Below are 57,671 nucleotides of genomic sequence, written 5' to 3' on the forward strand. Positions count from 1 at the left end.
ACGCATGGTATGAAGATGATGAACCATTAAAACCATGGGAAGGTTTAACTCGTCCTAAATACACCGGTTGGGATGAAAATAATAAATACTCATGGGTTAAGTCACCCACATTTTACGGCAAACCTGTAGAAGTAGGTACTTTAGCATGGTTAGTGTGTGGTTTAGCGGGTAAACATGAAGGCACAGTAAAACACTATAACGAAGTTAATCAGATCTACACCAAATTAACCGGTCAAACCTTGGTGACAGAGCAGTTAGAGTCAACTTGGGGACGCATTATTGGTCGTACCGTTCATGCTTGTGTATTACAAGATTCGCTTAACTTCTTATGGCAATCACTGGTTGATAATATTGGCCGTGGAGATACTGCTTCCTTTATTAAACCTGAGTTTGAGCCGGGTAAAGAGTATCGTGGCGTCGGTTTTGAAGAGGCTTCGCGCGGTATGCTATCTCACTGGATAGTCTTTAAAGATGGCAAAATCACAAACTATCAGGCGGTTGTTCCTTCAACATGGAATGCGGGTCCTCGTAACTTTAATGATGAACCGGGTCCTTATGAGTTATCACTAGTGGGAACGCCGGTGGCTGATCCTAACAAACCTCTGGAAGTGGTAAGAACCATTCACTCTTTCGACCCATGTATGGCTTGTGCTGTGCATATGGTTGATTTAACAGGTAAAGAATTAAGTAAGGTGAAGGTATTGTAATGCGTACACTTGTCTTAGGTATTGGTAATTTATTACTAAGCGATGAAGGCATTGGTGTTCGTATCGTAGAAGCGCTCGAAGAGCGCTTCTCTTTACCGGAGAACGTCGATGTTATTGATGGTGGCACATCAGGCATGGAAATTTTGCAAGATATTGCTGCAAGAGATTTATTGATTGTTGCTGATGCAGTAAGAAGCCAGCACGAGCCGGGCAGTATCTTTGTATTACATGATGATGATGTACCTGCATTATTTACCCAGAAAATTTCACCGCATCAACTCGGGCTATCGGATGTATTAATGGCCTTACGTATGACTGATGAATTTCCTCGCAAACTGATTTTAGTGGGTATTGAACCTGCTTCATTAGCGCCAAGTATGTCATTGTCAGATATTGGTCAGCAATCGATGGAAATAGCACTTGAACAAGTGGTTAATATTTTGCGTGAACATGGGATCACCGTAACCCCTAAAGAGGTAACAGCATGAGTGAATTAAATTGGGATATCACGGGATACGATGAACCACCTATTGAATTACTTGAAAGCAGTTTTCGAGAGATTGCCAAAAAAGAGATGCAAGCATTGCCTTTTTATAGAGAAAATATTCCCGTAAAAGCGGGAGGATTTACTTTATTTGAAAAGCAATGGATTGGAACAATTTTAACGCCTTGGATGCTAGAGCTTATTGTGTTGCCCGGGCCATCACAAGAGTGGCCAAGACGTAAAATTGGTGAGCGTATCGCCTTAGCGCTTCCTTGTGGTCAGGTTAAATTTGTCGTTGGTGAACTTGCTAATGGTGCTCAATATCTGGCTTGTTCATTAATGTCGCCACTTGATCGCCATTTACAAGGTGAGCAAGCGGTTGAGTTGGCAGAAAACAGTGCAAAAATGGCTCTTTCTCTTCCTGTTCAGACACAATCCGTCACAGAAGTTGATTTAAGTCGGCGTTCCCTGTTTCGTGGTCAGTTAAGATCATAATGTAGAACGTTTACGCGACACCGAGTCAAATTCTTCTTATTGAATAGTCAGGAGTCAGAATATGTGTAGCACTTGCGGTTGTGGTGAAGGTAATGTCAGCATTGAAGGCGTAGCGCCTCATTCACACGATCACCACCATCACTCTCACGACCATGATCATCACGACCATGGCCATCACCATCACGGTCATCACCATCATCATGGGCATCATCATGGGCATGATCATCATCATGAACACAATGCTACTCCAGCGAATACTGTTCATAAATATATTGATAAGTCTGAGCAAAAGCATAAGCACAATTACGAAACTCATGGTCAGCCTATCATTATTCATCATCACCATTACCATAATAGTGGCGATGTTCATCTCCATTTTTATCATGATGCACAGCAAAATGAAGCCCAAGTGTTCCATGAGCATCATCATGGGCATGACGATCATCATGCACATTCTCATGAACATACTCATAGCCATGAACATGAACATAGCCATGATCACGAACATAGCCATGAACACGAAGAACAATTTAGTCCAGTTATTGATAATGACAACATGCATTATGGGCAAGGGGAAGCTGGTACTCATGCTCCCGGAATTAGCCAAAAACGAATGTTAAAAATTGAGATGGATGTACTGGATAAAAATAATCGAATTGCCGTTCATAATCGTGAACATTTTGCCCAGCAAAATGTATTGGCGCTGAATTTAGTTTCAAGTCCCGGCTCCGGTAAAACAACGTTGCTAACTCAAACGTTAAAACAGCTAACACAACGTGTACCTTGTGCGGTGATTGAAGGTGATCAGCAAACGACGAATGATGCTGATCGTATTCGTGAAACCGGGGTTGCTGCTATTCAAGTCAATACGGGTAAAGGTTGTCACCTTGATGCACAAATGGTGCATGATGCTACCCATCAATTAGGTTTAAAAGACAACAGTATTCTCTTTATTGAAAATGTTGGCAATCTGGTTTGCCCTGCCAGTTTTGATCTGGGTGAAAAACATAAAGTGGCTATCCTTTCGGTAACGGAAGGGGAAGATAAACCATTAAAATATCCGCATATGTTTGCCGCTGCAGATCTGATGATTATCAATAAAATTGATTTAGTGCCACATCTTAATATTGATGTGCAAGCGTGCATTGAATCAGCGCGTCGCGTCAATCCTAATATTGAGATCATTGCATTATCTGCGACAACTGGCGAAGGTATGGAAGAGTGGTTAGCTTGGTTGGAGAGCCGTTTATGTGCTTAGGTGTTCCTGCCAAGATAGTTGAGGTGGGCGATGACGTCCACCAACTCGCTTATGCTGAAGTCAGTGGCGTAAAACGTGCCGTCAATATCTCTATGGTTTGTGAGGGTGACCCGTCAGAGTTATTAGATAAGTGGGTGCTTATTCATGTTGGATTTGCCATGAGTATTCTTGATGAACAAGAAGCTCAAGATACTCTGGATGCATTACAACATGTATATGGTGTTACCCTTGAAGAGGCTGATGATGCAATACGTTGATGAATTTCGTGATCCCGAATTGGCCAAAGCATTATTAGCTCAAATACGTGAAACTATTTCACAATGGCCCCATCCCATCACTCGTCCATTACAGATTATGGAAGTGTGTGGCGGACATACGCATGCCATTTTTAAATTTGGTCTCGACCGCTTATTACCACAAGAGATTGAGTTTGTTCATGGTCCCGGTTGCCCGGTATGTGTGTTACCTATGGGGCGCATTGATGCTTGCTTAGAAATTGCAGCCCGTCCAGAAGTCATTTTCTGTACTTTCGGTGATGCGATGCGGGTGCCCGGTCGTCATGGTTCAATGCTTGATGCTCGTCGTCGCGGTAGTGATATCCGTATTGTTTACTCACCGCTTGATTCATTAAAAATTGCGCAAGATAACCCTGATAAACAAGTGGTATTTTTTGGCTTAGGTTTTGAAACTACCATGCCAAGTACGGCGATGACACTGCAACAAGCGAAATTACGTGGACTGAAAAATTTTTCGCTATTTTGTCAGCACATTACTATCGTACCGACTTTACGTTGCTTATTAGAGCAAGAAGATGTACGTATTGATGGTTTTATTGCCCCCGGTCATGTCAGTATGGTGATTGGCTGCACGCCTTATCAACCTTTATGTGATGAATTTGAAAAACCCTTTGTGGTGACAGGTTTTGAACCGTTGGATTTATTACAAGCTATACTGATGGTAGTAAAACAGCTTAAAGCAAAAGCTGAGAATGCAGATTATGTTTTAAGTATTGAAAATCAATATAGTCGTATTGTCCCTAATGAAGGCAATAAACTTGCGCAAAAAGCATTGAAAGATGTTTTTATGCTAAAAGAGAGCAGTGAATGGCGTGGACTTGGGGAGATCCCTATGTCTGGTATTCAACTAACACCCGCTTATGCTGAGTTTGACGCTGAACGACGTTTTACACCAGCACCACAACAAGTGGCTGATAATCCACAATCACGCTGTGGCGATGTATTAACCGGACGATGCAAACCTTCTGATTGCCCATTATTTGGTAAAAGTTGTACACCAGAAACGGCATTAGGTGCCTTAATGGTGTCATCAGAAGGTGCATGTGCGGCTTATTATCAGTATCGCCGTGAAGGTAATATATGAAACAACCTGATGAAATCACCTTAGCTCAAGGAAATGGTGGGCAAGGTATGCAACAACTTATCGAAGGGCTATTTTTGAAAGCATTCGATAATCCATTATTGAATGAAAAAGAAGATCAGGCTCGTATTGCATTAGCCGATCTCACAGCACAGGGCGATCGTCTGGCATTTAGTACCGACAGTTATGTGATTGATCCGATCATTTTCCCAGGTGGAAATATTGGTAAATTATCTGTTTGCGGAACCGCGAACGATCTTTCTGTAGGTGGAGCTGTACCTCGCTATCTCTCTTGTGGTTTTATTTTAGAAGAGGGACTTGCTTTTGAAACGCTAGAAACATTGGTGATGGCGATGGCAAAAGCCGCACAACAAGCAGGTATTCAGATTGTAACGGGGGATACCAAAGTGGTTCCTCGTGGTGCTGCGGATAAGATCTTCATTAATACTGCGGGTATTGGGGTGATCCCAAGTAAAATTGATTGGGCAGCAAGTCACATTAAAGCCGGCGATAAGATCATCGTCAGCGGTACAATAGGCGATCATGGTGCCACTATCTTAAATTTACGTGAAAATTTAGGATTGGAAGCTGATCTGCAAAGTGACTGTGCCGTGCTTGAACCAATGATCGCGCCTTTACGTCAAATTGACGGTATTCGTGCATTACGTGATGCAACTCGTGGTGGCGTGACCGCTATTTTACATGAGTTTTCTCAAGCCTGTGGCTGTGGCATGAATGTATATGAAAACAAACTGCCAATGAAACAGTCTGTACGTGGTGTGTGTGAATTATTAGGGCTGGAAGCACTCAATTTTGCTAACGAAGGTAAAATTGTATTAGTCGTGTCACCGCAAGCAGAAAAACAAGTTCTTGAGGCTTTGCATCAACATACTTTAGGTCAAGATGCTTGTACCATTGGTGAAGTAACTGAAGAGCGTTATATTCGTTTAACGGGAATTTTTGGCACAAGTCGTATTTTAGATCTCCCTTATAACGAGCCATTACCCCGTATTTGTTAATTAAATCAAATCACTCAACTGATCTTTTAAATACTCATAAGTTATTTCTCTGTTACAGAAGTTTGTTATAACGCAAACTTCTGTCATTTATCTTAATTCTGATCCTTTGATAAAAATATTTTTGGAGTAACATGTTCGACCAATCCTACTGCGTGGAGAGGGTCTCTCGTGGGGGTAAGTTCTAGGGAAAAACATGTCTTGGTCAGAATTTAAATCTCAATACCTGATCCGTTTCTGGAAGCCTCTTCCGGCGGTTATTGCAGCAGGTATCTTATCTACTTACTACTTTGGTTTAACCGGCACTTTCTGGGCAGTTACTGGTGAGTTTACTCGCTGGGGCGGTCATGTGATGCAATGGTTTGGTGCGCATCCAGAAGAATGGGGTTACTTTAAAATCATTGGTCTTGAAGGGACACCACTCACTCGTATTGATGGGGTAATGATTATTGGGATGTTTGGTGGTTGTATTATGGCAGCACTTTGGGCCAATAATGTCAAACTTCGTCATCCTCAGCATAAAGTGCGTATTCTTCAGGCCGTTTTGGGCGGTATTATTGCCGGATTTGGTGCACGTTTAGCTATGGGGTGTAACCTCGCGGCATTCTTTACCGGTATTCCTCAATTTTCATTGCATGCTTGGTTCTTTGCTGTTGCTACTGCTATTGGCTCTTATTTTGGTGCCAAACTTTCATTAATGCCACTATTTCGTATACCGGTAAAACTGCAAAAAGTCAGTAAAGCATCACCTATTACGCAAGATAAACAACGTGCAAAACGTCGCTTTCGATTGGGGATGGTTATCTTTTTTGCCATGATCGCATGGTCATTAATTATTCTATTTGATTCACCCAAACTCGGCTTTGCTATGCTGGGGGGAATTGGCTTTGGGATCTTAATTGAACGTGCGCAAATCTGTTTTACTTCCGCATTTCGTGACTTATGGATAACCGGTAGAACGCATATGGCGAAAGCGATTATTATCGGTATGGCAGTAAGTGCGGTGGGTATTTTTAGCTATGTACAATTAGGTGCTGCACCGAAAATTATGTGGGCCGGTCCTAATGCAGTTATTGGTGGTTTGTTGTTTGGTTTTGGTATCGTGCTTGCTGGTGGTTGTGAAACAGGCTGGATGTATCGTGCAGTTGAAGGGCAGATCCACTTTTGGTGGGTAGGTTTAGGTAACGTGATTGGTTCAACAATACTGGCGTACTATTGGGATGATTTTTCTGCGGTACTGGCTACCGACTACGATAAAATCAACCTATTAGATACCTTTGGTCCAGTTGGTGGATTAGCCATCACCTACCTGCTACTTGGTCTCTCTTTTATATTACTACTTTGGTGGGAAAAACATTTCTTCCGCAAAAGAGCGCAACAAGCGCAAGCGCTTTCAACACAAATTAATAAGGAAATCGCATGAACGAGAAAAAAACCATAGTGCCAGATTATCGTCTTGATATGGTCGGTGAGCCTTGTCCTTATCCTGCGGTGGCAACATTAGAAGCGATGCCGTCACTGAAAAAAGGTGAGATCCTTGAAGTGGTAAGCGATTGTCCTCAGTCTATTAATAATATTCCCTTAGATGCGAAAAACTACGGTTATACCGTATTAGATATTCAGCAAGATGGGCCGACAATACGCTATTTAATTCAAAAATAGCGGCGGAATAATTGATAAAAAAACAGCCTGATCATAGCGTGAGATAGGCTGTTTTTTTGTACTATGATATCGGGTGATAAAATTACTCGGCTTCACCACCAAGTACTTCGATAACCCTTTCAATTAGCGCGCTTAGTTCACCTGTCATTAAGACAAAATCGGCATCAAAACGCTGGGCAAAATCGGCTTTATCAATATCATCGTTTTGCTCACGCAAGGTATCACTAAATTTAATGCGCTTGATAGAGCCATCATCACAAAGCATGAATTGCAGGCGATCTTCCCAATCAAGAGAAAGCTTGGTGACAAACTTACCGGCTTCAATATGAGTGGCAATTTCATCAGAGACAAGCTCTTGTTTCTTACAACGTATCACGCCACCTTCTTCTAATACCGCTTTAAGCTCGGCTTCATCCATTAATGTAAAACCAGCAGGGAGTTCACCGGAACGAACCCATTGTGTCATTTTTGATTCGACAGACTCATTAAAATTGAGTGGAACCACGGGTAGCGAACCTAATGTTTTACGCAATAAGGCTAAATTATCTTCGGCACGTTTTGCACTACCTGAATCAACAATCACTAATTGTTTATCTAAATCTAACCAAATAAAGGTTTGTGAGAATTTGCTAAATGCGCGAGGAAGTAACGTGTGGACAACTTCATCTTTTAATGTCGCTTTTTCGGTTTTCTTTAATTTACGACCTTGTTCACCCTCTAACTTTTCAACTTTATCTTGTAGCGCTTGCTTAATGACGGTGGCGGGGAGGATCTTATCTTCTTTCCGTGCGCACATCATGACTTGTTTACCTGCAACATGGATAAGTGCTTCGCCACGATCACCCATAGGTGAAACCCAACCCGTTTTGGTCATATCTTGGCTACTACAAGGGGTGAATGCTAATGAAGCCAGCTGTTGTTCTAACTCATCCATTGACAGCGCTATCTCTTTATTTAAGCGATAGACCAAAATATTTTTAAACCACAGCATCTGACATTCCCCTTAATCATGATTAACAGCAATATGATACTGAATGTTAGCAGTATCTAAAAGGTAATATCCTTTAAAAGAAATTTATTATCGGCTCACAGTATAAAAACAGTGTTCAAGCTGAATCGAATAATTAGTAAAATTACTTTATGAAAATGAGTTTTATTCTTATTTGTTGCTAATTAACTTATCGTTTTACGGGAGAGATAATCTAAATCTCAAGGATTGTCGTAATGTGATAATTATCACGTAGTTGGGTTTTTATCCTATTTTTGAACGCTTTCTTTGCAACACTTTCAGATTTATCTCTGCATTAATTTACAAAAGAAAATTTATCTTGACGATTGGATGTGATTTTTATCACAGTTTTAAGAAAAAGTAACAGGTTGTTTTTCATGGTAACGATGGTGATCTAAATCACAAATATAAATATTTTTTTGCGGAAAATTGACAAAAACGCATAAATAGCCTTTTTATGTTAACTATGGTTATAGTTTAGCTTTAGTTATGATTAATAGAATCCGTCGTTCATAAACAAACATTGATTAGAGATTGTAATTAAACCTTACTCTTGTCCTATCTTGGTTGATATTTTTAGTTAATTATCCTTATAAAGTGTGTAGGTCATTCATTACTGCGAGTTAAATTGTAGTTAAATTTATTTTTAAGCTTATTTAAATAACAAGTAAATATAAAAATAGAAAATTATAGAATTGAGATAATAATATTTAAATCTTTAGGGTTATTTATTTAGTGGTTAAAAATAATACGTCCTTTTAAATATATTAAATAGCAAGGTAAATTTTTTTATTAGCAAAAACATTAGCTATGTAACAAAATGAAATATAAAAGAAAAATTAAAAAATGGTATTTTGAAAAAGTTGATTAAGTTCAAAAAATACGTATCTTTAAGCTTAATTGTGAAGCTCATCACTCAGGTATGTAACCATGAAAATATACTTTGATGTAATTGTGGGCTATATCACGAAAGTTAGGCTTTTTTTTGAGTAACATGCCAGCGAAAATTCAATGCTCTACTCGATTCGTGGATAGAAATAAAAGCAATGCCCTTATTTAAATAGTAATGAGGACATTATTTTTGTGTCTTATTGGTGAATATCTCTGTGTCAAGGAAATTAAAGCCTGTAAGAAAATTAAGTAGAGTAATAATAGCAGTTATAAAAATGAACGGTTGTAAAAGCGATTTTCTTGTTTGAGATCCGTGGCGGCGGCTCTTTGAACTGAAATCAGGGTTAATCATAGACGGCGGTATTATTTTTAACCTTAGAAAGAAAATCATAAAACTATAGAAAATAGATGGGTATTTTAATCATGAAAAGCTTAAAGCCTTTAGCAGCGCTGGTAGGTTTATTGGTTCTGTCGGGATCTGCAAACGCAGTAAATGTGTACAACGATAAAGGTACACGTTTTGATGTTAACGGTCAGTTCCGTTTAAAAACGCAAGTGACAAGTAAAGATCATGAAATGCGTATGCGTGATGATGGTAGCCGTATCGGTTTCTTTGGTTCCCATGAACTGACTAACGATATCAAAGTGTTTGGTAAGTTAGAGTGGGGTTCAGATACTCAAAAAACCAACAGTGATAATGAGAAAACAAACTTTGATCTGTACAACCGCGTAGGCTATGTCGGTTTTTCTCATCGTGATTATGGACAAATCCAATTTGGTCGTACTTATATCCCAATTGACTGGGTAAAAAAATCAAGCTACGGCTATGGTAATACAGGGGTATTTTACTTTAGTGATGTATTAGGCCGTGCAGTAGGTTATTCAAGTAAAGGGGTTGGTAAAAACAACTTTATGACCCGTTTACCACAAACTATCTTTATTGAAACAAACCGTTATGAAGGCTTTAAATTAGCGGCAACTTTAACGGGTAAAGATGGTAAAGATAATGATGGTGATGGAAAAAATGGCGATCGCAGAACCGGTGATATCCGTCATGCCTATTCTGTCGTTGGTTTCTATAAATCAACTTTCGGTTTAGAGTTTGATGCGGGTTACTCAGCAGCTGTAGGTGAGCCTAATCTATACCCAGATAGTGTTGTTGGTAATAAAAAACCAGAAAATAGTATCTTAGCATTCGGTGCTGAATACTTCTTCCCTGGTCGCGAATTCTCTATCGGTATCGACTATGGTCAATCTCGCGGTAAAAATACTGGCTTAACCTTAAGAGAAGGTGCAACTGAGAAAGACTATAAATGGAACTCAGTTAAAGGCGATTGGAAAGCGAATTTATATGGTGTTGGTGTGAAATGGCACTGGGATCGTATCGAAAGTGGTATGTATGCGGGTTATTACCTGCGTGATGGCGATGCTAACACTTTCAACTACAAAAAAGAAACCTATACTGTGGGTGTAGATAAACGTTTTGCGGTATCTAAATACAACAACTTACGTTTATTCGCTGAAATGGCATATGATGATGCTCGTAGCGAAAACCCAGCTTATGAAGATAAAAAACAATATATCTTTGAAACTGGTATGCGTCTGTACTTCTAGTTTTATCAAAGCAAGTATTGTTTGACAGAAGTAATAAAAGGAGAGCAACTGTGCTCTCCTGTTAACCAATATATAAGGGGTGTGTAATGGTTAAGAATGTGTTGAAAATCTCAACATTAGCAATGTTGGTCGCATTCAATGTGAATGCTGCGACAGTCGATCTCCGTATTATGGAGACTTCGGATGTTCACAGTAACTTAATCGACTTTGACTACTTCAAAGACAAACCAACAGAACAGTTTGGTTATGTTCGTACGGCAAATTTAATTAAAGCCGCGAAAGCTGAAGCAACCAATGCGATTTTAGTGGATAACGGTGACTTGATCCAAGGTAGTCCACTGGCTGACTATCAAGCAGCTAAAGGCTTAGAGAAAGGGGAAGCTCATCCAGCGCACCAGTTAATGAATACCATGGGGTATACCGTAGGTAACTTTGGTAATCATGAATTTAACTATGGTTTAGATTACCTGAAAAAAGCCATTGCGGGCGCTGAATTCCCATATATCAATGCCAATATCATGGATGCGAAAACAGGCAAAAACTATTTCACACCTTATATCATTGTTGATACACCAGTAAAAGATCGTGATGGCAAAGAGCACACTATCAAGATTGGTTATATCGGCTTTGTACCACCACAGATTTTAATCTGGGATAAAGCCAATCTGGATGGAAAAGTCGTTGTCAATGATATTACAGAAACAGCGAAAAAATTCGTTCCTCAAATGAAAAAAGAGGGTGCGGATCTGATTGTGGCTATCCCTCACTCTGGTTTCTCTTCTGAACCTTATAAAGCTATGGCTGAAAACTCAGTCTATTATCTGAGTGAAGTTGATGGCATTAACGCTATTATGTTTGGTCATGCTCACGGCGTATTCCCAAGTAAAGAATTTGAAGGCATTAAAGGTGTTGATGTTGCTAAAGGCACTGTAAATGGTGTTCCAGCAGTAATGCCTGGCCAATGGGGTGATCACTTAGGTGTTGTCGATATGGTTATCAATAACGACAGCGGCAAATGGGTGATGACCCAAGCAACGGGTGAAGCGCGTCCTATCTTTGATAAAGCAAACAAAAAAGCATTAGTTGAACGTGATGCCGAGTTAGCGCAAATCATTGAAAAAGCGCACCAAGGTACTCGTGATTTCGTCGGAAAACATATTGGTAAAGCGTCAGCTAATATGTATAGCTTCTTAGCTTTAGTACAAAGTGATCCAACGGTACAAATCGTTAACGATGCACAGGTTGATTATACTAAACACTTTATTCAAGGTGATCCGAACTTAGACGGCCTGCCAGTATTAGGTGCAGCAGCACCATTTAAAGCCGGCGGACGTAAAAATGCACCTGCAGACTTCGTTGAAGTAGAAAAGGGTGACTTAACATTCCGTAACGCAGCAGACTTATATCTGTATCCAAATACATTAGTGGTTGTAAAAGCAACCGGTGCAGATGTTGTTGAGTGGTTAGAATGTTCAGCGGGTATGTGGAACCAAGTTGATCCTAACTCAACTAAACCACAATACTTAATCAACTGGGATGGTTTCCGTACTTATAACTTCGACACTATCAGTGGCGTAGAGTATAAAGTTGATTTAACTCAGCCTGCTAAATATGACGTTGATTGCCAAGTTGTCAATAAAGATGCAAACCGTATCAAAAATGTCACTTACCAAGGCAAACCTATCGATCCTAAAGCAACTTTCTTAATTGCAACCAATAACTATCGTGGATACGGTGGTAAATTTGCGGGTACAGGTGAAAGCAATATCGCCTTTGCATCACCAGATGAAAACCGTGCAATCTTAGCTTCTTATATTGCTAAGCAAACGAAAGAAAATGGCGAAGTTGCAACAAAAGCTGCGAATAATTGGTCTTTCTTACCGATCAAGACAGATAAACAATTAGATGTTCGCTTTGAAACTTCACCAAGTGAAAAAGCCGCTAACTTTATTAAAGATTTTGCTCAGTATCCAATGACCTTTGTGGAAAATGACGATATCGGTTTTGCAATTTACAAAATCGACCTAACTGAGAAGAAATAATCTTATAGACCTGTCCATTCGGGCAGGTCGTTCTCATGTTTTGGCGTGAAAGAGTGCAGTTATTGCTCTTTAAGGGGATTTTATGCGCTTTATAAAGCTATTACCTGCTATTTTAGCTGTTATTTTAGCGGGTTGTGTGACACAAGCACCTGAAGTTAAACAACCATTAAAACCGCAAGCAAAATTAGTTGAAGGCGTATCTTGTATTTTACCTGATGTACCTACTGCCAATTATGACTATATTGCGACAAATGATCGTTATGGTCAAAATAGTAAAGCATCAACAGATTACTTTAAATTAGCCATTAATTACTCACCGGCTTTTTGTGATTATAAAAAAAATAATATTAAGCGTTTAAATAACGATAACGAAAAAGAGCGTGCTAAACGCGAATTCGATAAATTTGAAATCCAGTGTTTCTCAGATAATAAATTTGGCTGGATTGTTCATGGGCTATGGGCTGAAACCTGCGATGGTAAATCATGGGATGAATGCCGTGACTGGAAAGACATACGCAAGCATCCTCGTTTATGTAAAGGGGATTTACCACCATTAGAATACTCAGCGATTAAACCTTACTTATGTTCATCACCGGGTATCGACTTATTGCAAGGTGAATGGGAAAAACATGGCGTTTGTGCCTTTGATACGCCAGAAGCATTCTTTGGTCAGCAACAAGCGTTATTTGACGCATTAGTGTTACCAGAAGGCCGCCCTTCAAATAGTGAATTGATTAAGTTCTTAAAAGAAAATAATCCATCATTGAAGGATAAAGAAATTCAAATTAATCGAGATGAATTCTATATTTGTTATAGCAAAGATTTCGAAGTGATTGATTGTCCGAAACGTGAATATTGATCTAGGGATAAAACTTAAATGAACCATAAATATAAACTCGTAGCCCTTGCAGTAAGCTCCGTCTTATTAGCAGGTTGTGCTAAAAATTATGACGAAGCGAACGTCGTTGATGTCCGAGTGATTGCACTCAATGACTTCCATGGTGCATTAAAAGCACCAGGTCCAAACAAGCCTGGTGGTATTGAGCATATGGCTACGCTGGTCAAAGAGCTGAAAAAAGATAACCCAAATAATATTGTGGTAGCTGCCGGTGATATGGTTGGTGCTAGCCCACTGTTATCTTCAATGTTCCATGATGAGCCAACTATTGAAGCGCTGTCATTAGCAGGTTTAGAAGCAACTTCAGTGGGTAACCACGAATTTGATAAAGGTATGGGTGAGTTACTGCGTAAGCAAAACGGTGGTTGCCATCCAGTTACAGGTTGTCAAGGTCCTACTGAATTTAAAGGTGCTGATTTCCAATATTTAGCGGCTAACGTGACTGTTAACGAAACAGGTAAAACGTTATTCCCTGAATATGTGATTAAAGAGTTCAATGGTATTCCGGTTGCCTTTATTGGTTTAACTTTAGAAGGTACTGCGGCTATCGTGACACCAAAAGGAACTGAAGGTTTAAGCTTCCACAATGAAGCAAAAACAATCAACGCTTTAGTGCCTAAGTTACAAGCTCAAGGTGTACAGGCGATTGGTGTTCTGATCCACGAAGGTGCTGCACAGCGCCGTGATGGTGGTCCAGTAAATATCAACGCATGTAATGGTATTACAGGTAAAGTACTTGGTGTGGTTGAACAATTAGATCCAGCGGTTGACTTTGTTGTAACGGGTCATACTCACCAAGCTTATAACTGTACTATTAACGGTAGATCAGTGACTTCTGCACAATCTAATGGCGCCATGTTAACGCGTATCGACCTGAAATTAGATAAAACAACGAAAGATGTTGTTGATGTAGAAGCGCGTAATATTTGGGTTGATAACCGCAAATATGAAAAAGATCCTGCTGTCACTAAACTGTTAGAAGCTTACGAGAAAATTGCTACACCATTAGCGAACCGTATTATTGGTAAACTAGAAGGTAACTTAACCAAGCAAACTAACGATGCGGGCGAATCGGGTCTAGGTCAAGTTATTGCTGATGCCCATTTATATACGGCAAAACCAAAAGATATGGGTGGCGCACAAATCGCCTTAATGAACAGTGGTGGTATTCGTGCTGATATGACGGGTGGTGATGTTTCTTATAACGCTATTTATACCGTACAACCATTCTCTAATGTACTGTTAACACAAACATTAACGGGTGAGCAGATCAAACGCTTATTAGAGCAACAGTGGGATCGTTCACGTCCACAAGTATTAGCGGTATCGGGTAATTTCCAATATACATGGGACAGCAAAGCACCTGTTGGACAACGTGTGATTGTTGAATCAATGCGTATTGATGGTAAGCCTGTGGATATGAAAGCGAATTACCGTGTAGTTGCAAATGAATACTTAGCAACAGGTGGTAGTAACTTCTCTGTACTGAAAGAAGGTAAAGATCCGGTTTACAGCGTGCCAGATGTTGATGCAGTAGTGAAATACTTTGCTGAGCAGTCACCTATTGCTCAACCAAAAGCGAACAACATTACTCGTAAATAACATATTTTCATACGCCTTGTGAAAATAGCACCTCTTACGAGAGGTGCGTAACTAAATAAAGAGAGCAAAGTGTTGAACACAAAGGGTCCATCCCTACCTTTGTATTCATTACGCACTTTGCTCTTTTTTTATGTTTTTTTACTCATGGGGTGCCAATAAGCTGGAACTGTATTTATTACATATAGGCTCTCATGAAAATTTTTATTGCTCCCTTTGTTATTTGTCGTGGGCAAAAAAAAGCCCACAGAGGCTGTGGGCAAGGAATGAAAATAAAAAGAGGGTATTTGGATCAGATGTCTATATTAAAGTCTATTATTTGAAGATTTTAAAACGAGCGTCATCTTCAATATAATTTTTCTCACTTGCTTCTTGTTCGATAGAGCCAAAGACCATTTGTGCTCTTAATTTCCAATGGCGAGGAATATCCCAAGTTGCGTGAACTTCATCATCAATAATTGGATTGTAGTGTTGCAGTGATGCCCCTACATTTTCAGCCGCAAGGGCAGTCCAGACAGAAAGCTGAGCCATACCACTGGCTTGCTCTGACCAAATAGGAAAGTTTTCAGCATACAGTGGGAACTGCTCTTGAAGCCCTTTAACGATATCAGTATCTTCAAAATAAAGGATGGAGCCTGCACCGGCAGCAAAGCTATTAATTTTGGCTTCTGTTGCGCTAAATGCATCCGCAGGGACTAATTTTTTCAGAGTATCTTTAACGATATTCCATAGTTTCTGGTGTTGTTCACCAAATAAAACAACAACACGAGAAGTTTGTGAGTTAAATGCGCTAGGGCTTTCTTTAACCGCTTCTTTGATGATCGTAGCAACTCTGTCTTCGCTAATAGGCAGTTGATTACCTAAATGATAAATTGTTCTACGTTTTTTCATTAATTCTGTGAATGCGTTAGACATGCTTATCTCCTTGATAAATATAAGCGTTTAAAGCTGTTTAGCCTGAGCTAATCTATGCACATACTATAGACGCTGTGGGTGATTTATTGATATCTAAAAATTTTAACCACTTACATCAAATTATTAGAGCTAGTCTTTAACTGATTGATTTTCATTGCTCTTATTACCATATCTAAACTCAGGTGCTAGCTGACTTATTCCTAAACCCCCCGCTTTTTTCACTTTTATTTGTACCGGAATACGCTCTTTCATCGCTTCAACATGACTGATCACACCAATAATTTTGCCAGAAGCATTAAGGCTATCTAAGGCATCTAAAGCAATATCTAGTGTATCAGGATCGAGGGTGCCAAAGCCTTCATCTAAAAAGAGTGACTCAATTTGCGTCTTATTACTGACTAAATCAGATAACGCTAAGGCAAGGGATAAGCTGACTAAAAAACTCTCTCCACCAGAAAGTGTACGTGTATCGCGTAGAGCATCTGCTTGCCATGTATCGGCAATCTGTAATTCAAGGCTACCTGTCGTTTTGCGTTGTAAAAAGTAACGACCATGTAGTTTTTCTAAGCGACGATTAGCCAGATAGATAAGATGGTCGAGGGTTAACCCTTGGGCAAAGCGACTAAATTTATCACCAGATGCAGAGCCAACTAACTCATTTAAATAACTCCAATCATCATAATGCGCTTGCTGTTTGGCTATTTGCGCTAATAGTGTTTGTTGCTCTATCCGTTTTTCATCATCTTGGCGTAATTGTATTTGCAGACTAAATAGTGTTTCTTGCAACGCTTTGTGTTGCTTTGCTAAGTCGTCTAAATGGATATTACATTGCTCAGCAGTACATTGGGTTGAGAGTAATGGTTGTTGTAATAAATGTTGTTGATAGGCTTTTTCTTGAGTCTCAAGGCGCGTTTTTTCTTGTAAAAGTTTATCAAGTCGCTGTTTTTGCTGCTCTTGTAGACGTGTTCTTTCCTCTACCGATAATAGAGAGGCTAAAAAGTCATTTTCATCGGCAAAAAGACTCTCTTTTAACGCGTGTTGATAGTGTTCAGTGGCTTGTTGTGCTTGTGTTATTGCTCGTTGTAGGGCTTTTTCATTCTCTTGATATTGGCCAATTAATTGATTAAGTCGGTTTTCGAGTTGGTTTTTTTCTTGAGTATATTGCTCAATCTGGGTTTGTAAAAATTGGCTATGTTTATCAAGTTCACTACGTACCTGCTCTACAGATTGTGAACCAAATAAGGCTTGTCGTTGATCCTGCCATTGTGTTTGTTGGTGCTGTTGTTGGCTTAATTTTGCTAATAGCGCCTCAAGTTCAGCCTGTTTTTCTGCTAAATAACGTTTTTTTTCATTTTGCGTCACTTGCTGTTCACGTAGGCTTTGTTGTAATAGCTGAAGCTCTTTTAACTGACTTTGATATTGCTGGTGCTCTTGTTGACGAGCTGCCAACCATGGCGTGAACTGCTCAAATTCAGGGAGTGTATAGCCTTGTTTTTCAATCGCTGACTGAATATGTTGTGCTAATTGTTGTTGCTGTTGGTGCAAGTGCTCGCTTTGTTGCTGATAGGTTTTGATTGTTTTTTGCAAATAATCTAAATCATTTTGCTGTTGCTTAACCGATTGTTGTTGTTGATTAAATTGCTCTTTTGCATTGAGAAAATGCGTATTCTTTTGATGTGTTTGGGCTTCTAATTGCTGATAACTGTCAAGTTTTTCTGTGAGAATAAGCTCTTGCTGATTTAATGATTGTTCTAATGTCAGTAAGTTATCTGCATCATCAACTAACGGTAAATGGTGTGCTTGTGCTAACGTCTGCCACTGTTGGGTCAGTACGCTATTCTCTTGGGTTAACTGAGCGATATTGTCACTCAAGGTGCTATTTTGTGAGCCATAGTTTACCAGTTGGGTTCGCTGTTCGGCTAAGGTGATGGTGAGTGAATGCACCTGCTGTTGTAATGCTTCTAAACGTAGCTTTGTCTCATCTGGTTTGATGTCATGATAGGTTTCTACATAAGGATGCTGTGTTGAGCCACATAGAGGGCAAGGTTTATCTTTCAGTAAACGTGCACGCTCTTGCTCATATTCGGCGACTTTTTGTAGCAAAAGATAGTTGTCATTTAAATCTTTAAGATGTTGTGCTTTCTCTTTTAGTGCCAGATCATTTTCTGCAATCGTTTGGGTTAGAGTCGCTATTTTTTGCTGATTTTCACTCAATGTAGTTTGATAATGTTGCTGCTCTTTGCCATTACGTTGTAATTGAGTGTGTAAATTTATAATTTTTGCCAATGCATTTTTTTGCAGATTAATTTGTTGTAATCGCGGTTTTATTTCATCGGGTTTGTCTGCTTTTTGACGCGCTTCCAATTGTGTTTGATAAGATTGTAGTTGCTGTTGCTGTAAATTAAGTTGCTCTTGTTGGGTGGCTAATGTTTGGGTAGCTTGTTGTAATGCTTTTTCCAAACTTATGACTTTTTCCTGCTCTGCTGTTTCTCGTTTTTGGTTGGCAAGATATTGGTTTGATATTTCATTATATTGCTGAAAATAGTGTTGCCATAAGGGTAGATTTTCCGCAAGTTGTGCATGATAGGCGTGTTGTGTTAAGTCGTTATTTAATTGATTAACTTGTTGTTGTGTGGTGATTAATTTTTTCTCGGCTAACTGAGAATGTTGCAGATATTCAGCGCATATTTTTTCTAATTTATGCTTGTGTTGGTTATTAGTACTAATTTCTTGTTGTAACAGCACCAATTGATTATCTAAAGGCAGTACCTTCTCACGAATTAACTGTAAAGTGTGCTGTTTTTTCTCATGATGCGTTTTTAATTGTTCATGAAAGGCTGCCAATTTTTTATTGATAGGTAGGCTTTGTTGTTCAATAGCCTGTTTTTCTGTTTTTAAGCTTGTTAACTGTGTTGCTAAATAGTTTTGCTCTGTAAGACGACGATTTTTTTCATCATAAAGAGGGCGAATTTTTTCTGCTGGCTCATTTTTTTCTAAGCGTTGAATATCGGGTTGAGCAATAATTAATGCCTGTTGAGCCTCATAGAGTCCCGCTTGGGCTGATTGTTGTTGTTGCTGAATTTCTAGCGCTTTTTCTTGCCATTGCTTAGCAACTTGGTATTCCTGTTGCTCTTTTTGTAACCTTGTTATTTGTGTTTGAATATTGGCTTGTTGTGTTAATAGCTCTTGGCGTGTTGTTGCATCCAATAATGCCATCATTTGAGCTTGTTGTTTTAGCGTGTTTAAAGCCTGCTCTTCTTCGCGCCAATGTTTAAAAATTGTTTGTGAAATATGGCGATAGATATCTGTACCAGTAAGCTCTTCAAGTAGCTCTGCACGAGATTTGTCATCAGCGTTGAGAAATGCAGCAAATTGCCCTTGTGATAACAACATGGATTTAGTGAAGCGATCGAAATCTAATCCGGTGATCGAGATTATTTTTTCTTTTACTTGGCTAATTTTATTGGCTAAAACTTTATCTTCACCGCCTAAACGATTAATTTTTGCTAACTCAGCCTGTGGGGCTTGTAAGTTTCCCTCTTCTTTATAATTCGCACGACGTTGTTCCCAAAATGCCCGATAGGCAACCCCTTTAACTTCAAATTCCACTTCAGCTAAACATTCTGCAGTGTGACGAGTCATTAATTCATTTTGAGATTGGGTTACTTTATCTAAGCGTGGCGTTCTGTGATATAACGCTAAACTAATTGCATCTAAGAGCGTGGTTTTACCCGCACCTGTCGGGCCTGTAATGGCAAATAGTCCATTGCTAACAAAAGGCTCTTGATCAAAGTTAATTTTCCATTCGCCTTTGAGTGAGTTAATGTTTTTAAAGCGCAGACTTAAGATTTTCATCGTGCGTTGTTATCCTCTTGCTCTGCCATTTCAACCGCTTGCTTAAAGAGTGTGGTTAACCGTATTTTGTCTTCCTCGGTTTCAAACTGGTGTTGAGCTAAGCGCCTTTCAAATACATCATATACAGTCAGTTCAGTTAGGGTTTCTTTCTCATTTTGCATCAGTGCTTGACGTTGTTTTCTCGCTCTTCTTAATACGATCACTTCAAAGAGTGGCGATTGAGTTAGCTCTTGAATACGGGTTTGAATATCACTGAGATAATCTTGAGTTGAAACTTCAATATCTAGCCAAATCGTGGTATCCATTTCATTATATTGTGTTGCTAACTTTTCGAGTTGTGTGGCAATTTCTTGTAACGAGCCTGAAAGAGTGCGTAATAGCTGAAACTCAGGGATGGGTAATAGTGTCATTTCCGCTAACTTATCTTGCTCAAAATCGATAAGACAAACACTTTTCTGTTGTGCACTTTCATCAAAACTTAATGGAATAGGTGAACCACTGTAGCGAATATGACCCGATTTATTGACGCGCTGTGGGCGATGAATATGACCAAGGGCGATATAGTCAAATGGAGGAAATAGGGTTGCGTTAAAGGCTTCTAATGTGCCGATATAAATTTCACGTACCGAATCGCTAACACTGGCGCCAATCGTTGTCAGATGCCCTGTGGCAATGATAGGGATGTTAACATTGAGTTGTTTTCGTAAGTCGAGCGCGGCTTGATATTGGCGTTGATAATAATCTGCGATCGCTTCTTTTAAAGCGCCCTGTTTGTCTGCTCCCGATTGCCCACTTTTGCTATTTATCATATCTCTAGGGCGTAAATAGGGGATTGCACAAAGTAATGCTCCAGGTGTGTGATTTTTTTGATAAAGAATAATAGGGGCTTGTGGGGTTTCAGTGTGAACATTAGCAATGACGGTGGTATTTAAACACGCTAACAGTGATTTAGATTCATTTAGCGTTGCCACAGAATCATGATTACCCCCTAAAATAATCAGTTGGCACTGAGTATCTCTTATTGCGACGACAAATCGATTATAAAGCTCTCGGGCATAACTGGGGGGGGAGCCAGTATCAAAGATATCCCCTGCAACAATAACTGCATCAACTTGTTGTTCACGGATTTGCGCTAATAGCCAATCGAGAAATTGTTGGTGCTCTTGGGCGCGAGTTTTTGTAAAAAAATATTGTCCTAAATGCCAATCTGAGGTGTGAATAATCCGCATTGCTATCCCTTAATGTTAACTGCCGTCAGTATAGCGCACCTTACTTTTTTAGTGAAAATCCACCTATGAGCTACGTATTTTGAGTGAAATCACACCAATTTTAGCCTTATTTACCTTAACAATGACACTGTATTCCAGTATTGTCATAGTCAGTCATAAATCTGTCATAAAAGTGCCTCATAATCATTATGACCCTCTATATAAATAACACAGGATAGAGTATGGCAAGGCGTATTCTTGTTGTTGAAGATGAAACCGCAATTCGAGAGATGATCTGTTTTGTATTAGAGCAAAATGGTTTTCAGCCTATTGAAGCTGAGGACTATGATACTGCATTGAGTTTTCTGATTGACCCTTACCCTGATCTGGTTTTATTAGATTGGATGATCCCCGGAGGCTCGGGTATCCAAGTGATTAAACAGATGAAGCGTGAAAATAATACCCGTGATATTCCTATTATTATGCTAACAGCAAAAGGGGAAGAAGAAGATAAAGTCAAAGGTCTCGAAACAGGCGCAGATGACTATGTGATTAAACCTTTTTCGCCTAAAGAGCTGGTGGCTCGGGTAAAGGCTATTTTACGACGATTGTCACCGATGTCGGCAGAAGATGTGATTGAATTTAATGGATTAAGTCTTGATCCTGTTTCACATCGAGTTACCAGTCAAGATAAACCCATTGATATGGGGCCTACCGAATTTAAACTTCTCCACTTTTTTATGACCCATCCCGAACGTGTATATAGCCGAGAGCAGTTGCTAAACTATGTTTGGGGCACCAATGTTTATGTCGAAGATCGTACTGTCGATGTACATATTCGTCGATTGCGTAAAGCTATAGAGCAAGATGGCCATGACCGAATGATACAAACGGTACGAGGAACGGGATATCGTTTCTCTGCTCGATTTTGAGTTGATAAGGGAGTAATTAACTGGTGTTAGAACGACTCTCATGGAAAGCCCTCGTGTGGGGGCTATTTCTATTTTGTTTACCTGCCTTTGTATTATCACTATTTATCGGCCACCTTCCTTGGTTGCTCGTGGTCTCATTACTGAGTGCCTTGATATGGCACGCCTATAATTTAATGAAATTATCTAAATGGTTATGGCTCGATAGATCAGTATTACCCCCAGAAGGGAAAGGGGGCTGGGAGCCTATTTTTTATGGTATACGACAAACACAGCAACGTAACCGTAAACGCCGTCGAGAATTAGGTGATTTAATTAAGCGTTTTCGTAGCGGGGCGGAGAGCCTACCAGATGCCGTTGTGATGATCACTAATGAAGGAAATATCTTTTGGTGTAATAGTCTTGCTCAGCATCTTCTAGGCTTTCGTTGGCCTGATGATAATGGACAAAATATTTTTAATTTATTGCGCTATCCCGATTTTTTACATTATTTCACCGTCGCCGATTTTAGCCGCCCTTTAACTATTGCATTAAATAATGGTGCTATTGTTGAATTTCGGGTGATGCCTTATGCGGATGATCAACGTTTAATGGTTGCTCGCGATGTGACCGAGAAGAATAAGTTAGAAAATTCGCGACGTGATTTTTTTGCTAATGTGAGCCATGAATTAAGAACACCTTTAACGGTTATTCAAGGCTATCTTGAGATGATGGAAGAGAATACCGCAGAAAACCCGGCTGAACATAAAGTGATTAAGACCATGCAAGAGCAAGCAAAGCGTATGGACTTATTAGTACAACAACTGTTACAGCTTTCACGTATTGAATCTGCGCCTCATATTGATTTGAACACGGTTGTCGATATGCCTGCGCTATTAAGCGTGCTTGAGCATGACGCGCACTCATTAAGCCAAGAACAACAAAATATCATCTTTGATATTGACCATAAATGGGCTGTTCGTGGTAATGAAGAGCAATTGCGTAGTGCCGTATCTAACCTTGTCTATAACGCCATAAATCATACCCCTGAGGGTACGACTATTCGCGTGAGTTGGAAAAAAGTACCACAAGGTATGTTGTTTAGTGTGTCAGATAATGGGCCGGGTATCAGTGCTGAACATTTAACGCGCTTAACCGAACGTTTTTATCGTGTAGATAAAGCGCGCTCCCGCCACACAGGTGGTACAGGGCTTGGATTGGCGATTGTCAAAAAGTCCTTACAACATCATCACTCAATACTGAATATTGAAAGTAAAGTCGGTGTAGGAAGCACTTTTTCTTTTATCATGCCGCAAACATTGTTAACAGAAAAAAAATAATTTCGTTTTTATCCTTATTTTATTAGTACCTTTATTACCTATTTTTAAAAGAGGTGATAAAGGTATTTTTGTCATATACCCATCAAATCAATATCAATAAAATCTAATATCGTAGCGTTAAATTTTAATATTATTAATTAATGGGAACTTTAATTGATGGCTAGATTGCTGTTTGGTGAGTAAAAAATATACAAATCATATCGGGGATAATTGGCGATATATAACAGTTATCACTGGCCTGAAAAAATACTTTAGATGATTATTCTGCTTTTTAGATCAGCTATTGCCTTTTTTCATTATAAAAGTTTTACTTGTGAGCAGTTATCGGCGCTTTTTTCTATTTAATATGTAATTGCTCTGTGTAAAATGGTTATTCTTAAATATTATTCTGAATAACCCATCATGAAGCAAAATAGATACTGCTGATATTTTTGTTGTATTTACTTTATATAGTAAATGTAAATTAACCATCTAATAACGATATATTAACAAATCTTATGGCACATCGATTAACTTCCAGAGACATTCTGGCATTAGGTTTTATGACTTTTGCTCTATTTGTTGGAGCAGGGAATATTATTTTTCCCCCGATGGTGGGGTTGCAATCAGGGGAGTTTGTTTGGACTGCGGCCATTGGTTTTTTGCTAACCGGAGTTGGCTTACCTGTGCTAACAGTGGTGGCATTAGCGAAAGTGGGAGGGGGAATTGAAGCATTAAGCACCCCCATTGGTAAATCTATGGGACTTTTATTAGCAATAGTCGCTTATCTTGCTGTCGGCCCTTTATTTGCCACCCCGCGAACCGCAACGGTCTCTTTTAAAGTTGGCATTGCCCCTTTAGTGGGTGATAGTGATATTGCCTTACTTATTTATAGTGTTATTTACTTTTTAATTGTTATCGGTATTTCACTGTATCCGGGAAAATTACTTGATAGTGTTGGTCACATTCTGGCACCGATTAAAATTTTAGCCTTAGCTGTATTAGGTTTAGCTGCGCTATTTTGGCCAGCAGGAACGCCGATCCCCGCTACACAAGCGTATCAAGATATGGCATTTACCCAAGGTTTTATTAATGGCTATCTTACCATGGATACGTTAGGCGCGATGGTCTTTGGTATTGTTATTGTCAATGCGGCCCGCTCAAGAGGGATTGATAATTCGTCTTTATTAACACGTTATACTATGTGGGCGGGAATTATCGCGGGGGTGTTATTAACGGCGATTTATCTTAGTTTATTTAAGCTTGGTTCTGCTAGCGGCAGCATTATTCCAGAAGCAAAAGATGGCGCAGATATTTTACATGCTTATGTGCAACATACTTTCGGTAATTTTGGTAGTTTCTTTTTAGCTCTGCTTATTTTCTTAGCTTGTATGGTGACAGCGGTAGGTTTAACTTGTGCTTGTGCGGAGTTTTTTAGCCGCTATTTGCCTATTTCTTATCGTACATTAGTATTGATTTTGGCTGTATTTTCCGCGGTAGTCTCTAATCTTGGTTTAAGTAAACTGATTGCGTTCTCTATTCCTGTTCTGGTGATGATTTATCCTCCTTGTATTGTGATTATTCTGATGAGTTTCACTTTACGTTTTTGGCATAATCCAAGCCGTATTATTGCCCCTGCAATGGCAATAAGCTTATTTTTTGGCATTTTTGATGCCATTAAAGCGTCCGATCATTTAAAACATTTATTACCGGATTGGGCGGCTAAATTACCATTAAGTGAGCAAGGATTAGCGTGGTTAATTCCTGTATTAGTGACTATTGTTATATGCGCTATTTACGATAAAGTAGCTGGCTCACAACATAAAAAAGTGATCCACTCTGGGATAAACAAATAAGCTAAAATACATTAAATTAAAATCTAAAAGGGAAACGGAAGTTTCCCTTTTTTACGAAATTAAAGTAAGTGTTGATTTTCTTTTAGGCGATTAGTAAGCGTTTTATCAATATCAGCACGAACGGAATTTGAAACGTCATACTCTTTAGCTAACGATGAGAATTGACTAATAATATCAACAGTATGATGGATATACGTTTGTGCTTGTTGCCAACTTTCAAAACCAGCTATTTCTGCAAGATGTTTGATTATGTTTAATGGTGGTTGTTTTCCATATCCACCGAATGATGTGATATGTTCATTCCTTGGATTGGGATTATAAGTGACATCATAAAAAGGTGCAGGCTCCCAATGTCCATCGTCATACTGTAGAAAAGACCAATTTTTACTATGATCATCTTGATTAGAAGCGAATAAATTAAAAATAGCTCGCCTAAACTGAAGCTGCCCGGCTGAAATTGATTTACATAATACACGATTTACTTTGATCAAATCTTCGTAATCTAATGAAGGTAATCTAAAGTCAGCATCTAATAAGCCACATGCACTGTGCATGATTAAACAGCCTGATTTACCCGAACTATTTGTGACACGATCAAAACGTTTTAGGGCTAACCAAGATTTGCCGTGACTGCTTTTAGGTACATCAATAAGTTTCCATTGTGGAGGATTAAGATCTAATTTGCTTGCTAGAGTGAGATAGATTGCTTCACATAAACCTTCATCATGACCAAGAGGTAAGTTCTGGGACGTAAATTTGATCAACCATGATTCATCGCCTTGTTCTTCATATGTTTTGCATTGGTTAAAATCGCCCTGTTTAAAATAGAGCAATGCTTTAGGTCTCGCGCCTCCGGAGCTACCAACAATAGCAAGTTCAGATAAAACAGTTTCTGTTTGCCCATCAAATACCGCTTGAGCATCTAAGCCTAAATTAATCAAATCAACATCAAAATGTTCATTTGTTTGATAGTCAGAGAGGGGTAAGTAAGACAATCCACTCATACCTTTATTACCAACAAAAGCTAATCTGTCCATTGTTGTAATTTCATGTGGTTGTATACCGTGTTGGCGAAAAATTCTATCTTGTAATAATCGACCCCATCCATCAGGTAGACTATCAGAGAAAAGCCCATGCAAGTTACCATGAGGTTTTTTAGGTGCAATTTGTAAATCTGTATTATTTTTCAGATTAAAAGGAGAACTATTGCCAAATTGTGTTAAATAGTGAGCATCGTATTGAAAAAATACACCATTATGATTTTGAGCTAATGTTCCCATCAAAACTTGAACACCTGTAGACAACGTCCGGGTTACATTTAATTTTTTTATTGGCTTAAAATTCATCTTGTAATACCTCTTCAATGGTTCTTGGTATACGAGGCTTATTGGCTTTTTTAGGGTCAACAACGGCATAAAGGTTATTTAAATCATCAAGACACTGCCAAAGTAACAGTAGTTGTCGTAATGAAATTTTGCCTTGTAACTCAAATTTTTTAATTGTTGATGCAGGGACGGTACTGCGCTCGGCAAGATGTTCCCGAGACCATTTTTCTTTTTCTCGTCGTTTTCGTAAATGAGTAGCAAAAGCTCGACTAACATCAATATCGGTAAGTAATGAGAGTTTCATTATTAGCTCTAAACATAAAATGGATACTATAATGTCCAATTATAGCATGATATGGCATAATTGGATATTATAGTGTCCATTTTTACAAGCTAACTTCTGTGAGGATTTTTACTAATTATAAGCATTCAGTAAAATTATTCATTGCAACGGGGTGTTGTTTTTCATCTAAATAGTAGTAAGTACTCACCACAATATTATCTTCACCTACAAAAGTTATATTAAACTTAGTTTTAACTTAATAGCACAAAGTGGAAAAATAAATTTTATCCCGCTTAATTCGATGTGTACCTTTGTAGGGAAAACTGGAACTTAATCTATAACAATGAGTATACAACTACCAGAACACCATAAGCGTAAACAGGTCATTCCGTACCTTCCTTATCAATTTTACGCATGGTGTTTTTTCTCCTGATCAAGCTTTGCCAGAATCTGTTCGACCTGTTGCTCAAAATCAGCAGGAAGTGGGTTTTTACCAAAAGATAAAAAGGGCTTACGGGCTTGGTAATCAACCGATGAAACGGCATCTCGACCTTGTTGCATATAGGCATTAAGGAAAGTGATAAAACGGTGGTTTTCACTGTCAGTACTGGTTAGGAAACTGGAGTAATGGGATACATTGGGGCGATAGAGGATCGTTTTTAATTGGCCTGTTTTTTCATTAATGCCATATAGTTTAATTGCCAACATATTGCCCGCATAACCAAATTGCGCCTCTTTATAGCGGGTTAAACGTACTTTTCCCATGCCATAGCTATACAGTATTCCTCTTTGCCTATCAGCAATAAGGTATACAGGAGGCGTAAAGAAAGAGAGATAGCCAAATAGCCATAAAAAACCGGGGAAAAAAATTAGCCAGCCAATGACGAGGTATTTATCATATTGGCTATCAATAAAAAATTCACCGGAGTTATACGCTTTTATATACTCCCACCAGCTAATTTTTTCTGTTTCCCAAAAAGGTTGATATTTTAAAATAGATTTACGCTCAATCTCATTTAATGCGTTAATATCTTTATTATTTTCAAATAAATATTGAGACATGCTTTCTAGCTCAGCTTTGGCTCCAATATGCCCTTCCATAAAATTAAATAATGTATAACAAGCCATAACTAAAAGAACGATAAAAAAGGGTATTGTATTGGTGAGTTGGCTATTGCGCTGTGGTGAGTTAATCACACAACGCTGTTGATTAACTGCCTTTAAAAATACCAGTTTTTGAGGTGCTAAAGGATCATCATAGTGATGACTTTCCGCAACTAATGGTGTGGTTTCTAATTGCTCTGGGTGCTTTGATACAGTGCGTAAATTGGTCATTCTGTACCTTCCTTATCAATTTTACGCATGGTTTTTTTCTCCTGATCAAGCTTTGCCAGAATCTGTTCGACCTGTTGCTCAAAATCAGCTGGAGGTGGGTTTTTGCCAAAAGATAAAAAGGGCTTACGGGCGTGGTAATCAACAGGCGAAACTGCATCTCGACCTTGTTGCATATAGGCATTAAGGAAAGTGATAAAACGGTGGTTTTCACTGTCGGTACTGGTTAGAAAACTGGAGTAGTGGGACACATTGGGGCGATAGAGGATCGTTTTTAATTGGCCTGTTTTTTCATTAATGGCATATAGTTTAATTGCCAACATGTTGCCCGCATAACCAAATTGCGCCTCTTTATAGCGGGTTAAACGCACTTTTCCCATGCCATAGCTATACAGTATTCCTCTTTGCCTATCCGCAATAAGATATACAGGAGGCGTAAAGAAAGAGAGATAGCCAAATAGCCATAAAAAACCGGGGAAAAAAATTAGCCAGCCAATTATTAAAAATATTTCTGCTTGGCTATTACGGCTAAGCTCACCGGTATAATATGCCTTAATATAGACCCATATACTTATTTTCCCTTTGTTAAAGTATGGAACATATTTATCTAAATATTTTGGAGGGCTTTTGCCTTGTTCATTATATGAGTCATAAATTCTTTTGTTATAATTAATTGTATCCTGAAATGTATACATTTTAGATGAGTGCCTATCCATAAAACCCCAAAATGTATAACAGGCCATAACTAAAAGTACGATAAAAAAGGGTATTGTATTAGTAAGTTGGCTATTGCGCTGTGGTGAGTTAATCACACAACGCTGTTGATTAACTGCCTCTAAAAACACTAGTTTTTGAGGTGCTAAAGGATCATCGTAGTGATGACTTTCCGCAATTAATGGTGTGGTTTCTAATTGCTCTGGGTGTTTTGATACAGTGCGTAAATTGGTCATTCTGTACCTTCCTTATCAATTTTACGCATGGTTTTTTTCTCCTGATCAAGCTTTGCCAGAATCTGTTCGACCTGTTGCTCAAAATCAGCTGGAGGTGGGTTTTTGCCAAAAGATAAAAAGGGCTTACGGGCGTGGTAATCAACAGGCGAAACGGCATCTCGACCTTGTTGCATATAGGCATTAAGGAAAGTGATAAAACGGTGGTTTTCACTGTCAGTACTGGTTAGGAAACTGGAGTAATGGGATACATTGAGGCGATAGAGGATCGTTTTTAATTGGCCTGTTTTTTCATTAATGCTATATAGTTTAATTGCCAACATATTGCCCGCATAACCAAATTGCGCCTCTTTATAGCGGATTAAACGCACTTTCCCCATGCCATAGCTATACAGTATTCCTCTTTGCCTATCAGCAATAAGATATACAGGAGGCGTAAAGAAAGAGAGATAGCCAAATAGCTATAAAAAACCGGGGAAAAAAATTAGCCAGCCGATAATCATCAATATCTTAAACTTATCATTTCTGTAAATTTTATCCGTATAGTAATCGATTAAATATGTTCCGATACTTATTTCCTTAACTTTCATATATGGCAAATAGTTTGATAACCCTATTGGTAAGTTATCAACACCATATTTTTCATTAAAATAGTTAGAGTTATCTTGAAGGGTAAAATAATTTGATTTATGGTTTTCAATAAAACCATACAGTGTATAAACGGCCATAACTAACAGTATGATAAAAAAAGGTATTGTATTAGTAAGTTGGCTATTGCGCTGTGGTGAGTTAATCACACAACTCTGTTGATTAACTGCCTCTAAAAACACCAGTTTTTGAGGCTCCAAAGGGTCATCATAGTGATGACTTTCCGCAATTAATGGTGTGGTTTCTAATTGCTCTGGGTGTTTTGATACTGTGCGTAAATTGGTCATTCCGTGCCTTCCTTATCAATTTTACGCATGTTTTTTTTCTCCTGATCAAGCTTTGCCAGAATCTGTTTGACCTGTTGCTCAAAATCAGCAGGAAGTGGGTTTTTACCAAAAGATAAAAAGGGCTTACGGGCTTGGTAATCAACAGGCGAAACAGCATCTCGGCCTTGTTGCATATAGGCATTAAGAAAAGTGATAAAACGGTGGTTTTCACTGTCGGTACTGGTTAGGAAACTGGAGTAGTGGGACACATTGGGGCGATAGAGGATCGTTTTTAATTGGCCTGTTTTTTCATTAATGCCATATAGTTTAATTGCCAACATATTGCCCGCATAACCAAATTGCGCCTCTTTATAGCGGGTTAAACGTACTTTTCCCATGCCATAGCTATACAGTATTCCTCTTTGCCTATCAGCAATAAGGTACACAGGAGGCGTAAAGAAAGAGAGATAGCCAAATAGCCATAAAAAACCGGGGAAAAAAATTAGCCAGCCGATAATCATCAATATCTTAAATTTATCATTTTTGTAAATTTTATCCGTATAGTAATCGATTAAATATGTTCCGATACTTATTTCCTTAACTTTCATATATGGCAAATATCGAGATAATTCTTTTGGTAAGTTATCGATACCATATTTTTCATTATAATAGTTAGACCTATATTGAAGGGTAAAATAATTTGATTTATGGTTTTCAATAAAACCAAACAGTGTATAAAAAGCCATAACTAAAAGTACGATAAAAAAAGGTATTGTATTAGTGAGTTGGCTATTGCGCTGTGGTGAGTTAATCACACAACGCTGTTGATTGACCGCCTCTAAAAATACCAGTTTTTGAGGTGCTAAAGGATCATCGTAGTGATGACTTTCCGCAACTAATGGTGTGGTTTCTAATTGCTCTGGGTGTTTTGATACTGTGCGTAAATTGGTCATTCTGTACCTTCCTTATCAATTTTACGCATGGTTTTTTTCTCCTGATCAAGCTTTGCCAGAATCTGTTTGACCTGTTGCTCAAAATCAGCAGGAAGTGGGTTTTTACCAAAAGATAAAAAGGGCTTACGGGCTTGGTAATCAACAGGCGAAACGGCATCTCGGCCTTGTTGCATATAGGCATTAAGGAAAGTGATAAAACGGTGGTTTTCACTGTCAGTACTGGTTAGGAAACTGGAGTAGTGGGACACATTGGGGCGATAGAGGATCGTTTTTAATTGGCCTGTTTTTTCATTAATGCCATATAGTTTAATTGCCAACATGTTGCCCGCATAACCAAATTGCGCCTCTTTATAGCGGGTTAAACGCACTTTCCCCATGCCATAGCTATACAGTATTCCTCTTTGCCTATCAGCAATAAGGTACACAGGAGGTGTAAAGAAAGAGAGATAGCCAAATAGCCATAAAAAACCGGGGAAAAAAATTAGCCAGCCTAGGATAAGATATTTGTCATATTGGCCATCTATAACAAAATTACCTGAATCATAAGCCTTTATATACTCCCATAAACTAATTTTATCTTTTCCAAAATAAGGTTTATACAATTCAATTAATTTTGCTGATAGCATATTTTGTTCTTTTTTATGGCCATATTTTTCCTCTACATGTTTGGCCATTATTTCAATGGAATTTTTAGTAGCAATATGATTATCAACAAATCCGAACAACGTATAAAAGGCCATAACTAAAAGTACGATAAAAAAAGGTATTGTATTAGTGAGTTGGCTATTGCGCTGTGGTGAGTTAATCACACAACGCTGTTGATTAACTGCCTCTAAAAATATTAGTTTTTGAGGTGCTAAAGGGTCATCATAGTGATGACTTTCCGCAATTAATGGTGTGGTTTCTAATTGCTCCGGGTGTTTTGATACTGTGCGTAAACGGGTCATTCTGTACCTTCCTTATCAATTTTACGCATGGTGTTTTTTCTCCTGATCAAGCTTTGCCAGAATCTGTTCGACCTGTTGCTCAAAATCAGCAGGAAGTGGATTTTTGCCAAAAGATAAAAAGGGCTTACGGGCTTGGTAATCAACAGGCGAAACGGCATCTCGACCTTGTTGCATATAGGCATTAAGGAAAGTGATAAAACGGTGGTTTTCACTGTCGGTACTGGTTAGGAAACTGGAGTAGTGGGACACATTGGGGCGATAGAGGATCGTTTTTAATTGGCCTGTTTTTTCATTAATGCTATATAGTTTAATTGCCAACATATTGCCCGCATAACCAAATTGCGCCTCTTTATAGCGGGTTAAACGCACTTTCCCCATGCCATAGCTATACAGTATTCCTCTTTGCCTATCAGCAGTAAGGTACACAGGAGGCGTAAAGAAAGAGAGATAGCCAAATAGCCATAAAAAACCGGGGAAAAAAATTAGCCAGCCAATGACGAGGTACTTTTCATATTGGCCATCAGTAAAAAATTCACCTGAATTATAAGCCTTTATATAATCCCAATAATTTATATTTTTTTTCCCAAAATATGGTCTGTACGTGTTTACATATTTTAATGTAGGCGCATCTAAATTAAGTTCATTACTATATTTAGCCTCAACTTTTTCGACCATACTCTGAAAATGTCTTTTATAATTTATATGTTCGGAAATAAAACCAAATAATGTATAAAAGGCCATAACTAAAAGTACGATAAAAAAAGGTATTGTATTAGTGAGTTGGCTATTGCGCTGTGGTGAATTAATCACACAACGCTGTTGATTAACAGCCTCTAAAAATACCAGTTTTTGAGGTGCTAAAGGATCATCGTAGTGATGACTTTCCGCAATTAATGGTGTGGTTTCTAATTGTTCAGGGTGTTTTGATACTGTGCGTAAACTGGTCATTCCGTACCTTCCTTATCAATTTTACGCATGCCGTTTTTTCTCCTGATCAAGCTTTGCCAGAATCTGTTCGACCTGTTGCTCAAAATCAGCAGGAAGTGGGTTTTTACCAAAAGATAAAAAGGGCTTACGGGCTTGGTAATCAACAGGCGAAACAGCATCTCGGCCTTGTTGCATATAGGCATTAAGAAAAGTAATAAAGCGGTGATCTTCAGTATCACTACTTAATAAAAAACCTGTGTAGTGAGAGACATTGGGACGATATATATGTATTCCTAGCTCACCAGTTTCAGGATGTATATAGAATAATTTAAATGCTAACATTTTACCGGCATAACCGAATTGAGTATCTTCATAACGGGTTGCCATCACAATGCCATCTACATAAGAATATAAGATCTGTCGTTTTCTATCAGCCACCAAATAGGTCATTGGCACAAAGAAAGCAAGGGAGCTTAAGATATATAATCCACTGGGAAATAAAACTAACCATGCGAGGACAAAATATTTGTCATCTTCACTACCTACAAAAAATTTACCTGAATTATATGCTTTGATATATTCCCACCAACTTATCTTTTCCTTTCCAAAGAAAGGTTTATATTTATTTATATCCCTAAGTACAACGCGATCGTTCCCTGTATAATAGGTACTATAATTTTCAATTTCTTTAATATTATCTTCTAAAGTATATTTTGTAATAATATGTCCTTCAATAAAATTAAATAGGGTATAAAACATCATTACTATTAATACCAAAAACATCGGGACAGTATTCGTGAATCGACCATTGACTTGTGATGATTTAATCTTACATTCTTGGTTGTTGATACTTTGTAAAAATACGAGATCTTTTGGCGGTAAAGGGTCATCATAGTGATGGCTTTCATCTATTAAAGGGGAGGTCTCTAGTTGTTCAGGAAAGTTAGATATCGTAAATGGATTACTCATTATTCCATATCCTCATCATGAATACAGCCATATATTTTATCGTCGGGGTTGCCGTTTCGGTAACGTAGTGGTGCTATTTTCCTTTTAAGATGATCTGCTCAGTAGGTGATAAATCAAAGCTCCATAAAGTAAGCTAAGAAAATTTAAGTTGCCCAAATCACTTTGGTCTGAATTCGTCTTGAAAGCAGTTTAAACTATCTAAATATTGTGCGACGAGGCAGAGAAAGATAATATTTGCTTTTTTTATCCGCTCTGCATAGATATCATTTTTTGCATAATCTATAAATTCACTAATATTATGTGTTAGGTTGAGAGTTTTATAATACTCGATTGTACGTGAAATTGTCCACAATAGAGTATTAAAGTTCTCTATGTAACACATAAATATTGACTAGGTTGACCTATAGATTGAAAGTACACATAATTTTTCTTTAATACAGTGAAAAATGTTTATTGCTTAATCTTATGCTGTGCTAATATTGTTTTATTGACCATTTTAGTTCACAAGAAAAATATATGACTGTTGTTTTAACTAATGCATCAATTTTTAATTATGCCCAGGTGAATGCCAGCACAATAAATCAAAGTGATTCCTTACCGAGTGAAATAATTATATTATAATAGCAACTATTAATATAAAAATTCGGAGTCCAAAATAATGGCTTTTAAATATAAAATAACAATAATCATATTTTTGCTATCTTTTATTTTTTTTGTAGTGTATGAGTTTTTTATTCCCGTTAAAGTTATGGGAGTACATAAAGATACGTATACCACCTCTATTCTGGTTGAGAATTTTCCGATAACTGATTATGGAAAAATAATATGGTGGAAAAACAATCAAGATGTTTTAGATAAAAAGTATGATTTATTTAAGGATAAAAATAGTTTATTTTTGATTTCTATATGGAATTACGGTGATGGATATTTAGAAGAAGGAAAATACGATCGATTATGTTTTACTGAAATTAAAAGTAACAAAAAATGTATAGAAAAAGATAAAGTGATGTCAATAATGTATTCTTTAAATGAAGAGGAAATTAGGATCGGTAATTCTGCATATATTAAAGATAAAAATGGTTCTTTTATAAAGAAAGACAAGGATGCTAATACAACTATCACAGTAGTCCCTAATGCATAACTTGGTCACAAGTGGTGATAATAGCTTATTCACATTTTATGCTTAAAAATATATTTTGCTGTTTATATTAAAAATATAACGCTAAATCTTTGTGAAACAATGCGAAGTTATCGTGTTTCGTCTCCATGTTTGCCCAATAGCTTCTATGAGAATTTTTTATTAATTATTGAGTTAAGTAATATTATCCATTGCAACTGGGCGCTGTTTTTCATCTAAGTAGTAGTGAATGCCGGCCTCAATATTATCTTCACCTTCATAGAAAACGTTAAAGCGGGTACGTTTTCCATCGTGATAGGCAATCACAGCACTACCGCCTTTTCCTAAGCAAAATTGCTGAAGATGCCCTGTTGAGATACACACGCTGTTATCCCCAGATACAGAGAGTGTGCAGTTATCACCTGTGTTGATAGCAATGGCGTTATCGCCAGTAACAGTAATATGTGCTAAATCACCAGTATTGGTTATTTTTGTACGGGATTGAGTCGCATTAATAAAGTTTCTTATGCCACTATTGGCAATATGCGCCCCTTGACCAGAAGCGTAAATTTTAACATCGTTGCCACTATTACAAATACGAGAGCGTCCTCCTAAGCTACCAATACGACATTGATCTGCCGTATTACTGATCTTTCCAGCAAATCCGCTGTTGATTAATTGGTTACTATAACCAGTGTTAGCAATACTGTTTTCATCACCGGATAAGGCGACAATATTATCACGACCACATAATGCAAGGGCGGTGTTAAATTGTTGGCTTTTGACAATCAGTTGATGCCATTCGGTGGAAAACTGGATGTTTTCGTCGCTAGATTGCGGTTGGTGATAGGGTAAACGTTGTAATGTCACACCGGTTTGTTTTTCATTGCCTAACAGGGACAAGATGTTTTCTATCACTTCTTGTTCCTGTTTGGCAAAAGAGGACTGACTAAAATGACGCAGATAAATATATTGAATTAAGCTTTCTATCCATTGTGTTTGACGTTGTTTTATCAATTCATTATGGATAGCACGGTAAGTACCTCCATGGGGAAAATAACGCAAAAACCAACGATAAAGTGAACTTGAAACATGCAGTTGGCGTAAGTCTTCTTTGGTTAGTGTGATATTTTCCTGTGAAGGGACTGACATATAAGCTCCTTGATCCATCTATTTATTAGTGTCTATGGTAGCCGTCAACCATACTGCGAAAGGTTTGGAATGGCGTTCTTCCGGTGGTACACAGGTAAAGGTGACCAAAGATAAAAAAGACACTACACACGGCTAGTATTTGGTGAATTATTAATAACCAAGCTTTAAATAGCACAGCATCAGCAGGGATAAACATGGGATTTTGCAGTAAGATCCCCGTGATTAAAAGTAATGGTACTAATGCATACATCACACCTAAATAAGCCATTTGTTGCAGTGGATTAAATTTAACCTTGGGAGTGGCTGGAAAAGGATGATCTTCCCCCTTAATAATGCCGTAAAGATAAAAACGTGTTTGCATTAATACTCGTTGCAACCAGTTTTTACTGTCAATACGGTAAAATTTACCATTGCCACTAACAAGATTAATTAATACAAAGGACAACCAGCATACTAAGAGTAGATAACCACAAATTTCATGCACATTGACGAGTAACGCCGTGTCATGTGCCGAGAGTAGGGCGAAATGGTTAATCCCGCCACTGAGAAGGAGTAAGATAAATAAAGTTGCATTACTCCAATGCCATAAACGTACCGCTTTTGAGTAAAGATAGAGTTTCTCTTCTTGATGATGCTCTCCATGGGGTGTGGCAAAGCGGTAACGTAAAAAACCATGAAGTGCGAGTACAAGTAGCATGCCGACAAATAATACGCCGGCAACAATTAACCAAAGTGGTAAATAGTCCGGTGTATAGATTAAGACATACTGTTTGAGTGAGGCTTGAAATTGTGCTGCATTTGGCATGATATTTATTGCACTCATACGTTATCTCCCCCTTGTACATGAGGTCCAACACGTCGATAAAGATGCGGTTTTCCTACTCCATCAAGTTGATAGAGATAGTAGTCATGTGTTTTTAGCCATTGCTGAATTTGTGGGCTATCTTCTCTACCAAAGAGTAGGGCGTTTTGTGGGCAAGCGCTGACACAAATCGGTGGGAACCCTTTTTGTAATCGAGACTCAAGACAAAAGTCACATTTATCAGCAACATGTGTTACGGGATTAAGATAACGAACTTGGTAAGGACAGGCTGATATGCAATAACTACAGCCAATACATTTCTCTTTATTAACGCGAACAATACCATTGCTTTCATCGCGCCAAGATGCGCCCGTAGGACAAACCGAGATACAAGGAGCATCTTCACATTGCTGACATGAGTGTCTAAAAAAATGGTACTTATCGTTATCTTCTTTTAAGCTTAATGGAATGTGTGCAATATCCATTCGCGCCATTCCGGTTGGTACTTTATTTAATCGACGGCACGCTGTGGCACAAATATTACAGCCATTACAGCGTGTTTCGTCATGGATCATGGCATAGCGTATCGGTTTTTTATCTGTGGCTGCCGCTAAGGCACTCCCCAGTGGCGCACTGAAAAAGATCACAGAACCTATACCTGCTACAAATTTACGGCGAGAAACACGCATTATTTTTGCTCCTCAATCTGATGCTGTTGTAATACCCACAGAACATTTCGTCGACAGGGTAGAGCACTAAGGATTTTCATATTGTTCTACCTCCAGCCATTCTGTTAATCCTCTCGCCTTGCCATAACTCATTAGGGTGCTACTAAATAGGTAAGGGGCATTGTTAGAGGCGAATATTTGCTGAATATCTTGAAAATCAGGGTGAGTTTTCATCAGCGTCAATGCATCGTCTATTTCTGCAGCGGTGTAATAAAAAGGCTCCAACATCAACATGCTTTGCTTCAATGGTCGAGGGTAGGTTTCGCATTCAAAGCGAACTAAACCTGCAATGGCAGTACAAATATCGGTATATCTATTGAGAAGCTGTAATTGTGCATAGTTATCTGACATAACAGTGTCAGAATAGAAATAATCCTCACCATTATGTGTTAAATAAGTAATATCAACGAAAGTGTCCTCTTTCAACGCGACTCTTAATTGCATTACCTCTTCTTCAGAGAGTGAATAAGGCGCATCATACAGCGTGGAAATAGCTAATAGTTCACCTTCTTTTGAACATTGACGGATTGCATTGGCTAGGTGTTGTTCAGCCGATAATTGCGCGATATCTTCAATTTGCTCTTCTGTGGTATCCGTTAAGGTGTGAGTACCATGCCCAATACCTCTCTCTGATAACGGCAATAGCCAACGACGAAGAGAAATATCCGGTTGTTCTAAAGTAATATCAGCATCATGAGCAATATCAGGTGGTATAGAGGCTGATGCATTCTGTTTATTCATCATGATCTCCTTTACCTATTAATTGGGTAATAAGCCACGTGATGCTAAATCGTCAGCAACATCTTGTAATCCAAGGCGTACTAAAGTTGCTTTTGTTGGACAGCCTAATTGTGGATCCCAGCCCATTTCTTCATAAAATAGGGTGAGAGAGAGTTGCATATCTTCTCTATCCATTTTGTCTGTCCCTTCCGTAAAGACAGGAATATCAGGATCTTTATCAAATACCCATGAACAGATTTGGTCATGCTCATTACGCATATCCATTGTGTTCATTAACTTAACCGTGTAAGCACGATGTAAAGTGAAGATGCGTTCTGAGGCTAAATCAAGATCTTGAGAAGTGGTTGGTTCACCGGTAATGGCAGTGAAAAATTTTGCTTCCATATCTAAATCGCCACGATAGTTGCGGCTTTTATGAGGTGATACGGTCATTGGCCATACCCAGTTACATAATGTCACGGCATCATGTAGGCAACTACGCAAAATGGTCCATTTGGTATAGGCGATTTTTGCTTTATTAATCGGCGTGTAGTTTTTGGTTTCATCAAAAGCATCACCAGAGCCAAATAGTTCACCTGCAATCTCTTTTTGTAATTTTAGCGGTAAACCACTACCGATATAGTTGATATGAGTATGTGTCATCGCATCGCGGTTAAACATACAGTTGACGATGGAGCCTACTTGAGCAGAAGCTTCATTTGCATGGTGAATAGGGAAACCCATCGGTGACCAAAGTTTATTTTTCTTATTACCCCAATATTCCTCACCTAAATTCCAGCGTTGTGCAATTAAATAAGAGCCATCAGCAAGGTGACTAAATTCACCTTTACGATGGGCTAAGCGGTAATAGAAATCTTTGATAAATGCGGGATCACCTTCTTCAAGTTTATCCCAAGGAATATCGTTATACTCTTCTTCAGAAAGAACGCGTTTAAAAACGCCGTGGGTATAGCAATAAGTAAAGTCACGATGAAGCTGACCGTAGTTGCACCATAAGCCCATATCATCAAAAATATTGAGGCCGACAAGATTACCAACAACATTGGCATCGCCTTTTTTCTCAATATCTTTCGGGCCATTAGGGAAAATGGTGGTATGAACAAAGTTGGCGACACAAGTGTTTCCGCCTGTTTGAGGTACGCCAAATTTTTTTGCTTGCGGGACATTAAGTTGTGACATACAGCGAATAGGGCATGAGTGGCATCCCCCCATTTTTACCGTGTATTGTTCTGCTTCTGGGCCAAGATCGAAGGTTGATTTCATGGTTCTAAAGCCGACAGTATTGGCATTGCCCGGTGGGATCTCCCCTGTTTCAATGGGGCCACCTTCAGCCGCTCCCCAATAAAGCCCTTTACGTGCAGTCCAGCGTGAACCCGGATGTGAATACTCTGCCCAAGATTGCGGGGTACTTGGTACAACGTGATTATTATTTGCGCCAATGAGTTGTGTCATCATATAGTCGTTAAGCTCTTTTAACGCTTTACGATCGGCAACATTAACGCCACGGCTTCCTTCAACCACAATCGCTTTTAATTTTTTAGCACCAAGTACGGCACCAATTCCAGCACCACCACTGTGGTTACGACTATTGATAAGTCCTGAAAGAGGGACAAGGTTTTCACCTGCAGGGCCAATAGCAGCAACACACGCTTCAGGGCTTGTTTGAGCACAAAGTTCTTCTGTTGTTTGACGAGTTCCTTTTCCCCATAAAAAAGAGGCATCTTCAATGGAAACTTGGTCATCATCAATATGGATCCACACGGGGTTATCTGCCTGACCTTCAATGATCAACGCATCATAGCCGGCAAATTTCATCCATGCGGCAAAAAAGCCTCCCATATGGGCATCAACCACTAAATTACCGCGAGTAAAGGTTGAAAGAGAGGTGATATTGACGCGAGAGCTACAGGGTGCGCCTGATCCTGTTAGCGGGCCTACCGCAAATACCACTTTGTTTTCTTCATCAAAAGGTTTTACACCGGGTGCAACTTCTTCATACATAATTTTGTAGCCAAAGCCCATACCACCAATTAAGGATTTGTATTGGCTTGAGCTTTCGCGAGAGATGGCACCGGTAGTTAAATTAATTCTTAGTATATTGCCAGTCCAGCCGTTAATCATAATATTGCTTCCTAATCTAAAGAGGGGTCAATGAGGTGATTGCTAAGAAAAATCAAACGGTAATTTCTTTCCATTCAATAATGTGCAATGCCCCTGTTGGGCATGCTGAAGCGCATTCACCACATAAATTACATTTACCGGATTTTTTCGTTTGTGGATTGACGGTTGCCATCATCCACGGGCAAGCTGTTGTACAAGCGGCACAGCCGATACAACGACGAGTATCAACGACAATACAGCCAAACTCTTCTTGATAACGGATAGCTTTTACTGGGCAGACGTTCATACACTCGGGTGTTTTGCATTGGCGACAAGTATCAGTGGTAAAGTTTAAGTCGCCATATAAGCCCCCTCCAGAGCCAATGCCTTTATCACCAAAATAGAAATGACGATGGATTTTAGTACGGGAGAAGAAAGATCCAACGCTACCATCATTCCATGTTGTACATGCTGTTTCACAACGATGACAGCCAGTGCAACGGGCACGATTAGTCACTAATACACCTTTAGGTGTGGTTGTCAGTTGAATAACGCCACTGTCTATTTCTTCTTGCTTACAACCTAAAAGAGAAAGTAGTGCGGGTGCTATGGTGATCCCTGCCAGCCCTTTACCGGATATTCGCAGAAACTCTAGTCTTGATAGTCCAATATCTAATATAGGACGATGATGTGTATCAGACATTAATATTTATCTCCGCTTAACTAATTTAAATAAGAAATAATTTGTGATGATAAATGTGTTCTTTTCTCTACTTGTTTTTCGTTGTATATAAAATATAATAACGATTGGTTTAGAATAGATATAATAGTTATCAACACTTTTTATTACTGAAAATAGCTTGTGGTGAATTGTTAAATATTTGTATTTACAATATGTTACATTCGGTTTTTACGTATTTTTCATTAACCATTATGATATTGTGGTTATTGAAAAATTTATTCTGTGACTGCAATCATAGAAATAAAATTAATTATCGTTAGTTAAAAAATTAAATTAAGTGATTATTGTTCTTATCTGTAATTACGAAGGATAATTAATATTGTTTATATATATTCTATTATTTAAATAGAATATAAAGACATTTGTTCTTATATTACGTTTGAAATTATTATTTTAATGGTAAATTGATATTTAATATTAATTATTTATTTAATGAAAAATGAATCTTGATTATTATTAATAAAAAAAGATATTAATAAATTGTAAAACAGTGACGAGATCATTTTTATAAAAAAAGAAACCTTGTCTAATAAAGAGAAGGTTTCTTTTGCCAATGGTATTATATGACTTTATGGTTAGTAGCCCACGGCTTTACCTGCTGGACGTCGAACATCATTTGAACCATAAAGATAACCTTCGCGTATCGCCCCTGAAACAGCAGAATCATTACCTGACGAAGCAGGGATCACTCCTTGTTCTCCTGGAAGGCCGACCATAATCAATTCAGCCGCGCCCCATGGCGTTTGTTCGACCATTTTATATCCCATGGCAGAAAGTTTTTCTAAGGTATCTTTTGATAATCCTCGTTGTTCATAATAAACCTCATCAGGTAGCCATTGATGATGAATTCGAGGGCTATTGACGGCTTCTTGGGGGGACATACCAAACTCAATAATATTAAGTGCCGTTTGTAAGGTGATTGAGATAATACGAGAGCCTCCCGGTGAGCCTAATACAAGAAAGGGTTTGCCATCTTTAGTCACAATGGTTGGACTCATTGAGGATAGTGGACGTTTTAATGGGGCAATACTATTTCGTTCACCTTGTACTAAGCCATAAAGATTTTTCTCGCCAACTTTAGTTGTAAAATCATCCATCTCATTATTGAGGAAAAAGCCAGTCCCCGGGGCGATAACGACAGCACCAAAACGACCATTGATGGTGTAAGTGGTTGAAACGGCATTACCATCTTTATCAATCACCGAATAATGTGTGGTTTCAGGGCTTTCATGAGGTGCAATACCGGGTTGTACTTTTTCTGATGGGGTGGCTTTATTCGGTGTAATTTGTTGGCGAAGCTCTGCGGCGTAGGCTTTACTTAATAACTTTTCTGTTGGATTGTTTATAAATTGCGGATCGCCAAGAAAGGTGTTTCTATCCATATAAGCATGACGCATAGCTTCTGTGAGCGTGTGAACATATTCGGCAGAGTTAAAACCCATCGATTTCAGATCGTAGCCTTCTAAAATATTCAGTGTTTGGCAAATAGTGACGCCCCCTGAACTGGGAGGAGGAGCAGAGATAAATTCATAACCTCGATAAGTACAGGTAATGGGAGGTGTTTCGGTAATAGTGAAGTTCGCAAAATCTTCTTTGGTTAATAACCCATTATGCTGTTTTGAAGCTTGTTCTACTTTTTTAGGGATTTCCCCTTGATAGAAAGCATCAGCACCTTGGTTGGCGATAAGTTCAAGTGTATTGGCTAAGTCTGTTTGAATGAGGCGATCGCCAGGCTGCCATGGTGTTCCATCAGGCTTTAAGAAAATTTTTGCTGATTCAGGATCTTGTTTAAATCGCTCTGTGGTGGTGTCTAATACGTCAGTATCAGCACGGGTTAAAATATAGCCTTCTCTGGCTAGTTTAATAGCGGGAGCCATCACTTCTTGGCGTGAAAGAGTGCCATATTTTTCTAATGCTGCATCAAGTCCTTTCACTGTACCCGGCACCCCTGAGGCAAGATAGCCGTATAGGCTTGCCTCTTTAATCAAGTTACCGTCTTTATCTAAATACATATTTTTAGACGCTGCCGTAGGCGCCGTTTCTCGAAAATTAATAAAGGTATTGGTGCCATCAGCAAGGTGTATGGTCATAAAGCCACCACCGCCAATATTTCCACAACAAGCATTTACCACAGCTTGTGCATAGCCAACAGCAACAGCTGCATCAATGGCATTCCCTCCTTTTTGTAAAATATCTTTCCCTACTTGTGAGGCTAAATGTTGTGAAGAGACCACCATACCTTGTTGTGCTTCAACCGCTGGCTCATAGGCGGCATAGAGTGCAGGTGAAAAAAGTGTGGTAAGTAACAGCAGGTGCGTTTTTTTTATAGTAATCATGATTATATCCATTAATAACAGTGGGTTAGTTTCAATAGAGATAAGTGAAAGTAGGTGTGTATACGCTAGTATTAATGTGGTTAACAATTACGTAACAATAAGTATAGAGAGAAGTTATTAATGACGAGAATTTTTTTTGAAGAGATGATCACAAAATCATCTTTAAGCGAATAAATAATAATGTTATGTACAAATAGTAATCTTAATAAATTGAGTTGAAAGGCAAAAGAATAGATGGAGTATTAATAAAAAAGCCTGTTTTCACAGGCTTTTAGCAAATATTTGTTTAGCTTACTGGAATATTACAGTTTGCCTGAGTTCGCTTTCAGATATTTAGCAACACCGTCTGGAGATGCGCCCATACCTTCTTGGCCTTTTTCCCATTGTGCAGGGCAAACATCACCGTGCTCTTCGTGGAATTGTAGTGCATCAACCATACGGATCATTTCGTCAATATTACGGCCTAATGGCAGGTCGTTTACCACTTGGTGACGAACGACACCTTCTTTGTCGATTAGGAATGAACCACGTAGTGCAACACCCGCTTCTGGATGTTCGATACCGTATGCTTTAATGATATCGTGTTTGATATCAGCAACCATTGGGTATCTTACTTCACCAATACCGCCATCATCGATAGCTGTTTTACGCCATGCGTTATGTACGAATTCTGAGTCCATAGAAACGCCGATGATTTCAACACCACGTTTTTGGAACTCTTCAAAACGGTGATCAAATGCAATCAGTTCTGAAGGGCAAACAAAAGTGAAGTCCATTGGCCAGAAGAAAATAACCGCAGGTTTGCCTTTGATAAATGAATGCAGGTTAAAATCATTAACAATTTCACCGTTACCTAAAACAGCAGCTGCTGTGAAATCTGGGGCTTTGCGAGTAACCAGAACCATAATGTACTCCTGTAAATTGAAAGAGTTTATACTCGTCATATTTCAAGTTGTCGCGTTGTTGACTGCGTTCACTCGAACTATTTAGAGTAAATTTAGGGGATACCCTGTTTTTAAATTTAGGGTGATGCCCTGTTTTTAAATGATGTATACAGCATAAATAATCAATCGTTATTGATAAAATCATACAGAACAATCTATTTGATAGGTTATAACGATGAACTTTATACAACAAAAATGACTTATTTATGACTCCTTGTATAACTATCTATTCTAATCAACTTTATAAATGAATACTACGCTTGTTAACGGATCGTTACCAATAAAAAGATAAATTGACGTAGTCTCTGTTTGCTCGATTCAATGTAATGCTTAACCATGACAAACAGATGAATAAAAAGAGCCTTAATGTATCAGTCATCCAGCTGATGATGTTGTGCTCTTTCTAACAATTGTGGATAAAATTGCCAAAAAATCTCACTTAACTCTTTATAATGCGTTTCTAGTGCAATATAAGAGCCTGCAAGCGCACTTAAACGCGGTCTTCTTTTTGCCATGCCTTTTAACGTCTGTGCTATATAAGTTTTATCAGCATAACGAGTCAACCACGCTTGGGGCCATAAATATTCATTGAGCTCTTGAAATTTTTCCGGAGTTCGCCATAAATCCGGTTCAATGGTATTGCGCACATAAGTAACAAATTCCAAGAGCGGTATGTCAGGTTCAAATTTATCCCAATGTAGTGAGAGAAAATGATCCCAAAATATATCCAAAGTAATGGGTGCAACGCGGCGGTATTCATTCGGAAAAAGTTGTCGAGCTTGTTTAACTAATGGATGAGTATCAGTCAGCACATCAATACGCCTATGCATGCGAATGCCGTCAATTACCGCTTGGCTGTAATCGTTACTCGGCGTACCTTTTACATAGTCCGCCATCATATTGCCTAATAAGGAGCTTTTCGCTCTAAAGGCGAGGTGTAAGTGAGCAAGATAGTTCATTGTACTATCATAGCGCTTTTTAAATAAAAAAGTGCTTCTTTGTTGCACTGATTAACATGCAGCACTAGACTAGTGCGCCTGTTTTTTATGAAAGTAGTCGTTTAATTATGCGTGTATCCGATTTTAGATTTGACCTGCCTGAGTCCTTAATTGCTCACTATCCTCACCCCCAACGTAGTGGGTGCCGATTATTATCCCTAGAGGGGAAAACGGGCAATTTATCTCACGGTGTCTTTACGGATGTATTAGATAAACTCAATGCCGGTGATTTACTTGTATTTAATAATACTAGAGTGATCCCCGCGCGTATTTATGGTCGTAAAGCCTCCGGTGGCAAGATAGAAGTATTAGTGGAGCGTATGCTAGATGAACATCGTGTGTTAGCCCATGTTCGTGCATCAAAATCACCCAAAGAGGGCGCATCACTGATTTTAGGGGAAGACGAAAGTGTACAAGCAACCATGATTGCACGCCATGATACACTATTTGAAATCCGTTTTGATGATGAAAGAGATGTGCTGACTATTTTAAATAGTATCGGTCATATGCCTCTTCCTCCTTATATTGATCGTCCAGATGAAAGATCCGATAAAGAGCTTTATCAAACGGTCTATAATGAGCGTCCCGGTGCAGTAGCTGCACCCACAGCCGGATTGCATTTTGATGAGCCGTTATTAGAAGCGTTACGTAACAAAGGCGTTGAGATGGCCTTTGTCACTTTGCATGTTGGTGCTGGTACTTTCCAGCCTGTTCGTGTGGATAATATCGAAGAACACACTATGCATTCCGAGTATGCTGAAGTCCCTCAAGAGGTGGTAGATGCCGTGCTCGCTTGTAAGGCACGAGGTAATCGGGTGATTGCCGTGGGTACAACGTCTGTTCGCTCTTTAGAGAGTGCGGCTAAAGCAGCCAAAGATGCATTAATTGCTCCTTTTTTTGATGATACGCAAATTTTTATTTATCCAGGTTACCAATATCAAATTATTGATGCTTTGATAACTAACTTCCATTTGCCAGAATCAACCTTAATTATGCTGGTTTCTGCATTTGCTGGTTATAAAAATACCATGAATGCTTATAACGTAGCGGTTGAACAGAAGTATCGTTTTTTCAGTTATGGTGATGCGATGTTTATTACGCGTAATCCTTTAGCTATCAATGAAAAAGTGGGTGAAGAGTAGGGCTTTATTCTATTTTTTAACGTTTTTTTTCATTTTATGACCGGTTATGTCAATTTTGCTGCTTGATCTCTTTGACTAAGCACAGCTTTTGTTGATGTAACATATACAGCCGTCTAACAAATGATTAGAATGTGCTGTTTTTATTATGCATTGGACTGTTTTTCTGATGCTTGGAGGATGAGTGAAATACGAATTAGATAAAACAGATGGTCATGCCCGTCGTGGTCGTCTTAAGTTTGAACGCGGTGTCGTTGAAACACCTGCATTTATGCCTGTAGGGACATACGGTACAGTTAAAGGGATGACACCTGAAGAAGTTGAAGCCACAGGTGCACAAATCCTTTTAGGCAATACTTTCCATTTATGGTTACGTCCTGGTCAAGAGATCATGAAATTACACGGTGATTTGCATGACTTTATGCAGTGGAAAGGGCCAATTTTAACCGATTCAGGTGGTTTCCAAGTCTTTAGTTTAGGCGCAATGCGTAAAATTAAAGAAGAAGGTGTGCATTTCCGTAACCCAATTAATGGTGAAAAGATTTTCTTAAGCCCAGAAAAATCAATGGAAATTCAGTACGATCTTGGATCAGATATTGTGATGATCTTCGATGAGTGTACGCCATATCCATCAGATTGGGATTATGCTAAAAATTCCATGGAGATGTCATTACGCTGGGCTAAACGTAGTCGTCAACGCTTTGATGAATTAAACAACAAAAATGCATTATTCGGTATTATTCAAGGCGGCGTTTACGAAGATTTACGTGATATCTCAGTGAAAGGGCTAGTGGAAATCGGCTTTGACGGTTACGCTGTTGGGGGCCTAGCTGTTGGTGAACCTAAAGAAGATATGCACCGTATTTTAGAACATGTTTGTCCACAAATCCCTGCGGATAAACCTCGTTATTTAATGGGTGTAGGTAAACCTGAAGATTTAGTTGAAGGTGTTCGTCGTGGTATCGATATGTTTGACTGTGTGATGCCAACACGAAATGCACGTAATGGACATCTGTTTGTAACAAATGGTGTCATTAAAATTCGTAATGCTAAACATCGTTCAGATACATCAACTCTGGATGAACATTGTGATTGCTACACCTGTAAAAATTATAGTCGCGCTTACCTACATCATCTTGATCGCTGTAACGAAATTTTAGGTGCAAGGCTGAATACCATCCATAACTTACGCTATTATCAGCGTCTAATGGCTGAAATTCGTCAAGCAATTGATGAGTCACGTTTCGAAGATTTCGTGCATGAGTTCTACGAACGTATTGGTAAACCAGTTCCACCGCTAAATAGCAGTGCGAGTAAGTGCGATTAATGTATACGAGAAAGCCCAATTCTGTGTATGATATTGGGCTTATAACTTGAGTATCGTCGATATCGACAACAATGAGGAAAAAGTGAATGAGTTTTTTCATTTCTGATGCTGTTGCTTCTGCTGGACAAGCAGCACCTGAAGCAAGCTTTATGTCTATTTTACCGATGTTAGTGATCTTTATTTTAATTTTCTATTTTATGATCCTACGTCCTCAGCAAAAACGTACTAAAGAACACCGTAAACTGATGGAATCTATCGGTAAAGGTGATGAAGTGTTAACTACTGGTGGTTTAATCGGCCGCGTTGTTAAAGTTTCAGATAACGGCTATATCGTTGTTGCTCTGAATGAAACAACTGAAGTAACTATCAAACGTGACTTTGTTGCCGCTGTATTACCAAAAGGCACAATGAAAGCTATTTAATTTGATTTCCCCAAAGGGAAAAGGGAACTGCCGTGCTAAACCGTTATCCTTTGTGGAAGTATCTGATGTTGATATTCGCTATCCTCATCGGTCTGCTTTACGCACTTCCTAACCTATATGGTGAGGATCCGGCTGTTCAAATCACTGGCGCGCGGGGAACCGCCGCCAATGAGCAAACACTGGATCAAGTTCGATCTTTATTAGATAAAGAAAAAATTGAAGCGAAATCAATCGCCCTTGAAAATGGTGCGATTTTGGCTCGTTTCAGTAACCCTGACATTCAGTTACGTGCCCGTGAAGCGTTGTTACCTGCGTTAGGTGACAAGTTCGTTGTTGCACTTAACCTTGCACCAGCTACGCCAAAATGGTTAGAAGCCATTGGCGGTGAGCCGATGAAATTAGGGTTAGACTTACGTGGTGGTGTTCACTTCTTAATGGAAGTTGATATGGAAACCGCGTTAGGTAAACTTCAAGAACAAAATGTTGATAGTTTACGTACTTTATTACGTGACGAAGGCATTCCATATTCTTCTATCCGCAAAACGGATAATTATGGTGTTGAAATCCGTTTCCGCAACGCTGATGACCGTTCTAAAGCATCAGATTATCTTGCGCGTCGTAACCAAGATCTCATTTTTAGAAATGGGGATAATAACTCGTTAAAAGCTATTTTTACCGACGAGCGTTTACGTGATGCGCGTACTTATGCGGTACAACAAAATATCACCATCCTACGTAACCGTGTCAACCAATTAGGGGTTGCTGAGCCATTAGTTCAACGCCAAGGTGCTGACCGCATTGTTGTTGAATTACCGGGTATTCAAGATACGGCTCGTGCGAAAGAAATCCTAGGTGCAACAGCAACATTAGAATTCCGTTTAGTGAATACTAATGTTGATCCTTCCGCCTTAGAAACAGGACGCATCCCGGGTGACTCAGAAGTGAAATACACTCGAGATGGTAGACCAACCATTCTTTATAAACGTGTTGTATTGACGGGTGACCATATTACCGATTCAACGTCACAAGCCGATGAGTACGGCCAGCCTCAAGTAAGTATTTCACTTGATAGTGCTGGTGGCTCTATTATGTCTAACTTTACCAAAGATAACGTCGGTAAACCGATGGCTACTCTTTTTGTAGAGTATAAAGACAGCGGTAAACGTGATGAAAACGATCGCGCAATTTTGGTAAAAAATGAAGAAGTTATTAACGTGGCTAATATTCAAACCCGTTTAGGTAATAACTTCCGCATTACTGGTATCTCTAATGCGAATGAAGCACGTCAATTATCTCTGTTATTACGTGCTGGAGCATTGATTGCACCTATTCAAATCGTTGAAGAGAGAACCATTGGGCCAACATTAGGTCTTCAGAACATAACTCAAGGTTTAGAAGCTTGTTTATGGGGTCTGATAGCCTCTGTTGCCTTTATGATTATTTATTATCGTAAATTTGGTGTGATCGCGAGTACGGCGCTATTAGCAAACTTGGTGTTAATTGTGGGGGTCATGTCATTATTACCCGGTGCAACGTTAACCATGCCTGGTATTGCGGGTATTGTCTTAACCCTTGCGGTTGCGGTCGATGCTAACGTACTGATCAACGAGCGTATTAAAGAAGAGTTACGTAATGGTCGCTCAGTACAACAAGCTATCCATGAAGGTTATAAAGGTGCCTTCTCCAGTATTATTGATGCGAACTTAACCACGTTAATTACTGCCGTGATCCTTTATGCAGTCGGTACTGGCTCCATTAAAGGGTTTGCTATCACAACTGCTATCGGGGTTGCGACATCCATGTTTACCGCTATTGTGGGTACACGTGCGATTGTAAACCTGCTGTATGGCGGTAAACGCATCAAGAAACTGTCTATTTAAGGAGCACGTTGTGGCACAGGATTATACTGTTGAACAATTAAACCATGGTCGTAAAGTCATTGACTTTATGCGTTGGGACAACGTCGCCTTTACTATTTCGTTTCTGCTTTTGGTAGCATCTATTGCTATCATTTCCGTGAAAGGATTTAACTGGGGATTAGATTTTACTGGAGGAACGGTTATTGAGATCAATCTCAGTCAACCGGCCGATCTAGATAAAATGCGTGATAGCTTGGCAGCCGCCGGCTATAAAGATCCTCTGTTACAAAACTTTGGTAGCAGCCGCGATATTATGGTGCGTATGCCTCCTGTTGAAGGACAGGCTGGTCAAGAATTAGGTAAGAAAGTCATCGATATTATCAATGTTGAAATTGATAATGATGCAACAGTCAAACGTATTGAATTTGTTGGGCCAAGTGTCGGGAGTGAATTGGCTCAAACAGGGGCAATGGCGTTACTTTCTGCACTTATCTGTATTCTGATCTATGTTGGATTCCGTTTTGAGTGGCGTCTAGCATTAGGGGCTGTTATTTCACTTGCCCATGACGTGGTGATCACTTTGGGTATTTTATCACTCTTCCAAATTGAAGTTGATTTAACCATTGTGGCGTCATTGATGTCTGTTATCGGTTATTCCTTGAACGATAGTATCGTGGTATCAGATCGTATTCGTGAGAATTTCCGTAAAATTCGTCGTGGTACCTCTTATGAGATCATGAACGTTTCATTAACACAGACATTAAGCCGTACCATCATGACATCAGCAACAACATTATTAGTTGTGTTGATGCTCTATATCTTTGGTGGTTCAATGCTTAAAGGCTTCTCTTTAGTGATGTTAATCGGTGTTTCATTCGGTACTGTTTCATCTATTTATGTGGCTTCTGCATTAGCACTGAAAATGGGCATGAAACGCGAACACCTGATTGTTCAAAAAGTGGAAAAAGAGGGTGCAGATCAGACAACACTCTTACCTTAATAGAGCGTTTTTCTGACATAAACATCGCAAACACCCTGCCAGTTAATGACTGACAGGGTGTTTTTTGTTCACTGAACAGGTACACTGTTTAGGAGTTTTGTCAACAGTAGGAATAACTATGCATTGTCCATTTTGCACAGCCGTAGATACCAAAGTAATTGATTCGAGACTTGTTGGTGATGGCTCACAAGTGCGCCGTCGTCGTCAATGCCTTGTTTGCCATGAGCGCTTTACTACCTTTGAAGTCGCAGAGCTTGTGATGCCTCGTGTTGTGAAAAGTGATGAAATCCGTGAGCCTTTTGATGAAGAAAAGCTACGTAGAGGAATGCTCAAAGCATTAGAAAAACGCCCTGTGAGTTCTGATGATGTTGAAGCTGCTATTAATCATATCAAATCACAATTAAGGGCAACGGGCGAAAGAGAGATACCTTCCAAACAGATCGGTAATTTTGTTATGGAACAACTAAAGAAACTGGATAAAGTTGCTTATATCCGTTTTGCTTCGGTTTATCGCAGTTTTGAAGATGTGCGCGATTTTGGCGAAGAAATTGCAAAATTACAAGATTAATCATTCGCTTCACACCTTCACACGACTATTTGAAAATAACGATAAATAATAAATCTATGATGACAATTAACAACAGCAACAATCTTACGGGCAATGAGCCGGCTAATGATGAAACCTATATGCGTCGAGCGATAGAGTTAGCTGCATTAGGACGTTTTACAACATCACCTAACCCAAATGTGGGATGCGTGATTGTGAAAGAAGGGAAGATTATAGGTGAAGGTTATCACCATCATGCAGGTGGTCCACATGCCGAAGTGAATGCATTAAATATGGCGGGTGAAAATGCCAAAGGTGCTACTGTCTATGTTACGCTTGAGCCATGTAGCCACTTTGGTAAAACGCCTCCTTGTGCTGATGCTTTAATCAACGCCGGGGTAAAACGTGTTGTTGCTGCAATGCAAGATCCCAATCCTCAAGTGGCAGGACGTGGTTTACATAAATTAGTCGCTGCAGGTATTGATGTTTCTCATGGCGTATTAATGCAAGAAGCTGAAAAATTGAATATCGGCTTTTTTAAACGTATGAGAACAGGGTTTCCTTATATCCAATTAAAACTGGCCGCCTCTTTAGACGGTAAAACGGCATTAGCATCAGGGGAAAGTCAATGGATAACCTCTAACGCTTCGCGACAAGATGTGCAAAACTTTCGCGCGCAAGCTAGTGCTATTTTAACAACGAGTGCCACTGTTTTAGCCGATGATCCTGCAATGAATGTGCGTTGGGAAGCATTATCCGATGAGATAAAAGCGATTTATCCACTAGAGTCATTGCGCCAGCCTATTCGCATTATTACCGATAGCCAAAATAGGGTAACTCCCGACTATAAAATTACACAACTTGCAGGTGAGTGCTTGCTTGCTCGGACTCACTCTCAGCAAGAAGCTTGGCAAGGTGATGTCTCAGAAATTTTGCTTCCTACTAATGGCAAAAATAGTAGTGTCGATTTAGTGTTATTAATGATGCAGTTAGGTAAACGCAATATTAATAGTGTATGGGTTGAGAGTGGCGCACATTTTGCTGGCGCACTATTAGAGCTTGGTCTTGTTGATGAGCTTATCATTTATATTGCTCCGAAAATTTTAGGCAATGATGCTCGAGGTTTATTATCCATTTCACCACTGTCGTCATTATCTGAAGCTCCTGAATTTACAATAGATTCTCTTCAACAAATCGGCCCTGATATCCGCGTTTGTTTAAAACCTCGTTATTAATAGATGCAAATATGTGTGTCTATGGCGCTATTTGTAGTAAAATAGCGCCGTGTGTGTTATTCCCTGTCGTTACGACATTGTTATCAGCCAACTAACTACCTTGATTTATCAAGGATTTTTGGCTCCTTTGCTGTGTTATCATAAAACTGAGCGCAGTAAAGGAAAGAATGTGATAAAATCCGCGCCCCGCGGATAGGAGAAAAAGGTAACCTATGAACGTAATCAAAGGTGTTGTCGCGGCGCCAAACGCACGTGTAGCGATTGCAATTGCCCGTTTTAATAATTTTATTAATGATAGCTTGTTAGAAGGTGCCGTTGATGCACTTGAGCGTATCGGACAAGTTTCCTCAGAAAATATTACCGTCGTTTGGGTTCCTGGTGCTTATGAGTTGCCATTAACTGTAAAAGCATTAGTAGAAAGCGACAAATATGATGCCGTTATCGCGTTAGGCACTGTTATCCGTGGTGGAACCGCACATTTTGAATACGTTGCTGGCGAATGCAGCTCTGGCCTTTCTCATGTTGCAATGCAAAGTGAGATCCCTGTGACTTTTGGTGTATTAACCACTGAAAGCATTGAGCAGGCAATTGAACGAGCTGGTACTAAAGCGGGCAATAAAGGTGCTGAAGCTGCAATGACAGCACTTGAAATGATCAATGTACTTAAAGCCATTAAAGGCTAATCATCTGTTTTAACTAAAGGGGAATTTTGTGAAACCTGCTGCTCGTCGTCGTGCTCGTGAGTGTGCTGTACAAGCTATCTACTCATGGCAATTATCCGGAAATGACATCGCGGATGTGGAATTGGAGTTTTTATCCGAGCAGGATACCCAAGGTGTAGATATTGCTTATTTCCGTGAGCTTTTAGTGGGTGTTGCAATCAATGCAGCACGTTTAGATAAGGCGATGGAGCCTTATTTATCACGTCAACTGGAAGAGTTAGGCCAAGTTGAAAAAGCGATTTTACGTTTAGCTATGTTTGAACTCAGCTTCCGTGAAGATGTTCCTTATAAAGTAGCCATTAACGAAGCGATTGAATTGGCTAAGGTGTTTGGTGCTGATGACAGCCATAAATTTGTCAATGGCGTGTTGGATAAAGCTGCACCAACTGTACGTAAAAAATAACGTTCTTCACGTTTCCTCTATGGTAAATTAATAATCCAAGGCCGGTTACTCCGGCCTTTTATTTAATAAGCATTGCTTCATAGGAAATTGATAATGCCTTGTGGTGAATTCTCCCTCATTAAACAATATTTCACTTCTCAGCCAGTTAAACGCAAAGATGTGAGTACGGGAATTGGGGATGACTGTGCAATATTGACTGTACCTGAAAAGCAACAAGTGGCAATTAGTACTGATACCTTAGTCAGTGGAATACACTTCCTGCCAACCATTTCCCCTGAAGATTTAGCGTATAAAGCATTAGCGGTTAATATTAGTGATTTAGCCGCGGTGGGGGCAGATCCTGCTTGGGCCTCATTAGCTTTAACATTGCCAAAAGTCGATAATGATTGGCTTGAGGCCTTTAGTCGCTCTCTATTTGCATTAGCAGAGTATTATTCTATTCAATTGATTGGTGGGGATACAACCAAAGGGCCATTGAGCTTAACCATCACAATACAAGGTTTAGTTCCTCAAGGTATGGCACTATTACGCTCAGGGGCAAAAATTGGTGACTGGATTTATGTTACAGGCTTTTTAGGTGATAGCGCGGCAGGACTCGCGGTTTTACAAAATAGATTACAACCTAGTCAACCAGAAAGCCGAGACTATTTTATTACTAGGCATTTGCGTCCGCAGCCTCGTCTTTTACAGGGGCAAGCATTAAGATCTTTAGCAAGTGCTGCTATTGATATTTCTGATGGTCTTATTTCAGATCTAAACCATATTTTAACGGCAAGTGGTTGTGGTGCTCGTATTAACTTAGATGCGTTGCCTTATTCTGCGGCAATGAAATCACAGGTGAGTAAAGAGCAAGCTGAAATTTGGGCATTAAGTGGTGGCGAAGACTATGAACTATGCTTTACCGTGCCTGAAATAAATCGTGGGGCTTTAGATATTGCTTTAGCCCATACGGGAGCTGACTTTCATTGCATAGGGCAAATTATGCCAATTGCAGAAGGTATACGTTATTTACGTGAAGGTAAAGAAGTGCACCCTAATCTGAAAGGGTTTGATCACTTTGGTGATAATAAATAAATCATATCGCTATAAACAAAAGGCGCTTAATGAGCGCCTCTGAAATCAAAATAATGTTATTAATCATTTTAATGATAATTCAAGATTAGCTTTTCTTCACAAATTCAGATTTTAATTTCATTTGTCCAAAGCCATCAATTTTACAATCAATATTATGATCGCCTTCCACTAAACGTATCCCTTTAACTTTTGTACCAATTTTGAGTGGCGTTGAGCTACCTTTTACTTTTAGATCTTTAATGACTGTCACTGAATCCCCATCGGCTAATAAATTACCATGGGCATCTTTAACAATCAGCTCATCGCTATCAGTTGTTGGCTCAGCATCGTTCCATTCGTGGGCACATTCAGGGCAGACATACATTGCCCCATCTTCATAGGTATACTCTGAGTTGCATTTAGGACAAGAAGGTAATGACATAATAATACTCTCAAATTTTTTCAAAATGGGAAGTGATTAATCGTCACAAAGAGGATAACACTTGCCCGATAAACAAAAGGACACATTATCGTTTCAGCGTAAAAAGTCTAATATGATGACCCAAATGACCAAAAATAGTATTGCCACAGATAATGCGAAAGAATAAGAGTATAATAGATCTGATAGAGTTTTGCATCTTTCATGGATTATTGGATAAAAGATGAGAAAAAGTAGATTAAATATAGGAGGTAATACACAAAATAATAAGAAATAATATCATTTAAAAATATAAATTAACTTATTGATTTTATAATGCTTTATTTTGTTAACTTAGATAAAATAACTACTCTCTCTTTAAAAGAGAGTATCAGTAATAATAGTGTTAATCTTCTTGTTGTTATTTTATAAAATTTATCACCGGCCTCGTTCAATCAGTTTGGGGGTCTGAGTTAATAACGGTCCAATCCTCAATTCTTAAACCATCAACTCTTTCAAATTCTCGAGTATTATTGGTAACGACTATTAGCCCCTTACTTCTAGTATGTGCGGCTATATGTAAGTGGTTATCACCAACGTGTTTTCCCTGTTTTTCTAGTGTTGCTCTAATGTCTCCATAATGAAAAGCTGCTAAGTCATCGTAAGATAAAACAGTCAGTCGAGAAACAAAGTCGTTAACCGTAGCTAAGTTTTTGGCTGGATTTACACTTTTTTCAGCACCAAAAATGAGCTCAGCGAGTGTAATTGTAGAAATAGCTAATTGTTCAGCATGTTGGTTGAATTTTGGTAATAAAAACTCAGGCTTGCGTTTAATAGTGAATATAACAATAATTTGTATCTAATAGGTATTTAATCATCAAAGGATCCTCTTTCACTTGTGGCTTGATCAGGCCTTTCAGATAAGAAATCATCTGTTACAGACTTTTCTGATAAGAAAAAGCTATCCCATGCATTTTGTATAGGTGTGATTATTCTCTCTTTGCCTTTGACGCGAACAAAAACTTCTTTTACATCATCCGGAAATCGAGTCTCAGCGGGTAATCGAACATTTTGTGTTCTATTGCTCATAAATACTTTGCCATACTGGATCATAGTAATAGCTCCTATAAAAACTGCCATATAGCAGTTTTTATAGGATACCAAATAGGTTGTGTGAAATATATACACAACCTATTAACCTATTAATGTAAAAGATTATTTCCTATGAGCTATCACCGAGCCTCGTTCAATCAGTTTGGGTGTTAACACTAATAGATTGGCTTGTGCTTCAATATCTTCCATACGACGTAATAATTGGCTTACAGCAAGTTTGCCCAATTCATCTTTGGGTTGATGAATAGTCGTTAAAGGGGGGATCATATAAGAGGCTAAATCGATGTCATCATAACCGACGATAGAAATATCATCAGGTACACGTAGTCCTTTTTGATAAATCGCTTGGTAAGCACCGACCGCCATTGCATCATTACAGGTAAATACGGCCTGTGGTTGTATAGGGAGTGAGAGCAGTGTTTGCATTGCACTAAAGCCACCTGCAAACTCAAAATCACTGGTTAAAACCAGCTCTTTACGAATGGGTAACCCAGCTTGTTGCATCGCATTATAGTAGCCTTGTAGGCGATGTTTAGCGGGAAGTTTATCTTGGGGACCCGCAATACAGGCGATGTCAGTAAAACCTTTTTCAATTAAATAATTCGTGGCTAATTCTCCCCCTAATAGGGAGTTATCTTGAATAATATCGCTACTGTATTCAAATGGAGACCAATCCATCATCACCATGGGTAACCGTGGATAACGATTTAATACTTCACTTGATGGTGCGCGGGCTTCAGTACACATTAATAACAGCCCATCGACACGCTTTTGTAGCAAGGTTTCAAGGCTAGTATCCATGCGCTCATAGTCGCCTTCGGTGTTGCATAAAATGAGGCTATAGCCTTGTTCATAGCAACTTCGTTCAACACCTCGAACGACTTCAGCATAAAAGGGGTTATTACTGGCGGTAACTAACATCCCTATGGTACGTGTGCAGTTCATTTTTAAACTACGAGCTAATGCTGAAGGGGCGTAATTTAAGGTTGCTATTGCATGATTAACCTTTGCGCGGATACCTTCACTCACATAACGATTGTTATTGATAACATGGGAAACGGTG

General features: G+C 39.0%; 51 protein-coding genes and 2 pseudogenes (2 of these 53 cut by a window edge). 27 read left to right on the forward strand and 26 right to left on the reverse strand.

The features are described from left to right. The 9 genes from hybC to yedF form a co-directional block, all read left to right on the forward strand. Positions 1-707, forward strand: partial view of a hydrogenase 2 large subunit gene (gene hybC, locus PMI_RS00165; protein ID WP_004248989.1) — the final stretch only. The gene continues 997 nt to the left of window position 1, outside the view; 707 of the gene's 1,704 nt are visible here — the last part of the coding sequence; its start codon lies beyond the left edge, outside the window; its stop codon occupies positions 705-707. Next, positions 707-1,195 carry a HyaD/HybD family hydrogenase maturation endopeptidase gene (locus tag PMI_RS00170; protein ID WP_004245181.1) on the forward strand — a complete coding sequence of 163 codons (489 nt, stop codon included), beginning with the start codon at positions 707-709 and terminating at the stop codon, positions 1,193-1,195. Before hybC ends, PMI_RS00170 begins: the two co-directional genes overlap by 1 nt. Beyond that, positions 1,192-1,686, forward strand: coding sequence for a hydrogenase-2 assembly chaperone (gene hybE, locus PMI_RS00175; protein ID WP_004245180.1), 495 nt, complete (start codon positions 1,192-1,194; stop codon positions 1,684-1,686). Before PMI_RS00170 ends, hybE begins: the two co-directional genes overlap by 4 nt. A gap of 61 nt (positions 1,687-1,747) precedes the next feature. Then, positions 1,748-2,944 carry a hydrogenase nickel incorporation protein HypB gene (gene hypB, locus PMI_RS00180; RefSeq protein WP_012367447.1) on the forward strand — a complete coding sequence of 399 codons (1,197 nt, stop codon included), beginning with the start codon at positions 1,748-1,750 and terminating at the stop codon, positions 2,942-2,944. Next, positions 2,935-3,201, forward strand: a complete 267-nt coding sequence (gene hybG, locus PMI_RS00185; RefSeq protein ID WP_004245178.1) for a hydrogenase maturation factor HybG — start codon at positions 2,935-2,937, stop codon at positions 3,199-3,201. The genes hypB and hybG overlap by 10 nt, the downstream gene beginning before the upstream one ends. Further along, positions 3,188-4,324 (forward strand): hydrogenase formation protein HypD, encoded by a 1,137-nt coding sequence (gene hypD, locus PMI_RS00190; RefSeq protein ID WP_004248992.1) that lies wholly within the window; start codon positions 3,188-3,190, stop codon positions 4,322-4,324. The genes hybG and hypD overlap by 14 nt, the downstream gene beginning before the upstream one ends. Beyond that, on the forward strand, positions 4,321-5,340 hold the full coding sequence (gene hypE, locus PMI_RS00195) for a hydrogenase expression/formation protein HypE (RefSeq protein ID WP_004245176.1): 1,020 nt from the start codon (positions 4,321-4,323) through the stop codon (positions 5,338-5,340). The genes hypD and hypE overlap by 4 nt, the downstream gene beginning before the upstream one ends. 193 nt (positions 5,341-5,533) lie before the next feature. Then, positions 5,534-6,760: a selenium metabolism membrane protein YedE/FdhT gene (gene yedE, locus PMI_RS00200; RefSeq protein WP_004245174.1), complete on the forward strand. Its 1,227-nt coding sequence runs from the start codon at positions 5,534-5,536 to the stop codon at positions 6,758-6,760. After that, positions 6,757-6,999 (forward strand): sulfurtransferase-like selenium metabolism protein YedF, encoded by a 243-nt coding sequence (yedF, locus tag PMI_RS00205; RefSeq protein ID WP_004245173.1) that lies wholly within the window; start codon positions 6,757-6,759, stop codon positions 6,997-6,999. Before yedE ends, yedF begins: the two co-directional genes overlap by 4 nt. Positions 7,000-7,081: 82 nt before the next feature. Here the strand turns inward: yedF and rdgC are convergent, their stop codons facing one another. Further along, positions 7,082-7,990, reverse strand: coding sequence for a recombination-associated protein RdgC (gene rdgC / locus PMI_RS00210; RefSeq protein WP_004245172.1), 909 nt, complete (start codon positions 7,988-7,990; stop codon positions 7,082-7,084). Between the two features lie 1,332 nt (positions 7,991-9,322). Here rdgC and PMI_RS00215 point away from each other — a divergent pair. From PMI_RS00215 to PMI_RS00230, 4 genes are all read left to right on the forward strand, one after another. Beyond that, positions 9,323-10,513, forward strand: coding sequence for a porin (locus PMI_RS00215; RefSeq protein WP_223231988.1), 1,191 nt, complete (start codon positions 9,323-9,325; stop codon positions 10,511-10,513). 86 nt (positions 10,514-10,599) lie between these two features. Continuing rightward, positions 10,600-12,555, forward strand: coding sequence for a bifunctional 2',3'-cyclic-nucleotide 2'-phosphodiesterase/3'-nucleotidase (locus PMI_RS00220; protein WP_004248998.1), 1,956 nt, complete (start codon positions 10,600-10,602; stop codon positions 12,553-12,555). 82 nt (positions 12,556-12,637) lie between these two features. Further along, positions 12,638-13,414, forward strand: a complete 777-nt coding sequence (locus PMI_RS00225) for a ribonuclease T2 family protein (protein WP_012367448.1) — start codon at positions 12,638-12,640, stop codon at positions 13,412-13,414. A gap of 18 nt (positions 13,415-13,432) precedes the next feature. Continuing rightward, positions 13,433-15,055 carry a bifunctional metallophosphatase/5'-nucleotidase gene (locus PMI_RS00230; protein ID WP_004245168.1) on the forward strand — a complete coding sequence of 541 codons (1,623 nt, stop codon included), beginning with the start codon at positions 13,433-13,435 and terminating at the stop codon, positions 15,053-15,055. A gap of 312 nt (positions 15,056-15,367) precedes the next feature. Here the strand turns inward: PMI_RS00230 and PMI_RS00235 are convergent, their stop codons facing one another. The 3 genes from PMI_RS00235 to sbcD form a co-directional block, all read right to left on the reverse strand. Next, complete coding sequence (locus tag PMI_RS00235; RefSeq protein ID WP_012367449.1) at positions 15,368-15,967, reverse strand: nitroreductase family protein; 600 nt, start codon at positions 15,965-15,967, stop codon at positions 15,368-15,370. A 129-nt stretch (positions 15,968-16,096) separates the two neighbouring features. Next, entirely contained in the window at positions 16,097-19,822 is a 3,726-nt protein-coding gene (locus PMI_RS00240) for an SbcC/MukB-like Walker B domain-containing protein (RefSeq protein WP_012367450.1), read from the reverse strand. Beyond that, on the reverse strand, positions 19,819-21,051 hold the full coding sequence (gene sbcD / locus PMI_RS00245; protein ID WP_012367451.1) for an exonuclease subunit SbcD: 1,233 nt from the start codon (positions 21,049-21,051) through the stop codon (positions 19,819-19,821). Before sbcD ends, PMI_RS00240 begins: the two co-directional genes overlap by 4 nt. A gap of 221 nt (positions 21,052-21,272) precedes the next feature. Here sbcD and phoB point away from each other — a divergent pair, with 221 nt between their 5' ends. The 3 genes from phoB to brnQ all read left to right on the forward strand — a co-directional run bounded on the left by phoB (position 21,273) and on the right by brnQ (position 25,113). Continuing rightward, positions 21,273-21,962, forward strand: coding sequence for a phosphate regulon transcriptional regulator PhoB (phoB, locus tag PMI_RS00250; RefSeq protein WP_004249004.1), 690 nt, complete (start codon positions 21,273-21,275; stop codon positions 21,960-21,962). 23 nt (positions 21,963-21,985) lie between these two features. Then, positions 21,986-23,278 (forward strand): phosphate regulon sensor histidine kinase PhoR, encoded by a 1,293-nt coding sequence (phoR, locus tag PMI_RS00255; protein ID WP_004245160.1) that lies wholly within the window; start codon positions 21,986-21,988, stop codon positions 23,276-23,278. 497 nt (positions 23,279-23,775) lie between these two features. Beyond that, positions 23,776-25,113, forward strand: a complete 1,338-nt coding sequence (gene brnQ, locus PMI_RS00260) for a branched-chain amino acid transport system II carrier protein (protein ID WP_012367452.1) — start codon at positions 23,776-23,778, stop codon at positions 25,111-25,113. A gap of 59 nt (positions 25,114-25,172) precedes the next feature. On the opposite strand, the gene PMI_RS00265 is transcribed toward brnQ, so the two are convergent. From PMI_RS00265 to PMI_RS00305, 9 genes and pseudogenes are all read right to left on the reverse strand, one after another. Beyond that, positions 25,173-26,459: a type II toxin-antitoxin system HipA family toxin gene (locus PMI_RS00265; protein WP_012367453.1), complete on the reverse strand. Its 1,287-nt coding sequence runs from the start codon at positions 26,457-26,459 to the stop codon at positions 25,173-25,175. Next, the gene (locus PMI_RS00270) at positions 26,449-26,742 is read right to left on the reverse strand and encodes a helix-turn-helix domain-containing protein (RefSeq protein ID WP_004245158.1); all 294 of its coding nucleotides are present in this window, start codon (positions 26,740-26,742) and stop codon (positions 26,449-26,451) included. Before PMI_RS00270 ends, PMI_RS00265 begins: the two co-directional genes overlap by 11 nt. A gap of 387 nt (positions 26,743-27,129) precedes the next feature. After that, a complete protein-coding gene (locus PMI_RS00275) occupies positions 27,130-28,056 on the reverse strand; it encodes a hypothetical protein (RefSeq protein ID WP_012367454.1) in 927 nt (308 codons plus the stop codon). Continuing rightward, positions 28,053-29,003 (reverse strand): hypothetical protein, encoded by a 951-nt coding sequence (locus tag PMI_RS00280; RefSeq protein WP_012367455.1) that lies wholly within the window; start codon positions 29,001-29,003, stop codon positions 28,053-28,055. Before PMI_RS00280 ends, PMI_RS00275 begins: the two co-directional genes overlap by 4 nt. Continuing rightward, a pseudogene (locus tag PMI_RS00285) lies at positions 29,000-29,935 on the reverse strand (hypothetical protein). The gene PMI_RS00280 and the pseudogene PMI_RS00285 overlap by 4 nt, the downstream one beginning before the upstream one ends. Further along, positions 29,932-30,867 (reverse strand): hypothetical protein, encoded by a 936-nt coding sequence (locus PMI_RS00290; protein ID WP_012367456.1) that lies wholly within the window; start codon positions 30,865-30,867, stop codon positions 29,932-29,934. The pseudogene PMI_RS00285 and the gene PMI_RS00290 overlap by 4 nt, the downstream one beginning before the upstream one ends. Further along, positions 30,864-31,814 (reverse strand): hypothetical protein, encoded by a 951-nt coding sequence (locus PMI_RS00295; protein ID WP_012367457.1) that lies wholly within the window; start codon positions 31,812-31,814, stop codon positions 30,864-30,866. Before PMI_RS00295 ends, PMI_RS00290 begins: the two co-directional genes overlap by 4 nt. 21 nt (positions 31,815-31,835) lie before the next feature. Continuing rightward, a complete protein-coding gene (locus PMI_RS00300; RefSeq protein WP_012367458.1) occupies positions 31,836-32,762 on the reverse strand; it encodes a hypothetical protein in 927 nt (308 codons plus the stop codon). 21 nt (positions 32,763-32,783) lie between these two features. After that, the gene (locus PMI_RS00305; RefSeq protein WP_012367459.1) at positions 32,784-33,710 is read right to left on the reverse strand and encodes a hypothetical protein; all 927 of its coding nucleotides are present in this window, start codon (positions 33,708-33,710) and stop codon (positions 32,784-32,786) included. Between the two features lie 658 nt (positions 33,711-34,368). Here PMI_RS00305 and PMI_RS00310 point away from each other — a divergent pair. Further along, positions 34,369-34,851, forward strand: a complete 483-nt coding sequence (locus PMI_RS00310; RefSeq protein WP_012367460.1) for a DUF943 family protein — start codon at positions 34,369-34,371, stop codon at positions 34,849-34,851. 171 nt (positions 34,852-35,022) lie between these two features. On the opposite strand, the gene ydhT is transcribed toward PMI_RS00310, so the two are convergent. The 9 genes from ydhT to PMI_RS00355 form a co-directional block, all read right to left on the reverse strand. Next, positions 35,023-35,997, reverse strand: a complete 975-nt coding sequence (ydhT, locus tag PMI_RS00315) for a protein YdhT (RefSeq protein WP_012367461.1) — start codon at positions 35,995-35,997, stop codon at positions 35,023-35,025. Positions 35,998-36,004: 7 nt separating this feature from the next. Then, positions 36,005-36,802 carry a thiosulfate reductase cytochrome B subunit gene (gene phsC / locus PMI_RS00320; RefSeq protein ID WP_012367462.1) on the reverse strand — a complete coding sequence of 266 codons (798 nt, stop codon included), beginning with the start codon at positions 36,800-36,802 and terminating at the stop codon, positions 36,005-36,007. Further along, positions 36,799-37,470, reverse strand: a complete 672-nt coding sequence (locus PMI_RS00325) for a 4Fe-4S dicluster domain-containing protein (protein ID WP_004252595.1) — start codon at positions 37,468-37,470, stop codon at positions 36,799-36,801. The genes phsC and PMI_RS00325 overlap by 4 nt, the downstream gene beginning before the upstream one ends. 66 nt (positions 37,471-37,536) lie before the next feature. Beyond that, positions 37,537-38,250 carry a YdhW family putative oxidoreductase system protein gene (locus tag PMI_RS00330; RefSeq protein ID WP_232504899.1) on the reverse strand — a complete coding sequence of 238 codons (714 nt, stop codon included), beginning with the start codon at positions 38,248-38,250 and terminating at the stop codon, positions 37,537-37,539. An 18-nt stretch (positions 38,251-38,268) separates the two neighbouring features. Next, positions 38,269-40,371, reverse strand: a complete 2,103-nt coding sequence (locus PMI_RS00335; RefSeq protein WP_004245150.1) for an aldehyde ferredoxin oxidoreductase — start codon at positions 40,369-40,371, stop codon at positions 38,269-38,271. 52 nt (positions 40,372-40,423) lie between these two features. After that, on the reverse strand, positions 40,424-41,053 hold the full coding sequence (locus tag PMI_RS00340) for a ferredoxin-like protein (RefSeq protein WP_004245149.1): 630 nt from the start codon (positions 41,051-41,053) through the stop codon (positions 40,424-40,426). A 614-nt stretch (positions 41,054-41,667) separates the two neighbouring features. Beyond that, positions 41,668-43,428 (reverse strand): gamma-glutamyltransferase, encoded by a 1,761-nt coding sequence (gene ggt / locus PMI_RS00345; RefSeq protein ID WP_036894229.1) that lies wholly within the window; start codon positions 43,426-43,428, stop codon positions 41,668-41,670. A gap of 302 nt (positions 43,429-43,730) precedes the next feature. Next, positions 43,731-44,333, reverse strand: coding sequence for a peroxiredoxin C (locus PMI_RS00350; protein WP_004247207.1), 603 nt, complete (start codon positions 44,331-44,333; stop codon positions 43,731-43,733). A 410-nt stretch (positions 44,334-44,743) separates the two neighbouring features. Further along, complete coding sequence (locus tag PMI_RS00355; protein ID WP_004245145.1) at positions 44,744-45,331, reverse strand: acyl carrier protein phosphodiesterase; 588 nt, start codon at positions 45,329-45,331, stop codon at positions 44,744-44,746. Positions 45,332-45,438: 107 nt separating this feature from the next. On the opposite strand from PMI_RS00355, the gene queA reads away from it, so the two are divergent. From queA to thiL, 10 genes are all read left to right on the forward strand, one after another. Beyond that, entirely contained in the window at positions 45,439-46,512 is a 1,074-nt protein-coding gene (gene queA, locus PMI_RS00360; protein ID WP_012367465.1) for a tRNA preQ1(34) S-adenosylmethionine ribosyltransferase-isomerase QueA, read from the forward strand. A gap of 181 nt (positions 46,513-46,693) precedes the next feature. Further along, positions 46,694-47,836 carry a tRNA guanosine(34) transglycosylase Tgt gene (gene tgt / locus PMI_RS00365; protein ID WP_004245143.1) on the forward strand — a complete coding sequence of 381 codons (1,143 nt, stop codon included), beginning with the start codon at positions 46,694-46,696 and terminating at the stop codon, positions 47,834-47,836. An 86-nt stretch (positions 47,837-47,922) separates the two neighbouring features. Continuing rightward, entirely contained in the window at positions 47,923-48,258 is a 336-nt protein-coding gene (gene yajC / locus PMI_RS00370; protein WP_004245142.1) for a preprotein translocase subunit YajC, read from the forward strand. Between the two features lie 32 nt (positions 48,259-48,290). Continuing rightward, positions 48,291-50,138: a protein translocase subunit SecD gene (gene secD, locus PMI_RS00375; protein WP_012367466.1), complete on the forward strand. Its 1,848-nt coding sequence runs from the start codon at positions 48,291-48,293 to the stop codon at positions 50,136-50,138. Positions 50,139-50,148: 10 nt separating this feature from the next. Further along, positions 50,149-51,117, forward strand: coding sequence for a protein translocase subunit SecF (secF, locus tag PMI_RS00380; protein ID WP_004247209.1), 969 nt, complete (start codon positions 50,149-50,151; stop codon positions 51,115-51,117). A gap of 118 nt (positions 51,118-51,235) precedes the next feature. Beyond that, positions 51,236-51,685 carry a transcriptional regulator NrdR gene (gene nrdR, locus PMI_RS00385; RefSeq protein ID WP_004245139.1) on the forward strand — a complete coding sequence of 150 codons (450 nt, stop codon included), beginning with the start codon at positions 51,236-51,238 and terminating at the stop codon, positions 51,683-51,685. Positions 51,686-51,741: 56 nt separating this feature from the next. Continuing rightward, positions 51,742-52,899, forward strand: coding sequence for a bifunctional diaminohydroxyphosphoribosylaminopyrimidine deaminase/5-amino-6-(5-phosphoribosylamino)uracil reductase RibD (ribD, locus tag PMI_RS00390; protein WP_012367467.1), 1,158 nt, complete (start codon positions 51,742-51,744; stop codon positions 52,897-52,899). A gap of 212 nt (positions 52,900-53,111) precedes the next feature. Further along, positions 53,112-53,582: a 6,7-dimethyl-8-ribityllumazine synthase gene (gene ribH, locus PMI_RS00395; protein ID WP_012367468.1), complete on the forward strand. Its 471-nt coding sequence runs from the start codon at positions 53,112-53,114 to the stop codon at positions 53,580-53,582. A 28-nt stretch (positions 53,583-53,610) separates the two neighbouring features. Next, positions 53,611-54,024, forward strand: a complete 414-nt coding sequence (nusB, locus tag PMI_RS00400; protein WP_004245136.1) for a transcription antitermination factor NusB — start codon at positions 53,611-53,613, stop codon at positions 54,022-54,024. Between the two features lie 93 nt (positions 54,025-54,117). Beyond that, on the forward strand, positions 54,118-55,098 hold the full coding sequence (thiL, locus tag PMI_RS00405) for a thiamine-phosphate kinase (protein WP_012367469.1): 981 nt from the start codon (positions 54,118-54,120) through the stop codon (positions 55,096-55,098). An 85-nt stretch (positions 55,099-55,183) separates the two neighbouring features. Here the strand turns inward: thiL and PMI_RS00410 are convergent, their stop codons facing one another. The 4 genes and pseudogenes from PMI_RS00410 to rbsR all read right to left on the reverse strand — a co-directional run. Then, the gene (locus PMI_RS00410; RefSeq protein WP_004245134.1) at positions 55,184-55,519 is read right to left on the reverse strand and encodes a zinc ribbon domain-containing protein YjdM; all 336 of its coding nucleotides are present in this window, start codon (positions 55,517-55,519) and stop codon (positions 55,184-55,186) included. A gap of 427 nt (positions 55,520-55,946) precedes the next feature. Next, positions 55,947-56,373 (reverse strand): annotated as a pseudogene (gene vapC / locus PMI_RS18795) (type II toxin-antitoxin system tRNA(fMet)-specific endonuclease VapC). Further along, complete coding sequence (gene vapB, locus PMI_RS00415) at positions 56,366-56,608, reverse strand: type II toxin-antitoxin system VapB family antitoxin (RefSeq protein ID WP_012367470.1); 243 nt, start codon at positions 56,606-56,608, stop codon at positions 56,366-56,368. Before vapB ends, vapC begins: the two are co-directional and overlap by 8 nt. A gap of 102 nt (positions 56,609-56,710) precedes the next feature. Beyond that, positions 56,711-57,671 carry the 3' portion of a ribose operon transcriptional repressor RbsR gene (rbsR, locus tag PMI_RS00420; RefSeq protein WP_012367471.1) on the reverse strand. It continues 47 nt past the right edge of the window, so only the last 961 of its 1,008 coding nucleotides appear in the window; the start codon falls outside the window, past its right edge; its stop codon occupies positions 56,711-56,713.

Origin of the sequence: Proteus mirabilis HI4320 (assembly GCF_000069965.1) — a bacterium.
In the GTDB taxonomy this organism is placed as follows: Bacteria; Pseudomonadota; Gammaproteobacteria; order Enterobacterales; family Enterobacteriaceae; genus Proteus; species Proteus mirabilis.

Bases quoted from the DNA above. Each gene is read 5' to 3' on its own strand.
- PMI_RS00170 (WP_004245181.1), top strand. From the start codon at position 707: ATGCGTACACTTGTCTTAGGTATTGGTAATTTATTACTAAGCGATGAA.
- hybE (WP_004245180.1), top strand. From the start codon at position 1,192: ATGAGTGAATTAAATTGGGATATCACGGGATACGATGAACCACCTATT.
- hypB (WP_012367447.1), top strand. From the start codon at position 1,748: ATGTGTAGCACTTGCGGTTGTGGTGAAGGTAATGTCAGCATTGAAGGC.
- hybG (WP_004245178.1), top strand. From the start codon at position 2,935: ATGTGCTTAGGTGTTCCTGCCAAGATAGTTGAGGTGGGCGATGACGTC.
- hypD (WP_004248992.1), top strand. From the start codon at position 3,188: ATGCAATACGTTGATGAATTTCGTGATCCCGAATTGGCCAAAGCATTA.
- hypE (WP_004245176.1), top strand. From the start codon at position 4,321: ATGAAACAACCTGATGAAATCACCTTAGCTCAAGGAAATGGTGGGCAA.
- yedE (WP_004245174.1), top strand. From the start codon at position 5,534: ATGTCTTGGTCAGAATTTAAATCTCAATACCTGATCCGTTTCTGGAAG.
- yedF (WP_004245173.1), top strand. From the start codon at position 6,757: ATGAACGAGAAAAAAACCATAGTGCCAGATTATCGTCTTGATATGGTC.
- rdgC (WP_004245172.1), bottom strand. From the start codon at position 7,990: ATGCTGTGGTTTAAAAATATTTTGGTCTATCGCTTAAATAAAGAGATA.
- PMI_RS00215 (WP_223231988.1), top strand. From the start codon at position 9,323: ATGAAAAGCTTAAAGCCTTTAGCAGCGCTGGTAGGTTTATTGGTTCTG.
- PMI_RS00220 (WP_004248998.1), top strand. From the start codon at position 10,600: ATGGTTAAGAATGTGTTGAAAATCTCAACATTAGCAATGTTGGTCGCA.
- PMI_RS00225 (WP_012367448.1), top strand. From the start codon at position 12,638: ATGCGCTTTATAAAGCTATTACCTGCTATTTTAGCTGTTATTTTAGCG.
- PMI_RS00230 (WP_004245168.1), top strand. From the start codon at position 13,433: ATGAACCATAAATATAAACTCGTAGCCCTTGCAGTAAGCTCCGTCTTA.
- PMI_RS00235 (WP_012367449.1), bottom strand. From the start codon at position 15,967: ATGTCTAACGCATTCACAGAATTAATGAAAAAACGTAGAACAATTTAT.
- PMI_RS00240 (WP_012367450.1), bottom strand. From the start codon at position 19,822: ATGAAAATCTTAAGTCTGCGCTTTAAAAACATTAACTCACTCAAAGGC.
- sbcD (WP_012367451.1), bottom strand. From the start codon at position 21,051: ATGCGGATTATTCACACCTCAGATTGGCATTTAGGACAATATTTTTTT.
- phoB (WP_004249004.1), top strand. From the start codon at position 21,273: ATGGCAAGGCGTATTCTTGTTGTTGAAGATGAAACCGCAATTCGAGAG.
- brnQ (WP_012367452.1), top strand. From the start codon at position 23,776: ATGGCACATCGATTAACTTCCAGAGACATTCTGGCATTAGGTTTTATG.
- PMI_RS00265 (WP_012367453.1), bottom strand. From the start codon at position 26,459: ATGAATTTTAAGCCAATAAAAAAATTAAATGTAACCCGGACGTTGTCT.
- PMI_RS00270 (WP_004245158.1), bottom strand. From the start codon at position 26,742: ATGAAACTCTCATTACTTACCGATATTGATGTTAGTCGAGCTTTTGCT.
- PMI_RS00275 (WP_012367454.1), bottom strand. From the start codon at position 28,056: ATGACCAATTTACGCACTGTATCAAAGCACCCAGAGCAATTAGAAACC.
- PMI_RS00280 (WP_012367455.1), bottom strand. From the start codon at position 29,003: ATGACCAATTTACGCACTGTATCAAAACACCCAGAGCAATTAGAAACC.
- PMI_RS00290 (WP_012367456.1), bottom strand. From the start codon at position 30,867: ATGACCAATTTACGCACAGTATCAAAACACCCAGAGCAATTAGAAACC.
- PMI_RS00295 (WP_012367457.1), bottom strand. From the start codon at position 31,814: ATGACCCGTTTACGCACAGTATCAAAACACCCGGAGCAATTAGAAACC.
- PMI_RS00300 (WP_012367458.1), bottom strand. From the start codon at position 32,762: ATGACCAGTTTACGCACAGTATCAAAACACCCTGAACAATTAGAAACC.
- PMI_RS00305 (WP_012367459.1), bottom strand. From the start codon at position 33,710: ATGAGTAATCCATTTACGATATCTAACTTTCCTGAACAACTAGAGACC.
- PMI_RS00310 (WP_012367460.1), top strand. From the start codon at position 34,369: ATGGCTTTTAAATATAAAATAACAATAATCATATTTTTGCTATCTTTT.
- ydhT (WP_012367461.1), bottom strand. From the start codon at position 35,997: ATGGATCAAGGAGCTTATATGTCAGTCCCTTCACAGGAAAATATCACA.
- phsC (WP_012367462.1), bottom strand. From the start codon at position 36,802: ATGAGTGCAATAAATATCATGCCAAATGCAGCACAATTTCAAGCCTCA.
- PMI_RS00325 (WP_004252595.1), bottom strand. From the start codon at position 37,470: ATGCGTGTTTCTCGCCGTAAATTTGTAGCAGGTATAGGTTCTGTGATC.
- PMI_RS00330 (WP_232504899.1), bottom strand. From the start codon at position 38,250: ATGAATAAACAGAATGCATCAGCCTCTATACCACCTGATATTGCTCAT.
- PMI_RS00335 (WP_004245150.1), bottom strand. From the start codon at position 40,371: ATGATTAACGGCTGGACTGGCAATATACTAAGAATTAATTTAACTACC.
- PMI_RS00340 (WP_004245149.1), bottom strand. From the start codon at position 41,053: ATGTCTGATACACATCATCGTCCTATATTAGATATTGGACTATCAAGA.
- ggt (WP_036894229.1), bottom strand. From the start codon at position 43,428: ATGATTACTATAAAAAAAACGCACCTGCTGTTACTTACCACACTTTTT.
- PMI_RS00350 (WP_004247207.1), bottom strand. From the start codon at position 44,333: ATGGTTCTGGTTACTCGCAAAGCCCCAGATTTCACAGCAGCTGCTGTT.
- PMI_RS00355 (WP_004245145.1), bottom strand. From the start codon at position 45,331: ATGAACTATCTTGCTCACTTACACCTCGCCTTTAGAGCGAAAAGCTCC.
- queA (WP_012367465.1), top strand. From the start codon at position 45,439: ATGCGTGTATCCGATTTTAGATTTGACCTGCCTGAGTCCTTAATTGCT.
- yajC (WP_004245142.1), top strand. From the start codon at position 47,923: ATGAGTTTTTTCATTTCTGATGCTGTTGCTTCTGCTGGACAAGCAGCA.
- nrdR (WP_004245139.1), top strand. From the start codon at position 51,236: ATGCATTGTCCATTTTGCACAGCCGTAGATACCAAAGTAATTGATTCG.
- ribD (WP_012367467.1), top strand. From the start codon at position 51,742: ATGATGACAATTAACAACAGCAACAATCTTACGGGCAATGAGCCGGCT.
- ribH (WP_012367468.1), top strand. From the start codon at position 53,112: ATGAACGTAATCAAAGGTGTTGTCGCGGCGCCAAACGCACGTGTAGCG.
- thiL (WP_012367469.1), top strand. From the start codon at position 54,118: ATGCCTTGTGGTGAATTCTCCCTCATTAAACAATATTTCACTTCTCAG.
- PMI_RS00410 (WP_004245134.1), bottom strand. From the start codon at position 55,519: ATGTCATTACCTTCTTGTCCTAAATGCAACTCAGAGTATACCTATGAA.
- vapB (WP_012367470.1), bottom strand. From the start codon at position 56,608: ATGATCCAGTATGGCAAAGTATTTATGAGCAATAGAACACAAAATGTT.